This is a genomic window from Polaribacter glomeratus (assembly GCF_002954665.1).
Classification (GTDB): domain Bacteria; phylum Bacteroidota; class Bacteroidia; order Flavobacteriales; family Flavobacteriaceae; genus Polaribacter; species Polaribacter glomeratus.
The window spans coordinates 253,868-302,904 of sequence record NZ_MSCM01000001.1 but is presented as its reverse complement, the minus strand read 5'-3'; the positions used below and the strand labels follow the sequence as shown (position 1 = coordinate 302,904).

Annotated in this window: 42 protein-coding genes and 3 tRNA genes (1 of these 45 cut by a window edge); 18 read left to right on the top strand and 27 right to left on the bottom strand. The window is 30.6% G+C overall.

Features of this window, described 5'->3' with window-relative positions; all coding sequences use genetic code 11:
• Positions 1 to 149: 149 nt before the first annotated feature.
• The 4 genes from BTO16_RS01295 to BTO16_RS01280 form a co-directional block, all read right to left on the bottom strand.
• Positions 150 to 223, bottom strand: a tRNA-Arg gene (locus tag BTO16_RS01295).
• A 27-nt stretch (positions 224 to 250) separates the two neighbouring features.
• Positions 251 to 328 (bottom strand) — tRNA-Pro (locus BTO16_RS01290).
• A 15-nt stretch (positions 329 to 343) separates the two neighbouring features.
• Positions 344 to 427 (bottom strand) — tRNA-Ser (locus tag BTO16_RS01285).
• Positions 428 to 528: 101 nt separating this feature from the next.
• Positions 529 to 2,592, bottom strand: a complete 2,064-nt coding sequence (locus BTO16_RS01280; protein WP_105019871.1) for an HD family phosphohydrolase — start codon at positions 2,590 to 2,592, stop codon at positions 529 to 531.
• A gap of 136 nt (positions 2,593 to 2,728) precedes the next feature.
• Here BTO16_RS01280 and BTO16_RS01275 point away from each other — a divergent pair, with 136 nt between their 5' ends.
• A complete protein-coding gene (locus tag BTO16_RS01275) occupies positions 2,729 to 3,904 on the top strand; it encodes an acetyl-CoA C-acyltransferase (RefSeq protein WP_105019870.1) in 1,176 nt (391 codons plus the stop codon).
• A 14-nt stretch (positions 3,905 to 3,918) separates the two neighbouring features.
• Positions 3,919 to 4,686, top strand: a complete 768-nt coding sequence (locus BTO16_RS01270) for a C40 family peptidase (protein ID WP_105021465.1) — start codon at positions 3,919 to 3,921, stop codon at positions 4,684 to 4,686.
• Between the two features lie 54 nt (positions 4,687 to 4,740).
• On the opposite strand, the gene BTO16_RS01265 is transcribed toward BTO16_RS01270, so the two are convergent.
• The gene (locus BTO16_RS01265) at positions 4,741 to 5,985 is read right to left on the bottom strand and encodes a tetratricopeptide repeat protein (protein ID WP_105019869.1); all 1,245 of its coding nucleotides are present in this window, start codon (positions 5,983 to 5,985) and stop codon (positions 4,741 to 4,743) included.
• A gap of 33 nt (positions 5,986 to 6,018) precedes the next feature.
• Positions 6,019 to 8,538: a DNA gyrase subunit A gene (gene gyrA / locus BTO16_RS01260; protein ID WP_105019868.1), complete on the bottom strand. Its 2,520-nt coding sequence runs from the start codon at positions 8,536 to 8,538 to the stop codon at positions 6,019 to 6,021.
• 263 nt (positions 8,539 to 8,801) lie between these two features.
• Between gyrA and BTO16_RS01255 the strand changes: the two genes are divergently transcribed.
• The 13 genes from BTO16_RS01255 to BTO16_RS01200 all read left to right on the top strand — a co-directional run bounded on the left by BTO16_RS01255 (position 8,802) and on the right by BTO16_RS01200 (position 22,490).
• A complete protein-coding gene (locus BTO16_RS01255) occupies positions 8,802 to 11,369 on the top strand; it encodes an ATP-dependent Clp protease ATP-binding subunit (RefSeq protein ID WP_105019867.1) in 2,568 nt (855 codons plus the stop codon).
• Between the two features lie 761 nt (positions 11,370 to 12,130).
• The gene (locus BTO16_RS01250) at positions 12,131 to 12,658 is read left to right on the top strand and encodes a hypothetical protein (protein ID WP_105019866.1); all 528 of its coding nucleotides are present in this window, start codon (positions 12,131 to 12,133) and stop codon (positions 12,656 to 12,658) included.
• 317 nt (positions 12,659 to 12,975) lie between these two features.
• The gene (locus BTO16_RS01245; RefSeq protein WP_262503044.1) at positions 12,976 to 13,374 is read left to right on the top strand and encodes a sigma-70 family RNA polymerase sigma factor; all 399 of its coding nucleotides are present in this window, start codon (positions 12,976 to 12,978) and stop codon (positions 13,372 to 13,374) included.
• Between the two features lie 62 nt (positions 13,375 to 13,436).
• A complete protein-coding gene (locus tag BTO16_RS17920) occupies positions 13,437 to 13,655 on the top strand; it encodes a PhzF family phenazine biosynthesis protein (RefSeq protein WP_262503026.1) in 219 nt (72 codons plus the stop codon).
• On the top strand, positions 13,628 to 14,182 hold the full coding sequence (locus BTO16_RS17915) for a PhzF family phenazine biosynthesis protein (RefSeq protein ID WP_317045802.1): 555 nt from the start codon (positions 13,628 to 13,630) through the stop codon (positions 14,180 to 14,182). Before BTO16_RS17920 ends, BTO16_RS17915 begins: the two co-directional genes overlap by 28 nt.
• A 603-nt stretch (positions 14,183 to 14,785) precedes the next feature.
• The gene (locus BTO16_RS01235) at positions 14,786 to 15,247 is read left to right on the top strand and encodes a mobile mystery protein A (protein ID WP_105021464.1); all 462 of its coding nucleotides are present in this window, start codon (positions 14,786 to 14,788) and stop codon (positions 15,245 to 15,247) included.
• Positions 15,238 to 15,834 (top strand): mobile mystery protein B, encoded by a 597-nt coding sequence (locus BTO16_RS01230; RefSeq protein ID WP_105019865.1) that lies wholly within the window; start codon positions 15,238 to 15,240, stop codon positions 15,832 to 15,834. Before BTO16_RS01235 ends, BTO16_RS01230 begins: the two co-directional genes overlap by 10 nt.
• A 369-nt stretch (positions 15,835 to 16,203) precedes the next feature.
• On the top strand, positions 16,204 to 16,644 hold the full coding sequence (locus BTO16_RS01225) for a hypothetical protein (RefSeq protein WP_146105325.1): 441 nt from the start codon (positions 16,204 to 16,206) through the stop codon (positions 16,642 to 16,644).
• A 282-nt stretch (positions 16,645 to 16,926) separates the two neighbouring features.
• On the top strand, positions 16,927 to 17,622 hold the full coding sequence (locus BTO16_RS01220) for a CPBP family glutamic-type intramembrane protease (RefSeq protein WP_105019863.1): 696 nt from the start codon (positions 16,927 to 16,929) through the stop codon (positions 17,620 to 17,622).
• A 517-nt stretch (positions 17,623 to 18,139) separates the two neighbouring features.
• Positions 18,140 to 18,778 (top strand): sterol desaturase family protein, encoded by a 639-nt coding sequence (locus BTO16_RS01215; RefSeq protein WP_170064392.1) that lies wholly within the window; start codon positions 18,140 to 18,142, stop codon positions 18,776 to 18,778.
• Positions 18,779 to 19,121: 343 nt separating this feature from the next.
• Positions 19,122 to 20,354, top strand: a complete 1,233-nt coding sequence (locus BTO16_RS01210) for a DUF711 family protein (RefSeq protein ID WP_105019861.1) — start codon at positions 19,122 to 19,124, stop codon at positions 20,352 to 20,354.
• Positions 20,355 to 20,704: 350 nt separating this feature from the next.
• The gene (locus BTO16_RS01205) at positions 20,705 to 21,190 is read left to right on the top strand and encodes an ester cyclase (RefSeq protein ID WP_105019860.1); all 486 of its coding nucleotides are present in this window, start codon (positions 20,705 to 20,707) and stop codon (positions 21,188 to 21,190) included.
• 319 nt (positions 21,191 to 21,509) lie between these two features.
• Positions 21,510 to 22,490 (top strand): C1 family peptidase, encoded by a 981-nt coding sequence (locus BTO16_RS01200; protein WP_146105324.1) that lies wholly within the window; start codon positions 21,510 to 21,512, stop codon positions 22,488 to 22,490.
• A gap of 145 nt (positions 22,491 to 22,635) precedes the next feature.
• Here the strand turns inward: BTO16_RS01200 and hutH are convergent, their stop codons facing one another.
• The gene (gene hutH / locus BTO16_RS01195) at positions 22,636 to 24,144 is read right to left on the bottom strand and encodes a histidine ammonia-lyase (protein ID WP_105019858.1); all 1,509 of its coding nucleotides are present in this window, start codon (positions 24,142 to 24,144) and stop codon (positions 22,636 to 22,638) included.
• A 115-nt stretch (positions 24,145 to 24,259) separates the two neighbouring features.
• Between hutH and BTO16_RS01190 the strand changes: the two genes are divergently transcribed.
• A complete protein-coding gene (locus BTO16_RS01190) occupies positions 24,260 to 25,285 on the top strand; it encodes a TlpA family protein disulfide reductase (protein ID WP_105019857.1) in 1,026 nt (341 codons plus the stop codon).
• A 184-nt stretch (positions 25,286 to 25,469) separates the two neighbouring features.
• On the opposite strand, the gene BTO16_RS01185 is transcribed toward BTO16_RS01190, so the two are convergent.
• The 15 genes from BTO16_RS01185 to BTO16_RS01115 form a co-directional block, all read right to left on the bottom strand.
• A complete protein-coding gene (locus BTO16_RS01185) occupies positions 25,470 to 26,423 on the bottom strand; it encodes an acetyl-CoA carboxylase carboxyltransferase subunit alpha (protein ID WP_105019856.1) in 954 nt (317 codons plus the stop codon).
• A 74-nt stretch (positions 26,424 to 26,497) separates the two neighbouring features.
• Entirely contained in the window at positions 26,498 to 27,412 is a 915-nt protein-coding gene (locus BTO16_RS01180; protein ID WP_105019855.1) for a DMT family transporter, read from the bottom strand.
• Positions 27,399 to 28,490 carry an LptF/LptG family permease gene (locus BTO16_RS01175; protein ID WP_211298188.1) on the bottom strand — a complete coding sequence of 364 codons (1,092 nt, stop codon included), beginning with the start codon at positions 28,488 to 28,490 and terminating at the stop codon, positions 27,399 to 27,401. Before BTO16_RS01175 ends, BTO16_RS01180 begins: the two co-directional genes overlap by 14 nt.
• Positions 28,491 to 28,563: 73 nt before the next feature.
• Positions 28,564 to 29,694 (bottom strand): tRNA guanosine(34) transglycosylase Tgt, encoded by a 1,131-nt coding sequence (tgt, locus tag BTO16_RS01170; RefSeq protein ID WP_105019854.1) that lies wholly within the window; start codon positions 29,692 to 29,694, stop codon positions 28,564 to 28,566.
• A 312-nt stretch (positions 29,695 to 30,006) separates the two neighbouring features.
• Positions 30,007 to 30,897 carry a 23S rRNA pseudouridine(2604) synthase RluF gene (gene rluF, locus BTO16_RS01165; protein WP_105019853.1) on the bottom strand — a complete coding sequence of 297 codons (891 nt, stop codon included), beginning with the start codon at positions 30,895 to 30,897 and terminating at the stop codon, positions 30,007 to 30,009.
• Between the two features lie 96 nt (positions 30,898 to 30,993).
• Positions 30,994 to 31,596 (bottom strand): alpha-ketoglutarate-dependent dioxygenase AlkB family protein, encoded by a 603-nt coding sequence (locus BTO16_RS01160; protein ID WP_105019852.1) that lies wholly within the window; start codon positions 31,594 to 31,596, stop codon positions 30,994 to 30,996.
• A 122-nt stretch (positions 31,597 to 31,718) separates the two neighbouring features.
• Entirely contained in the window at positions 31,719 to 33,761 is a 2,043-nt protein-coding gene (locus BTO16_RS01155; protein WP_245891915.1) for an OmpA family protein, read from the bottom strand.
• 84 nt (positions 33,762 to 33,845) lie between these two features.
• Positions 33,846 to 35,408 (bottom strand): ice-binding family protein, encoded by a 1,563-nt coding sequence (locus BTO16_RS01150; RefSeq protein WP_105019850.1) that lies wholly within the window; start codon positions 35,406 to 35,408, stop codon positions 33,846 to 33,848.
• Positions 35,409 to 35,706: 298 nt separating this feature from the next.
• The gene (locus BTO16_RS01145) at positions 35,707 to 35,898 is read right to left on the bottom strand and encodes a CsbD family protein (protein WP_105019849.1); all 192 of its coding nucleotides are present in this window, start codon (positions 35,896 to 35,898) and stop codon (positions 35,707 to 35,709) included.
• 466 nt (positions 35,899 to 36,364) lie between these two features.
• Entirely contained in the window at positions 36,365 to 36,865 is a 501-nt protein-coding gene (locus BTO16_RS01140) for an outer membrane beta-barrel protein (RefSeq protein ID WP_105019848.1), read from the bottom strand.
• Between the two features lie 248 nt (positions 36,866 to 37,113).
• A complete protein-coding gene (locus BTO16_RS01135; protein ID WP_105019847.1) occupies positions 37,114 to 37,548 on the bottom strand; it encodes a response regulator in 435 nt (144 codons plus the stop codon).
• Positions 37,541 to 41,185 (bottom strand): PAS domain S-box protein, encoded by a 3,645-nt coding sequence (locus BTO16_RS17525; protein WP_211298187.1) that lies wholly within the window; start codon positions 41,183 to 41,185, stop codon positions 37,541 to 37,543. Before BTO16_RS17525 ends, BTO16_RS01135 begins: the two co-directional genes overlap by 8 nt.
• A gap of 18 nt (positions 41,186 to 41,203) precedes the next feature.
• Positions 41,204 to 41,761, bottom strand: a complete 558-nt coding sequence (locus BTO16_RS01125; protein WP_105019846.1) for a helix-turn-helix domain-containing protein — start codon at positions 41,759 to 41,761, stop codon at positions 41,204 to 41,206.
• 155 nt (positions 41,762 to 41,916) lie between these two features.
• Positions 41,917 to 43,053 (bottom strand): AI-2E family transporter, encoded by a 1,137-nt coding sequence (locus BTO16_RS01120; protein ID WP_105019845.1) that lies wholly within the window; start codon positions 43,051 to 43,053, stop codon positions 41,917 to 41,919.
• A complete protein-coding gene (locus tag BTO16_RS01115; protein ID WP_105019844.1) occupies positions 43,053 to 43,199 on the bottom strand; it encodes a YtxH domain-containing protein in 147 nt (48 codons plus the stop codon). Before BTO16_RS01115 ends, BTO16_RS01120 begins: the two co-directional genes overlap by 1 nt.
• A gap of 348 nt (positions 43,200 to 43,547) precedes the next feature.
• Here BTO16_RS01115 and BTO16_RS01110 point away from each other — a divergent pair, with 348 nt between their 5' ends.
• Both BTO16_RS01110 and BTO16_RS01105 read left to right on the top strand, forming a co-directional pair.
• On the top strand, positions 43,548 to 43,979 hold the full coding sequence (locus BTO16_RS01110; protein ID WP_105019843.1) for a hypothetical protein: 432 nt from the start codon (positions 43,548 to 43,550) through the stop codon (positions 43,977 to 43,979).
• Between the two features lie 201 nt (positions 43,980 to 44,180).
• Entirely contained in the window at positions 44,181 to 44,672 is a 492-nt protein-coding gene (locus BTO16_RS01105; RefSeq protein ID WP_146105323.1) for a hypothetical protein, read from the top strand.
• 286 nt (positions 44,673 to 44,958) lie between these two features.
• Here the strand turns inward: BTO16_RS01105 and BTO16_RS17710 are convergent, their stop codons facing one another.
• The 5 genes from BTO16_RS17710 to BTO16_RS01080 form a co-directional block, all read right to left on the bottom strand.
• Positions 44,959 to 45,138: a hypothetical protein gene (locus tag BTO16_RS17710; protein WP_211298186.1), complete on the bottom strand. Its 180-nt coding sequence runs from the start codon at positions 45,136 to 45,138 to the stop codon at positions 44,959 to 44,961.
• Between the two features lie 312 nt (positions 45,139 to 45,450).
• Entirely contained in the window at positions 45,451 to 45,744 is a 294-nt protein-coding gene (locus BTO16_RS01095) for a hypothetical protein (protein WP_105019841.1), read from the bottom strand.
• Positions 45,745 to 45,799: 55 nt separating this feature from the next.
• Positions 45,800 to 47,728 carry a glucosamine-6-phosphate deaminase gene (gene nagB / locus BTO16_RS01090; RefSeq protein WP_105019840.1) on the bottom strand — a complete coding sequence of 643 codons (1,929 nt, stop codon included), beginning with the start codon at positions 47,726 to 47,728 and terminating at the stop codon, positions 45,800 to 45,802.
• Positions 47,729 to 47,745: 17 nt separating this feature from the next.
• The gene (locus tag BTO16_RS01085; RefSeq protein ID WP_105019839.1) at positions 47,746 to 48,723 is read right to left on the bottom strand and encodes a Gfo/Idh/MocA family protein; all 978 of its coding nucleotides are present in this window, start codon (positions 48,721 to 48,723) and stop codon (positions 47,746 to 47,748) included.
• A gap of 40 nt (positions 48,724 to 48,763) precedes the next feature.
• Positions 48,764 to 49,037, bottom strand: the 3' portion of a protein-coding gene (locus tag BTO16_RS01080; protein WP_105019838.1) for a sugar MFS transporter. Its footprint extends 1,031 nt past the window's final position; 274 of the gene's 1,305 nt are visible here — the last part of the coding sequence; its start codon lies beyond the right edge, outside the window — the gene reads right to left on this strand; it ends in the stop codon at positions 48,764 to 48,766.

Here is a 49,037-nt window from a genome sequence, read left to right as displayed (position 1 = left end):
TTAAGTATCAATTAAACACTTAAGTACAACTTTTAGATTGCTTACTAACACTGCTTTTTGGCTGCTACTTAGTATTCTTTTACCGTTTTTAAAAGTTTGGCAAACCTAGTAAAAAACAAAAAAGCCTCACATTTCTGTGAAGCTTTAAGTGAGCCCTGGAGGATTCGAACCTCCGACCGCCTCCTTAGAAGGGAGGTGCTCTATCCAACTGAGCTAAGAGCCCGTAGTTTTTAAGTTGCTACGACAACTTTGGTCGGGGTGGCAGGATTCGAACCTGCGACCTCCTCGTCCCAAACGAGGCGCGATGACCGGGCTACGCTACACCCCGAACTAAATAAATTTGCGGAGAGACAGGGACTCGAACCCTGGCGACAGTCACCCGTCGACAGATTAGCAATCTGCTCCATTACCGCTCTGGCACCTCTCCTTAAATTTAGAACTTATCACAATTATTTAAAATTGCGAGTGCAAATGTAGTATTCAAAAAACAATTTAGCAAATTGTTTCTAACTTTTTTTTATATTTTTTTTATTCTGGATATTCAACTCTTAAATGATAGATATTCATCAGCTTTTTCTTGATCACTTTTTTAATAACTTTTATCTCTCTAAACGTAATATCAGCGTTTAAAAACTGATTATCGGCCATCTGTTTGTCTATGATTTTATCAATTAAATCATTGACTGTTTGCGCAGTAGGTACTTTTATGCTTTTTGAAGCCGCCTCTGCAGCGTCACACATCATTAAAATTGCTGTCTCCTTAGAAAAAGGAATAGGACCTTGATATTGAAAATTTTTAATATCTATATGGGTATCCGGATTTAACTCTTGTTCTTTTTTATAAAAATAATAGGTAGAACTTGTACCATGATGTGTTCTTATAAAATCGATAATTCTATCTGGTAAATTGTACTTTTTAGCTAATTCAACTCCTTTTATAACGTGATCTGTAATTATTTTTGAGCTGTCTCTTGGTGATAAATCGTTGTGCGGATTTACGCCTGTAGATTGATTTTCAATAAAGTACGTAGGATTTAACATTTTACCAATATCATGATACAAAGCTCCTGTTCTTACTAACATTGAGTTTGCTCCTATTTCGTTGGCTGCTGCTTCTGCTAAATTTGCAACTTGCATAGAATGTTGAAATGTTCCTGGCGCTTTTTCATTTAACTCTCTTAATAACTTCGTATTTGTGTTTGAAAGCTCTAAAAGAGTAACATCAGACACTAACCCAAAAACTTTTTCATAAATATAAATTAAGATGATTGATAAAAAGGAAAGCAATCCGTTTGCCGCAAAAAGCATAAAATAATTTAAATTTATTTGTGAAGCATTTCCTTCTTTAATAATAGAAAATGCAAAATACGTAATCATGTAAATACCTGTAATCTGTGCCACAGAAATAAACAAGTTTGCTCTTTTGTATAATTCTGAAACAGTTAAAATAGTTACAATACCGGCAATAATGTGTAAGTAAATAAACTCGAAGCTATTTGGCACAATATAACCTAAAAGTAAGACGGTTAAAACGTGCGCAAACAAGCCCAAACGAGCATCAAAAAAAGCTTTTAAAATAATGGGTAATATACTTAGCGGAACAATATATAAATAATCTGAATTGTATTTAATAACCAATGTTTGTATAAAAATCATGGCAAATACATTAAAGAATATAAAAGTTACTTTATTATTATTCTCAAAAATATCTACTCGGTATTTATGAAGAAATAAAAGCAACATCAATAATGCTAAAGAAACCAGTATGGTATAGCCAAATACAATCCAATTATAATTAGAGTCTGTCCAAACTTTAGAATCAAATTCGCTTTTTAAAGAATTTAATATGGCTAATTTTCTACCTTCTACAATGTCTCCTTTTAAAATGATAAGTTCTTCTAAAGTTACCTTTCCTTTTGTATAAGAAATATGACTGATGTCGTTTGCTATTATTTTATCGGTGTAGAGCGTATCATAAGAAACATTGGGCTTTATAATACTTGCTAAAAGATTTAACATTTGTTTTTGCCCAAAAGAATAGGGTTCTTTGCCTAAGTTAATGTTTATAATTGCTAAAACATTTTTAGAAGTTAGCAGGTTTTTAAACAATACATCCTGTACTTCGTTGTCTTTTATGAGTGCAATTATTTCATCTTTTTTAGAAGCCCTGCCTTCACTTACAACTTCTAGAAAACCAACGCTATAAACTTGCTGTATAACATTTTCTCCTGTTTTTTTTAGTTGATTAATTTCATCTCTTGTAAAAGTATCAGTAGGTTTAATTAAATTAATCCTGCTATTAAAGGCTCGATTTACATCAGATAAAACCGCTAAATCGTATTGAAAATATTTTTTCGAATTCGTTTCTATATTCTTTTTTTCAATGACAATTTCTTCGGCTGTTTTTTGAATTGCAAAATCAAAAGGAGCTTGTAAATTATCATACTGCCAAGGCTTTCCTTTGGTAAAATCGTATTTAAACTGACCTCCTTTCGGAAACAAATAGACAATGGCTACAGTTGTAATCAAAAATAAAAACACCTTGTAAATAAAGGTATTGTTTCTGTAGATTTTATTTATTATTTCACTCATTCGTATTTCTCTTAATACACAAACTTACAGTAAAATTGTGAAGCTTAAAAATTACACATCTATTAAGATTTCATTTTGATATTATTTGGCTATTTTAGCCATATCTTATTTTGAATAAAAACACAAAGCGTAACGTATGAAAGATGTTGTAATAGTATCAGTAGCAAGAACACCAATAGGAAGTTTTATGGGGAGTTTATCTTCGATTCCTGCTCCAATTTTAGGCGCAACTGCCATAAAAGGAGCTTTGGCAAAAATTAACTTAGATGCTAATTTAGTAGATGAAGTTTTTATGGGAAATGTAGTTTCTGCTGGTTTAGGACAAGCACCTGCGAGACAAGCTGCCATTCATGCTGGCATTCCAGATACAGTGCCTTGTACAACGGTTAATAAAGTGTGTGCTTCTGGCATGAAGGCAATTATGTTAGCTGCCCAAGCAATTGCTTTGGGAGATGCGGATATTGTTGTTGCGGGAGGTATGGAAAACATGAGTTCAATTCCTCATTATCAACATGCTCGAAATGGTTCTAAATTCGGACCAATTACCATGGAAGATGGTATGCAAAAAGATGGTTTGGTAGATGCTTATGAAAATGTTGCAATGGGTGTTTGTGCCGATGAATGTGCTACTAAATATGAGTTTTCTAGAGAAGATCAAGATGCATTTGCCATTCAATCGTACAATAGATCTTCAAAAGCTTGGAGCGAAGGTAAATTTTCTGATGAAATTGTACCCGTTTCGATACCGCAAAGAAGAGGAGAACCAGTCCTTTTTTCTGAAGATGAAGAATATAAAAATGTATTTATAGAAAAAATCCCTGCATTAAGAGCTGCTTTTACAAAAGATGGAACCGTAACTGCTGCAAACGCATCAACTATAAATGATGGTGGAGCTGCATTAATTTTAATGTCTGCGGATAAAGCAAAAGAATTAAATATAACTCCGATTGCAAAAATATTAAGTTATGCTGATGCTGCTCACGAACCAAAATGGTTTACGACTGCACCTGCAAAAGCATTGCCAAAAGCCTTAGCAAAAGCAAATATCTCTTTAGATGCTGTAGATTATTTTGAATTGAATGAAGCTTTCTCAATTGTTGGTTTGGCAAATATGAAAATTTTAGGTCTTAATGATAAAAACGTAAATGTAAATGGTGGTGCAGTGTCTTTAGGACATCCTTTAGGTGTTTCTGGAGCTAGAATTGTAATTGCTTTAACCTCTATTTTAAAACAAAACAATGCAAAAATTGGTGCTGCAGCTATTTGTAACGGTGGTGGTGGTGCAAGCGCAATGATTATTGAAAGAATTTAAAAAATATAAGTTTGATTTTCGGTATTTGCAATCTTAGTATAACCCCAATAAGAGCAGAGGCTTCAGACAAGTCAGAAATGACAAGTCAGATGCTATTTGGTGAGCATTTTACAATCCTTGAAAAAGGTAAATATTGGAGTAAAGTTCGAATCTCTTTTGACGAGTATGAAGGCTATGTTGATAATAAACAATTTGAAGAAATTTCTGAAGAAATATTTCATAGGCTATCAACCAAAGAACCTATTTATTCTGGTGAAGTAATTGATTTTATTACAAGTTCTACGAACGATTTAATTACAATTCCTTTGGGTTCTAGATTGCCAAATTTTATCAATAATGAATTTATAATGAACTCTAAAAGGTATGCATACGATGGTGCAGTTTTTAGCGGTATACTTCCTAAAAACGAGATCATTAAAAACGCTTTCACCTATTTAAATACTCCTTTTTTATGGGGAGGAAAAACTCCTTTTGGTATTGATTGCTCTGGTTTTACACAAATGGCTTACAAACTTTGTGGCTACAAATTATTAAGAGATTCAAAACAACAAGCTAAACAAGGTGAAGTTTTAAGTTTTATTGAAGAAAGTGAACCTGGTGATTTAGCCTTTTTTGATAATGAAGAAGGAGAAATTATACATGTTGGTATTATTCTAAATGATTACCATATTATACATGCACATGGTAAGGTTAGGATTGACACTTTAGATCATAGTGGTATTTTTAATGCCGATTTACAAAAGCATACCCATAAACTTAGAGTTATTAAAAAAATGATATAAAAAAAACCGAAACTTTTAAGTTTCGGTTTTTTTCTATTAATTAAGAGAAAAATGTTATTGTCTCATCTTTTTGTAAATTACTCTTAAAGCATCTGCTTTATCATTCATTCTTAAAAGATCATAAATATTTAATAGTGATTTAACAGTATCTTCTGATCTATTAATTTCATCTGCTTTTTCTAAATAAGGCAAAGCTTTTCTATACAAATCTTTTTGCTTTACCTCTAACTCATCATACTTTTTTATATTAGATAAGTTTTTATTCATTTCAACAACGATCGCTTCTTCTCCAGATAAAATTGCAACTGCTAAATTCATGTAAGCATCTGCATAGTCTGGGTCTAACTCAATTGCTTTTTTATAATATCCAATTGCATCTTCGGTTTTTTTCTCATTAGCGTTCACAACACCTAAATTAAAAAATAAAGTTGCATTTGTTGGGTCTAATTTTATAGCTTCTTGCATTAAGGCACCAAACTTATCCATTTGATCCAATTTAATATATAATTGGGCCTCATTTAATAAAAGGTTTAAGTCTAATGGATTTGACTTTCTAGCTTCTTTTATAGCAACAATTGCCTCATCAGTTTTTCCTTGATTAATTAAAATATAACTAATATTTTTAACAATTTCGCTTTGCTTTGATTCTGACACTTCTGTAGTAGGCAATATATAAGAACCAGACTTTACCATTAAATCTCTTTGCACTTTAGTACCAAGATCTTCAACCACTCCTGTTTCTTTATTTGTTGCCATATATTGAGTACTAAGACCCGTATAACCTACCAATTGCAATTCTTTATAATACCCTAATGAAGCATCATATTCTTCTCCTAATGAAGCACTTAAGGCTGCGTTATATAAAAAAGAGGTATCAGTAGGACTTAACTTATATGTTAAATAAAAATTTTCTGCTGCTTTTTTATAGTCTTTATCGTCATTATAAAGCTTAATTGCATTGTTAGAAACAAACTGAATTAAATCATTTAGTTTTGGTTGCGCTTCTTTAGTATATTTTGCTTTACCAATTTCTTTTTCATAAGCAAATAATTGGTTGTATGCCTCTGCTGCTTTCTTTGCATCCATTTTACCATAAGCTTGCCCTTTGATAAAATAGTACTCTGCTTTGTATTTAGAATCCATGGTTGCTTCCATAGCTTCTAATGGCATAATAGCTTCTTGAGCTGCTTTAAAGTCGTCTTTTTTAAGTGCTTTTCCAGCAGCCTTTAGTTCGTCTTTTTGCGCAAATGCACCAATGGTGATTAATCCAATAGAAAGCGCTAAAATTTGTTTTTTCATTTTAATGAGTGTTTAATTTAATTTGATTTATTGTTATTCTTGATTTTCATTTGAATCATTTTCAATTTCCGTGCCATTTTCGTTTTCACCATCAACATCTTCGATTTCATCTTCCTCTTCATGCACAACTTTAGCTACTGCGGCAATGCTGTCATCTTCTTTAATCTTAATTAAACGAACGCCTTGTGTTGCTCTACCCATTACACGTAAATCTTCTACAGCCATTCTAATAGTAAGACCAGATTTATTGATAATCATTAAATCATTAGAATCATCTACATTTTTAATTGCTACTAGATTACCTGTTTTTTCAGAAATATTTAAAGTCTTCACTCCTTTACCTCCTCTATTTGTAATTCTATAATCATCAACACTAGAACGCTTACCATATCCTTTTTCAGATACTACTAAAATATCGGTTTCCGTATCATTTACAGCAACCATACCAATAACTTCATCTTTATCGTGCTGAAGTGTAATACCTCTTACACCAGAAGCAGTTCTACCCATTGGTCTCGTTTTTGCTTCTTCAAAACGAATTGATTTACCAGATGCTAAAGCCAACATTACTTGGCTATTACCATTTGTTAATTTCGCCTCTAATAACTCATCACCTTCTTTAATGGTAATTGCGTTAATTCCGTTTAATCTTGGACGAGAATATTGCTCTAAAGAAGTCTTTTTAACTTGACCTTTTTTAGTTGCCATAATTACATAATGACTATTAATATACTCTTCATCTTTTAAATCTTCGGTAACTAAAAAGGCTTTTACGCTATCATCTTGTTCAATATTGATTAGATTCTGCATTGCTCTACCTTTTGTGTTTTTACCACCCTCTGGAATTTCATAAACTCGCATCCAGAATACTTTACCTTTTTGAGTAAAGAACATCATATATTGATGGTTTGTACCAACAAATAAATGCTCTAAGAAATCTTCATTTCTTGTAGTTGCACCTTTTTGACCTCTACCTCCTCTATTTTGAACTTTATATTCATCAAGGTTTGTACGTTTTAAATAGCCTGCATTAGAAATTGTTACCACAACCTTTGTGTCTGGAATCATATCTTCTATACGCATATCGCCACCTGCATACTCAATTACAGATCTACGATCATCACCATATTTGTCTTTAATATGTAATAATTCGTCTTTTATAATTTCATAACGTCTTGGTTCATTTATCAAAATATCTTTTAAGTCGGCAATTGTTAACATAATTTCGTCAAATTCTGCTCTTAATTTATCTTGTTCTAAACCAGTTAACTGGCGCAAACGCATTTCTACAATTGCTTTTGCTTGAATATCTGTTAACTCAAAACGTGTAATTAAACTTTCTTTTGCTTCATCGGCATTTGTAGAAGCTCTAATAATTCTTATTACTTCATCTATATTATCCGATGCAATAATTAACCCTTCTAAAATATGCGCTCTTGCTTCTGCTTTCTTTAATTCGAATTCTGTTCTACGAACAACAACTTCATGTCTATGTTCTACAAAATAATGAATTAACTCTTTTAAATTTAATTGTTCTGGTCTACCTTTTACCAAAGCAATATTATTTACACTAAAAGAGGTTTGTAGTTGTGTATATTTATATAATTTATTTAAAATGATGTTAGGTATTGCATCACGTTTTAAGATATAAACAATACGCATACCGTTTCTATCAGACTCGTCTCTAATATTTGCAATTCCTTCTAATTTTTTATCATTTACAAGTTCAGCAGTTTTTTTAATCATTTCTGCTTTGTTAACTTGATACGGAATTTCTGTAACAATAATACACTCACGTCCTTTTACCTCTTCGATAATAGCTTTTGCGCGCATTACAATTCGTCCACGGCCCGTATGAAAAGCTTCTCTTACACCATCATAACCATAAATAGTTCCTCCTGTTGGAAAATCTGGTGCAGTTATGTGTTGCATTAATTCATCAATATCAATATCTCTATTATCGATATATGCAACGGTACCATTAATAACTTCTGTTAAGTTATGAGGCGCCATATTTGTTGCCATACCTACTGCAATACCCGAAGCTCCGTTTACTAATAAATTAGGAATACGTGTAGGTAAAACGGTTGGTTCTTGTAAAGTATCATCAAAATTTAAACGGTGATCTACAGTATCTTTTTCAATATCAGCTAACATGTCTTCTGATATTTTTTGCATTCTAACCTCTGTATAACGCATTGCTGCAGGAGAATCGCCATCTACAGAACCAAAGTTACCTTGGCCATCAACCATCATATAGCGAACGCTCCAAGGTTGTGCCATTCTCACCATAGAATCATACACAGAAGTATCACCATGTGGGTGAAACTTACCTAAAACTTCCCCAACAATTCTTGCTGATTTTTTATACGATCCAGTTGCCTTAATCCCTAATTCGTGCATACCAAACAATACTCTTCTGTGAACTGGCTTTAAACCATCTCTTACATCTGGTAATGCTCTTGAGACTATTACTGACATTGAGTAATCAATGTATGCAGCTTTCATCTGATCTTCTATGTTAATAGGAATTAACTTTTCTCCCTCTGCCATATATATTTTATTAATATTTATTCAAATTTTTAAAACAAGGCAAGATACTACTTCTAATAGTATCTACAAAGGTTTTAGGCGGTGTAATTAACTAGAGTTATCAACATTTTTTGATAATTTTTAACAACAATTTATTTGCTTGCTTTCGTAGAGTTTTATATCTTGTTCTAAATAGTCAAACTGTCAGTTATTTTTGTATTGGCATATTTTTTGTAATTATTCAAAAAAAAAAGGACTAAATTTACATCAATATAGAAAGAAATATGGACGATAATTTTTCACCAAAGGTTAGAGATGTAATCACTTTTAGTAAAGAAGAGGCTTTAAGATTAGGCCACGAATTTATTGGAACTGAGCATCTAATATTAGGTTTAATTAGAAAAGGAGAAGGAAAAGCAATAGAAATTTTAACAGCATTTAATGTTGATTTAAATTTATTACGCAAGCGGTTAGAACAATTAAACCCTACTGACCCTTCATTTATAGAGCGCACAGATAAACCTAGTTTGAGCCTAACAAGGCAAGCAGAAAAAGCACTAAAAACAACTTTTTTAGAAGCTAAATTGTATCAAAGTGAATCTATAGATACGGCACATTTATTACTGTGTATTTTAAGAAATGAAAATGACCCAACTACAAAGTTGATTCAAAAATACCATGTAAATTATGATGAAGCAAAAGCTTTATACAAACAATTACATGTAGATAATACAGAGGCAGACTTACCTTCTAACCCAATTGCAGAAACGCCTTCGGATGATGAAGATTATGCCTCAGAAAAATCAAATCCTTTTGACCAATCTCAAAAAGGAAAAAATGTAAAAAAATCTAAAACTCCGGTTTTAGATAATTTTGGTAGAGATTTAACCGATTTGGCAGAAAAAGGAAAACTTGATCCTGTAGTTGGTAGACAAAAAGAAATTGAACGTGTTTCTCAAATTTTAAGTCGTAGAAAGAAAAACAATCCAATGTTAATTGGAGAACCTGGAGTTGGTAAATCTGCCATTGCAGAAGGTTTGGCGCTGCGAATTGTTGAACGTAAAGTTTCAAGAATTCTGTTTGATAAGCGTATTGTTTCTCTAGATTTAGCAAGCTTAGTTGCTGGTACAAAATATCGTGGTCAGTTTGAAGAACGTATGAAAGCGCTAATGAATGAGCTTGAAAAGAATGATGATATCATTTTATTTATTGATGAAATTCATACCATTGTTGGTGCAGGTGGCGCAACGGGTTCTTTAGATGCTTCTAACATGTTAAAACCAGCTTTAGCAAGAGGCGAAATACAATGTATTGGCGCAACTACGTTGGATGAATTTAGAACAAATATTGAAAAAGACGGTGCATTAGAGCGTCGTTTTCAAAAGGTAATTGTAGATCCGACATCCGTAGAAGAAACCATACAAATTTTACAAAATATTAAGAGCAAGTATGAAGAACATCATCATGTAAATTACACAGACGATGCTATAGAAGCTTGTGTAAAATTAACGAACAGGTATATGACAGATCGTTATTTGCCAGACAAAGCAATTGATGCTTTAGATGAGGCTGGATCTAGAATTCATATCACAAATATTGTGGTTCCTAAACAAGTTTTAGAACTAGAATCGCAATTAGAAATTATTAGAGATCGTAAAACAAAAGCAGTTAATGGTCAGAAATACGAAGAAGCCGCAAAATTGCGTGATGATGAAAAAAACATTGAATCTGCGTTAAATTCTGCGCAAAAGCAATGGGAAGATGACTCTAAACTAAATAGAGAAATTGTTACCGAAGATAATGTTGCAGAAGTAGTTTCTATGATGACTGGGATTCCTGTAAATAGAGTGGCAGAAGCAGAAACACACAGATTACACGAGCTACCTTCTATGATAAAAGGAAAAGTAGTTGGGCAAGATGAAGCTGTAACCAAGGTTGTAAAAGCAATTCAAAGAAATAGAGTTGGGTTAAAAGATCCTAACAAACCAATTGGTTCTTTTATTTTTTTAGGTCAAACTGGTGTTGGAAAAACGCAATTAGCTAAAGTTTTAGCACGTGAATTATTCGATTCTGATGATTCTTTGATTAGAATTGACATGAGCGAATACATGGAAAAATTTGCAATCTCACGTTTAATTGGTGCACCTCCGGGATATGTAGGTTACGAAGAAGGAGGACAATTAACAGAGAAAGTTAGAAGAAAACCATATTCTGTAGTTTTGTTAGATGAGATTGAAAAAGCGCATCCAGATGTTTTTAATATGTTGCTACAAATTTTAGATGATGGCCATATTACAGATAGTTTAGGACGTAAAATAGACTTTAGAAATACCATAATTATTATGACTTCTAATATTGGTTCTCGTCAATTAAAAGATTTTGGAGGCGGTGTTGGTTTTGGAACTGAATCTAAAACAGCACAAGCAGATGCCAATGCAAAATCTTTAATTGAAGGTGCTTTAAAGAAATCTTTTGCTCCAGAATTCTTAAACAGAATTGATGATGTAATTGTTTTTAATGCACTAGAAAGAGAAGATATCCATTCTATAATTGATATTGAGTTAGGTAAGCTACTGAGTAGAATCTCTGATTTAGGGTATACTTTAGAATTAAGTGATAAAGCTAAAGATTACATAGCAGACAAAGGTTTTGATAAAAAGTACGGAGCAAGACCGCTTAAAAGAGCGATTCAGAAATATATTGAAGATGCTTTAGCCGAAGAAATTGTAAACTCAAAACTTTCTGAAGGAGACACTATTTCTATGGAGTTAGATGAAGAGAAAAATGAGCTCACCATCAAAATAAAAAAAGGTAAAAAGAAACCTGAAACAAGAACAGAAACAAAATCTTAAAATAATAAAAATTCCAAACGAAAGTTTGGAGTTTTTTTTTGCCTTAAAAAAAAGGGGTTTTTCCCCTTTTTTAGTTTTTAAAAAAAAATTATATTTGTTTAAAATTTATGTGATAAGTTTGTTTACAACACCTGAAAGTTTTCCCTAAAAATTAAATAATGGTTCTCTTAGAAATTACTTTACCATACAACGTGTTATTGGTTATTGGTGCTTTTTCAATATTATCAATCTTACTGCTAATTTTTATTTCTGTGAAACATTTATTAAAAAATAGAAATAAGTAATTTGGCTTGTTTATACATATTTAAATTTAATCAGAGTAAAAACCTCTTCAACTTATTTAAGTAGAATTTGAAATAATCAAAGTCAGATTTTTTTTTAGATACCTAAAAAATAAGCTAAACATTAAATAAGAAAATACATTTTTTCGCACCGCACTTTTAATTGAAAATAGTAACTCCGCTAAAAAGTTTAAACTACTTTTATATCATTTAATTTAAGTTGTTTATTACAAGCTTAGCTACATATTAAAAATAAATTTAACAACACCACAATTAGAACAGACCTCGTGCACCAATCGTGTAAAACTTTATGAATTCTATACTTGACGACTTTTAATAAAGTTCAAAAAAAGGAAGTCTTAAATAGTAGTGATTTAAAAAAATATTTTTTACTATTTACTTTTGATAAAAAGTATTAAGTTTGTTAAAAGTGCTATTTAATCAGCTTTTAGTTTTGTTAACTAAAGTAATTTTTAAAATATGAAAAAGTATATCTTACTACATTTATTGATACTACTTGCCAGTTGTGCAACTAACTTAAAAGTAAAACAGAAAGAAAACACTGTACTAGAAAATCAATTAAATTCTTTAGAATATAAATTAGTCTTGCCAGAAAATTGGCATTCTTTTTTAGACATACATAGAGAAATAGGCTATAAACCAATAGGCCAAAATAGTAAATATCCAGATATTCAAATTCAAGTACGTACTATACCCAAAACAAAAGACACAAATTTAACTTTAAGCGAAGTAGTTGCTAAAGAATCTACAAACAAAAGATTTGTAACAGATTATTTTAGAGAAGAAACGATTATTGAAACTAAGTTTGGTAAAACGTATATTGTAGACGAAAAATTTAACATGAACTTAAAATACCATATAATTAGACATATGTATTTTGAGTATAACTTAAGCTTCTACAGCTACTCTTATTATGCAAATTCGGCCTCTTTTAATAAGTATATTGATGATTACGGAGTAATGTTTGAATCATTAAAATTTAATTAATAGCTTTACTTTATAATTGCTATGCAAAAAAGGGTAAATAAAACAGAACTGTAAATTTTAACCCAAAAAATTTTGCTTGTTATCTTTTTAAATGAAAATTACTAACCTAACTAAAGACTATTTTAAATCATTAAAACTAAACTACATAAATATTAAATTGTGTAAAAGCTGAAAAAACAAAAATTTTGAAAACTGAAATTAATACTATTTGAATTGATCTAAACGAAGAGCTTTATAGGTTCATTTTAGGAAAAGTAAAAGATGAACAGACATCAAAAGACATTCATCAAGATGTTTTTTAAAAAGTTCAAACTAAAATTCATCAACTAAAACATACTTCTAAACTTACATCTTGGGTATATCAAATTACAAGAAATACTTTTATCGATTATTTTCGAAAAGTAAAAGATAAAAATCTATTCATAAATGATTTCGATATTTCTGAAACAGATACTGATAATTTTGAATACGCAAACCTAACCAACTCTATCAATCAAAAGATAGAAAACCTTTCTTCTCATCATAAAGAAGCAATTATTTTAACACCCTGTAAAAACTACTCGCAAAAAGAGTTGGCTAAACATTTAAAAAATTCGTATTCTAGAACAAAATCAAGAGTTCAAAAAGCGAAAGAAATTTTAAAAGAAAGAATATTAGATTGCCTAAATGTTGAGTCTGATAAAACTGGTAAATTATTAAACTTTGAAAATAATTAGAGTTAACTACGTCTTTTTCTAACGAATACCGTCCATCTTATATAACATAAAAAAATAGTATCATGGACAGTTCAAAAAAAATAGTTAAAGTACAAATTCTTAACGCTTTTGCTGAAAACGGAAAAGGTGGCAACCCAGCAGGAGTAGTTTTAAACGCAAATGATTTATCTAATAAAGATAAACTTGAAATTTCTAAAAAAGTAGGTTTATCTGAAACTGCTTTTGTTTCAAAATCTAAAACTGAAGACTTTAAATTAGACTTCTTTACCCCAAACAAATAGCGCACTGCGGACATGCTACGGTAGCCACATTTTCTTATTTAAAACAAATTGGCGTTTTACATAACGACAGTTCATCAAAAGAAACTATAGACGGGAAACGAAAAATAGAAATAATTGGGGATTTAGCTTTTATGGAACAGCTAGCACCAAAATATATGGATGTAAGCCACAAAGAAAGCGTAATTCTAAAATCATTAGGATTAGAGAAAATTGACTTAATGCCAAATACGCCAATCCAATTAGTAAATACCGGCAACTCATTTATACTTGTTCCTGTAAAAAATTATAAAATTTTAAAGTATATAATTCCTGATTTTGAGCTAATAAACGAAATTAGTGAAGCGTTTGATTTAATTGGGTACTATGTATTTTCTACGGATATAAAATATGATGCTACATCAAAAATGTTTGGTCCACGTTATGGAATATTAGAAGAGTCAGGAACAGGAATGGCTGCTGGACCACTTGCATGTTATTTATTTGATATCTTAAAAGTTAAGAAAAAAAAATTAACATCAACAAGGTAAATATATAAAAGAACCTTCAAAAAGTCTTATTATTGTTAACTTACAAATAGAAAAAGGAAAAATAAAAGATTTAATGGCTGGCGGAAAAGGAATACTAAATAGACAATTGGAAGTTGAAATTAACATCTAAAAGTACCCACAAAAATCATGTAAAGTTATTTTCATTTTTTAAGTTTACTTGCAAAAAGCTTTCTACACTTTTGCAAGTAAGTCTTTATTTAATAAATTTTCTTTTTAAAATAACAATCGTACTAGCAAGCGGATAAAAAAGCCAACTACAAAACCTAGTCAAACAACTCGAAACCATCAATTTCTAAAGAAGTAAAAACCAAACATTTTGTTTGTTTTAAAAGAGGGATTTTTCCTTATTGAGTTTTTGAGCAAAAAATTTTAACTCCCTTACTTACTGATAGAAGTCATTAAAACAAATACAAGTCAAAACTATATTAACTTAATTTGAGTTGTATCTTTCTCTAAAAAACATACTTATACGTATACTTTTAAATAAAAAAAATACATATAGGTATTCTTTTTTTTGTTTATTTATACATATTTGTATACTTTAGCACTAATCTAACTACCTATATGTACAAAAAAAAACTGATGAGAAACAAAAAAAAACTACTCATAGAACAATTAGATCAAAAATTAGTCGAATTTAAAAGTGCAGGTATGGTTCTAGTTCCACAAAAAGGATGGATTCATACCATTAGAACTACCTTTAATATGACTAGAGAACAATTAGGCACCAAACTAAATGTGACCAAAGGAGCTGTACAAAAAATTGAAGAACGCGAAGCTACAGGTCAAATTACCGTTCATAAATTAAGAGATGTTGGTAAAGCATTAGACATGCAATTTGTATATGGTTATGTTCCTAAAAATGGCAGCATTGAAGATCTAATAAATTTAAAAGCTGAAAAACTGGCTCGAAAAATTGTTTTAAGAACAAATCAAAACATGAAGCTAGAAGACCAAGGAATCGGTGATTATAAAATTAATGACTTGATAACAGACTTGGCAAATGAGATAAAAAGGGAAATGAGAAAGTCGTTATGGGATTAAATCTTACATATGAAGACGGCCAAACACCTTTAGATGAGGATGAAAAAGAAGGTCTTAAAATAAAATCAATAACAACACAAAAAGAACTCGACGAGTTTGAACAGTTAAATATTGAAAAGGCTGTAGAATGGACATTGCGTGCACATTTAAAATCTGAAAAAATATTGACCGAAAAATTTATAAAAGATTTTCACAAAAAAATGTTTGGCGATATCTGGAAATGGGCCGGCGAGTTTAGAATGTCTAATAAAAATATTGGAATAAATTGGACTCAAATAGCCATAGAATTAAAGAACCTTTTTGACGATACTAAATACTGGATAGAAAATAAAACATATACACCTAAAGAAATTGCAATTAGATTTAAACATAGAATTGTAGCAATACATTGCTTTCCAAATGGAAATGGTAGACACTCAAGAATGATGGCAGATATCATTATTGAATCTATTTTTGGAGAAGAAATTTTTAGCTGGCAAATGTCTAACATGGTCAAAGCAGATGAAACAAGAAAAGCATACATTAAAGCGCTAAGAGCGGCTGATAATGGAAACATAAATCCTTTACTAAAGTTTGCCGAAAACTAAATAATTAAAGCTAACAAACGTTGTAAGTAATCGCTACTTCTCGCCTATTCTAAAAATTAAAGTAAATTTTTAAATTACGTTTACTATTGAAAAACTAAGTATAAACTCATGAAAAACACGAACGACACTAGACTCCAAAATATCAATTTTTAAAAGTAAAAACCAAACATCTTATTTGCTTTAAAATAAAGGGTTTTTCCCTATTGACTTTTTGCGTGAAAAATTCTAACTTCGCTAACGACTGATATAAGTCATTAAAACGAAATCATATCAGTGTTAAGTTGTAACCAATTTGAGAACGAAATTGCGAACTCAAAAATTAATATTAACAATAAAAACAACATGCTAATGAATAAAAAGAAGAAAAAAATGAAAACAAAAAACAACGAAAAGAAAAGTTTAAGAAAAACTATTTCTTATTTATTCTTTTTTATAATTCTAATTTTCAGTAATTGTAATAAAGATGACACGCAACCTAATTGTGGCTGTGATTCTGAAACGAAAGCTATAATTAACGAATCAACTCAATTAATAGGAGCAATTACATACAAAGAACAAACACAATCGAATAGTTATTACACAAATAGATATTGGATTACTATTACAGATTCTAGCTGTTCAAATTGCGCACAACATATGATTGTTTGCAATGAAGATTTAATTACAAATGAAATTTTAAGCATTTTAAATTCTCAAACATCCTTAAACGTAAAGTTCTCTGGAGAACTAAAAGAAGTTTGTGAAAAAAGATTTGATATTTCAAACATATCTTATCAACTATTAACATTAACAAAAATTGAATTACAATGAAAAAAATATACTTAATATTGATATTGGTTTTACCAATATCAATATTTGCTCAAGAAAAATTGAGCTACACATCAAACAATCAGAATATTGAATTTAAAATTTCAACTACCGAATTTTATGTTAAATATAATCTACTAAACAATAAATATTTAAAAAAAAGGGCTTTTTCCCTATTGACTTTTTACGTGAAAAATCCTAACTTCGCTAACCACTGATGTATGTCATTAAAACGAAATCATATCAATATTAGGTTGTAGCACATTTGAGAAAAACCACAAACTTTTGAACGAATTTAAAAATATTTGGATTTTAGCTAAATCTGGATTCTTACCAAAAGAAAAACGAAATTTAAAAGAAACTATATTTCTTGGATTGAAACTCTACGGAATAATGATACTTCTGAAAGCGTTTTGTTTCGGAATTTCTTACTTCTTGGATTATTATGGAATTTTTGAAATACCAAAGAACATTACTGGAGAAAAATTAAGAGATTATAGTCCAATCCTAAAAATTTTAATGGTTGCGATTATTGGACCGATTATAGAAGAATTCACATACAGAATTGGATTATTGTTTTCAAAACGGAATTTAACAACAACTACAATCGGAATTTCTTATTTCATTTTAAAAAACCTATTAGAACTTGAAAAACTGTATTGTATATTAATTGCTTTAGGAATTGGTATTATTTTATATTTAAGTTTAAATCAAAAAAATGTTGACTTATTTTCCAAATTATGGAAAGTGAATAGGCGAAAAATATTTTATGGATTACTTTTAATATTTAGTTTGCCACATTTAGTAAATTATGAATTAACAATTGAATTATTAATTTTCTCACCAATAGTTATATTACCGCATCTTGTAGCTGGATTTATTTATAGTTATGCAAGATTAAATTCTGGAATAATTTTAGCGATTTGTGTTCATAGTTTTAATAATGGAATAATACCTCTAATATCATTAATAATAAAATAAAAAACGTGCTACAACAACGTGTATAACCAATTGCTTGGTTATAGCCTACTTGGAAATTCCTACGGAATTTCCTCTGGTTCGTTTTCTTTTGTTAACTTAGTTCTCGCCAACGCAACTAGCCATACACAAACACGTTAGCAAATCCTATTTAATCCAAGAAGCTCCTAACTATCAATTTTTAAAAGCATAGACTAAACATCTTATTTATTTTAAAAAAAAGGGCTTTTTCCCTATTGACTTTTTACGTGAAAAATCCTAACTTCGCTAACGACTGATATAAGTCATTAAAACGAAATCATATCAGTGTTAAGTTCTGTGTCATGCGACCAAAACATAAAAACAAGCATAAATGAACAATATAATCGAAAACTTAATAAGTATCGACACTGACAAAATGTTTGTGATATTACTTGCAATTTTCTTTACTATTGAGCAATTAGTGGAGAATGGCTCGGCTATTAAGAAAAACAGCGTCCACCTTTTTCATAGTATTATTTTGCAAACAGGTTACATAATTTTGAATATTCTATTAGCCTCTGTTTTTGTCTTCATTTTTGATTGGGTGGTTGAGAATAAAATTGGTTTGTTTAACCAAATCGAATTACCCTACATATTGCAAATTATTATTGGAATTATAATATTAGATTTTGTTGGCTATTGGACACATCGTCTTTATCACAAATGGCATTTATTATGGCGTTTGCATAGAGTTCATCACAGCGATACTAAAATGGATAGTTCAACTTCATTTAGAGCACATCCTTTTGATGTCTTCTTGGATAATGCTTCGGTTATAGTAGCAGGAGTTTTATTTGGTTTGGACATAAAAATAATTATTCTTCGTTGGATTCTTTACATGCCATTGTTCGTAGCACATCATGTTAGTTTTGTTTTTCCAACCTGGGTTGATTCATTTTTTGGGAAAATATTTGTCACACCAAATTTTCATAAAGTACATCATCATCAAGAACAAGAATTCACAGATTCCAACTACGGAAATATGTTTATTATTTGGGACAAACTTTTTGGAACATTTAAAGAATTGCCAGTTGATAAAATAAAATATGGATTAATAGAATTTGAAGGAACTAAAAAACAAAGTTTTTGGTATTTATTGATAAGTCCATTTATAAACATCAAACGTCTTGATAAATAAAATTAAAGCACGAACATACAACACCGTATATAATTTATTGCTAGATCTAGCCTACTTGCGAAAATTCTCACGGATTTTCTATTCGGTTTGTATTTGCTAAATTAGGTGCTTAAAACACGCAACAAACCATATAATACAACGTTAGCCATTCCTATTTAATCCAAGATTCCTAACTATCAATTTTTAAAAGCATAGACTAAACATCTTATTTATTTTTAAAAAAGGGCTTTTTCCCTATTGACTTTTTGCGTGAAAAATCCTAACTTCGCTAACCACTGATGTATGTCATTAAAACGAAATCGTATCAGTGTTAAGTTAGCAACAAGCTAAACAAACCAGAACTATGAAAATAACCAAACTATTATTCCTTTCAATTATTTCGCTTTTGCTTATTAGTGCTAATAAGCAAAATCAAACTTTTGATTTTAGAATTAGGACAATTACAGCAGGTATAACTTTAGAAAACCTGGATGATTTAAATTCAATAAATAAGGCAATCACTTTTTTAGAAAAAGCCAAAAAAATATTCATCAACAATGGTTACGAAGTACAGGACACAAGAATTTCTACACAGAACTTACACGAATTAGTCACTGATAAGCCAACTGCACATACAATAAAACAGCTCAAAGCAATTAACAAAATATTGGTTCAAAATAGTATAAGTCTATCTGTCGGCGAATTGATATCTGGCAATCAATGTGATGAAAAACTTGCTGAATGGGCGGTAGAATTAATTAAAGAGACTTCTAACATAAATTTTAGTGTTCCTATTTCTTCAGAAAGTCTCGGAATACATCATAAGACAATTAAAACAGCATCTGAAATATGTATTGCACTATCCAAGAACAGTAAGGGTGGCGAAGCGAATTTTAGATTTACTGCTTCTGCAAATTGTCCAGACGGAATACCCTTTTTTCCTGCCGCATATCATAAAGGAAAAAACAGTTTTGCTATTGGATTGGAATATCCCAATCTCATTACTAAAGTATTTATAAAATCTGATTGGGAGAACGCAGAAGCCAATCTAAAAAACGAATTGAACAAACAATTTAAACCAATTGAAATTTTAGGCCAAACTTTACAAACTTCTGATTGGAACTATGACGGAATTGACACTTCACCTGCACCTGGTTTGGACGCAAGTATTGGGCAAGCAATTGAGACTTTGACAGGCAAACCATTTGGCAGTCCAACCACTTTGAGTGCTTGCTCGATAATTACAAAGGTCATCAAAAATTTAGATGTAAAATCTTGTGGTTATTCAGGACTAATGCTTCCTATAATTGAGGATATGGTTTTAGCGAAAAGAGCAATGGAAAATAACTATACTGTTGAGGAATTGTTGTTATTCTCGTCTGTTTCAGGAACGGGTTTAGATGTTATTCCTGTTGCGGGAGATCTCTCGAAAGAAACGATTGAAGGAATATACAGAGATGTAGCCTCTTTATCAATTAAATATTTCAACAAAGCTTTATCTGCAAGATTATTTCCAATTCCCGGAAAAAAAGCTGGCGACATTATTGATTTTGAGAATCCTTATCTGACTTCTTCGGTTGTTATGAAATTGAATTGATAGTATGAAGAAAAGACAGTTACCAACAATGTATATAAAAAATAGGCGAAATAGCTATAAAATTAAGGGTTTCGGCTCGTATCAAACATTATGTTTAACCGAAAGTTCAGTGCTTGGTAATCGCCTACTTTTCATATACTAAACGTTAGCGAATCCTATTTAATCAATTCCTAACTATCAATTTTTAAAAGCAAAAACAAAATATCTTGTTTGCTTTAAAAGAAAGGGTTTTTCCCTATTGACTTTTTGCGTGAGAAATCCTAACTTCGCTCACGACTGGTATAAGTCATTAAAACGAAATCATATTAGTGTTAGGTTGTACACAAGTAAAAAAATCTAATCCGAGAATTATGAATAAAGCATTTTTAACAATACTGACTACAATTTTACTATTCTGTAGTTGCCTATCAACGGATAATAATTCAGTTTTAGAGAAAAGCAAAGAAGTTGTTTTGGAGTATCACAAAGTTTGGAATGAAGGTAAATATGACAACTTAAATGACATACTAACTTCTGACTTTGTTTGTCATTATTTAACAAGTGAAGAATGGACAGGTATTGAAGATGCTAAAAAAGCAATTTCGGACTGGAGAACACTTTTTCCAGATTGGAACGAAGAAATAGTTGATATCATTCAAGAAAAGGATAAAGTCGTAACTCGTTATAAAGCGACAGCAACTCATACCAGAACTTACGAAGGAATTGATTCAACAGGAGCTAAAATTGAAATATACGAGGTTTCTATTTATCGAATAAGTAATGGTAAGATAGCGGAACAATGGTGCTTCCCTGATGACCCAAGTATAAAAACACAAATTCTTAATTTTAAGAAATAATAGAAAACCTGTGCACAACAATGTATATAAAAATAGGAGAAACAGTAGTAAAATTAAGGGTTTAAGCTCGTATCAAACATTATGTTTAACCGAAAGTTCAGTGCTTCGTAATAGCCTACTTTCCTTACACAACACGTTAGCGAAACCTAATTAAACAACTCTAAACTATCGAATTCTAAAAGTAAAAACTAAATATTTTGTTTTTCTTAAAAAAAGGGGGTTATTCCATTGCCTTTTTGTGTGAAAAATCCTAACTTCGATAATTAGCGATAAAAGTCATTAAAACGAAATTACATCAGCGTTAAGTTGTATGTAATTTTTGACTCATTCTAAAACAACGAAAATGAAAAATAAAATTTTAATTTCCATTATTTTATTTAGTTTATTACTAAGTAACTGTCAAGATCCATATATTCGATTTAACCCTCTGTCTAATGAAAGTAATATAATTGTTCCTGATACTATTAAACCTCAAGAATCTATTAATGACCCACAACAGAGTGGTGTTGCTTGTAATTATAAATCTAAAAGCAGTTCATTTACAGAATTAATTGACATCATTGATATCCCTAATGATTTACCTGAGGATCATGATTTATCTAGTGATATGCCTCCTGTTAGAAGTCAAGGTAATCAAGGAAGTTGTGTAGCATGGGCAACTTCATATTATCTAAAGAGTTATCAAGAAAAAATACAACATGATTATGAATACCTTTCATATGAGAATGTAATGAGTCCAGCATTTGTATATAATAAATCAAAAGCAAATGACGACTGTAATTCTGGCTCTGCAATTACAAGTGCTTTAGAGGTCTTAAAAGAATACGGAGTAAATAATTGGAAATATTTTCCATATTCAGATACACAATGTTCTAATTTACCTACAGAAGAATTACTAAAAAAAGCAAGTCAAAATAAAATTAAAGAATACTTTCAGGTAGGAATTCCTGATTCTAATTTGGATTCTAATTATACTTTAATAAATCTTATAAAAACTTTAGTTTATCAAAAAAATCCAATTGTTATATCATTAGATTGGAAAGACCTTATTTTTGAAACTCAAGAAACAGAATTAATAGCTACTTCATTCAGTCAAAATCCAACTGATGAATGTGGACATGTTGTATTAATAGTTGGTTATGATAATCAAATGAGTGCATTTAAAATTGTTAATTCTTGGGGAACAAGTTTTGGGAATGGAGGTTATGCTTGGATACATTATAATTTTTTCTTGTCTGATAATAATAATGATTTTGAAAAAGGTTTAGAAGGCTCCTTTATAGCATATGACGAAGATTAATAAGCTACCTACAAACATCGTATAAAATTAATTGCTGGTAAAAGCATACTTTCTAAAGTGGTCTCGAACTTTGAATATGTGATTTATTTGCTAACTTTAGTACTTAAAACACGCAGCTAATATTATACAACAATGGTTGCGAATCCTATTCAAACAACTCTAAACTATCAATTTCTAAAGAAGTAATAAAACTAGAAGCATTTACAATATCATAATGTAATACTCTGTCTTCTTCTACAATACTAACCTCTTGTCTAAAAGAGTAAACAATAGATTCTAAGAAAGGCGAACTTTTTCCGTTTGCAAAACTCAAAGCTTGTGAGGCTGTAAACAATTCTATCGCTAAAATAGTTTGTAAATTATCTACTATTTTTTTACATTTTGTGGCAGCATTTGCACCCATAGAAACATGATCTTCTTGGCCGTTACTTGACTCAATAGAATCTACACTTGCGGGTGTTGCATACTGTTTATTTTGGCTAACTATACTTGCTGCTGTGTATTGCGGAATCATAAAACCTGAATTTAATCCAGGATTTGAAACCAAAAAAGGTGGTAAATGTCTGTGACCCGAAACTAATTGATAGGTTCTTCTTTCGGATATATTTCCTAGTTCGGATAACGCAATTGCTAAAAAGTCTAATCCTAAAGCCAAAGGTTGACCGTGAAAATTTCCACCAGAAATAATTTCATCTTCATCCACAAAAATATTAGGATTATCGGTTACTGAATTTATTTCCGTTAAAAAAGTCTTAGTTACAAACTTTATGGTGTCTTTGCTTGCGCCATGAACTTGTGGCATACATCTAAAAGAATACGGATCTTGCACATGTTGCTTTTCTTGCACAATCAAGGCACTATCTTCCAATAAATCTTTAATTCTTTTTGCTGTTTTAATTTGTCCGTTGTGCGGTCTTGCCAAATGAATTAATTCGTTAAAAGGTTCAACTCTACCATCAAAACCTTCTAAAGAAATTGTACCAATTACATCTGCCAAATAAGACAATTTATGTGCTTTTAAGAGACTATAAATTCCGTAAGCAGACATAAACTGTGTTCCGTTTAACAATGCTAAACCTTCTTTAGATTGCAATTTTATTGTATCCCAAGAAAAGATTTTCAATAATTCTTCGGATGAAATTTTTGCACCTTTATAATTCACTTCTCCCAAACCTATTAAAGGCAAAGACAAATGTGCCAAAGGCGATAAATCTCCAGAAGCACCAAGAGAACCTTGAGTAAAAATTACAGGAATAATATCGTTGTTGTAAAAATCAATCAATCTATTTACGGTTGCCAATTGCACACCAGAATGCCCATAACTCAATGCCTGAATTTTAAATAAAATCATCAATTTTACAATTTCTTTTGGCACTTCATCTCCTGTTCCGCAAGCATGACTCATTACAAGATTCTCTTGTAGTTTCTGTAAATTAAAATCATCAATCTTTACATTATACAGAGCTCCAAAACCGGTGTTAATTCCGTAGATTGGTTTCGAAATCGATTTCGTTTTTTCATCCAAATAAGCCCTGCATTTTTCAATTTTCTTAATTGCAGTTTCTGATAAAGCTAACTTTACATCCGAAGAAATAATTTCTTGAATTTTAGATAAATCTAAAGATGTTGCATCTATATAATGAAATGTATTCATGTGTTGCGTAAATATTTTATCAAAAGTGCAAATTCAAAGCTGCATATACTAAACATTTTAACTATTTTTCTAGAAATTAATATTTTATATTTGTCTAAATTAGAAATTTTTAAAAATGAAGAAAATTAGTTTACTTCTTTTTGGCTTGATAATCATGAGTTCTTGCAAAAAAGACACCCCAAAAGATTACCTTAGTTTATCTGGTAAAATAGAAAATAGCAAAGATTCTATAATCTCAATTGCAAGCAGAGAAGGTATTATAAAAGAAATAGTTATAAATGCAGACGGCACTTTTAAAGATACCTTAAAAGTAAAAGAAGCTGCAATTTACACCTTTGAAATTGGCGAACAAAGAGCACCAATTTATTTAAAAAATGGTTACAACCTTTCTTTAGCAGGAAACGCCAATGACTTTTTAAAAAGCTTTAAATTTTCTGGCGAAGGTTCATCGAACAGTAATTTTATTCTTGCTCAAATAGAAAAAAGTGAAAGTATAGGAAATCCGCAAGACATTTTAAACCTAGAAGAAATTGACTTTAACCAAAAAGTGGCACAAATAAAGTTTGCATACGATAGTATTTTAGACTCTTACAAAGATTTAGACAGCACATTATACACTACTGTAAAAGCTCAAAATAATCAATTAGTAGATTACTTTAACAATGCGTATCGTACTAGTAAAGTTATGGGCAAGGGCAAACCGTCTCCTATTTTTGAGAACTACATGGATATAAAAGGTGGTGTAAAATCATTGGCATCTTTTAAAGGCAAATATGTATATATAGATATTTGGGCAACTTGGTGTGGACCTTGTATTCAGCAAATACCTTATTTACAAAGCTTAGAGAAAGAATACCACGGTAAAAATGTTGAGTTTATTAGTATTTCTACGGATGAAGCTCAGAGAAGTGGTGGTTCTTGGGAAGCTGCAGAAAAAAAATGGAAAGATTTTGTAAAGGAAAGACAACTTACTGGAGTTCAACTTTGGTCTGGACAAGATTTTACTTTTCAACAAGCTTATCAGATTAATTCTATTCCTAGGTTTCTTTTAATAAGTCCTGAAGGAAATATTGTAGATGCAGATGCTCCGAGACCTTCTGACCCAGCATTAAAGTCTTTATTTACTTCTTTAGGTATTTAGATTCTGAGTAAGCAGTTAGCAGTTAGCAGTTAGCAGTTAGCAGTTAGCAGTTAGCAAAAATAAAAAAAGGGAAATTCTAAATTTAGAATTTCCCTTTTTTTATAAATATATTTTATCTTTTTTCTCTTGTATCTCTTCTCTAATATATATCCTCTATACTCTTAGAGAGCCTAAATCAAAAAAATTACTCTTTGTAAACGCCCATATTAGCGTATTTATCCATTCTTTGAGCAACTAAATCTACATGCGTTAAGTCTTTTAACTCATCAAAAGCTGATAAAATTTGTTTTTCTACAGCTTTAAAAGCTCCTTCTCTATTAGAATGTGCTCCACCAACTGGTTCTTTAATAATACCATCAATTAACTTTAACTTTTTCATATCTGTTCCAGTTAATTTAAGGGCAGCGGCAGCTTGTTCTTTAAAATCCCAACTTCTCCATAAAATAGAAGAACAAGATTCTGGAGAAATAACGGTATACCAAGTGTTTTCCATCATGTATACTCTATCTCCTACTCCAATTCCTACTGCACCTCCAGAAGCTCCTTCACCAATAACTACCGTTATAATAGGTGTTTTTAAACGTGTCATTTCAAAAATGTTTCTGGCAATTGCTTCACCTTGTCCGCGTTCTTCTGCTTCTAAACCAGGATACGCTCCAGGAGTATCTAACAAAGTAACAACAGGTATTCCGAATTTCTCAGCCATTTTCATTAAACGCAGGGCCTTTCTATATCCTTCAGGATTTGCCATTCCAAAATTTCTATACTGACGTGTTTTCGTGTTGTACCCTTTTTGTTGACCAATAAACATAAAAGATTGATCGCCAATTTTACCTAGACCGCCAATCATGGCTTTATCATCTTTTACATTTCTATCGCCATGAAGTTCCATAAAAGTATCTCCACAAATGGCTCTAATATAATCTAAAGTATACGGTCTGTTTGGGTGTCTAGAAAGTTGAACTCTTTGCCAAGGAGTTAAATTTTTATAAATATCTTTTCTAGCTTCTGCTAGTTTTTTTTCAATTTTTTTACAAGTCTCAGTAACGTCTACATCACTTTCTGTACCAATAATTTGACATTTTTCAAGCTGATCTTCTAGCTCTTTTATTGGCATTTCAAAATCTAAATATTCCATGTTACAGTTATTTTGATATAGTTATTTGGATTAACAAACATACTATAAATATTGCTTTTTAAGGCAAATTGGGTTTACTTTTTTAGTTTGATCTTTTGTAGAAATTTTTCCTTAAACTTAGATTTATTGCTAATAATTCCGTTTAGTAAAACAACTCCAAGAACAATACCTGCGCCTAAATAAAACTCAGGATTCATTTTTTCTTTATCCCCAAAAATAAATAATGCTAAAATAATAGCATAAATTGGTTCTAAATTTATGGTTAACATTACGGTGTAGGGCGATAAATATTCCATCACTTTTACAGATGCAATAAAAGCATACGCAGTACACACACTGCTTAAAAGAACCAAATACATCCAGTCTGATTTTGATAAATCGAAAAAAGCAATTGAAAAATTATTGTTAATTAATAGATACACCGTTACAAAAAGAACACCAAATAAGAGTTGATAAAAAGAAATTCTATTTGCATCATATCTTTTGATAAAAAGCCCATTTAAAACAGCAAATAAAGAACCTAAAAATGAAGCAATTAATGCGTATATAATTCCTAGTTTATACTGACTTTCAAAATTAAAAATAATGTATAAACCTACAATTACAATCAGCCCAAGTATAATTTCTAGCGGTTTAATTTTTCTTTTAAAAAAAATAGGTTCTATGAGTGATGTAAAAAAAGCACCTGTGCTCATCGTTACTAAAGCCACCGAAACGTTCGACACTTTTATCGCTTTAAAAAAGAAAATCCAATGAGTTGCAATGATAATCCCGGTAACTAAAAATTTTAGTAATCCTGTTTTATCCAAATAAAAACTTTTCTTTTTTACTAGAAAAAAAATAGCGATAAATAAAACTGCCAAGCCCATTCTAAAAAAAACTAACGGAATTGCATCAATAGTAATTAACGCGCCAAGAATTGCTGTAAAGCCCCAAATAAAAACAATAAGATGTAATAGTAAGTAGTTTTTTAATTTATTTTCGAGCATGATAATAGAGATAAATGGCTATTAATCCAAAAAATATATTGGGCATCCAAACATATAATAATGAGTCTACACCTGCAACTGCGCCTAAAACTTCAGAAATTTTCATTAGAAAAACGTATAAAAACATAATAGCAACTCCTATTGCTAAATTAATTCCTGTTCCTCCTCTTTTCTTTCTAAAGGATAACGCTACGGCAATAATTGTAAGTATGTAAGATGATATTGGTAAACTCGTTCTTTTATGAAACTCTACTAAATAAGCATTTAAATTTTTAACCCCTCTTTTTTTAGAAATTCTAATAAATTTTATCAATTCATCCGAAGGCATTTCTTGAGAGAGCGCAGATTTATAAATTAAATCTTTGGGTGTAAAATTAAAAACAGTATCAACTTTACTACCAGAAAAAATACTATCTCTGTCTTTATATATTTGGCGTTTTCGCCAGTTTTGAATAGAAAAAACAGAATCTTTTGGATTAAATCTAATATTATCTGCTACTAATTTTGATTTTAATTTTAACCCATCATAGACTTCTGAGGTAAAATCGTATCCAGAATTTGTTTCTGTGTTAAAATTTCTAATAAAAATATAGGTGCTATCGGTTAGTTGCAAGCTAAAATCACTAATGTACTTAAGATCATTTTTTTGTGCTCTGTTATTAATATATTCTTTTTCGAACTTTTTTCTAGTAATACTGCTATTAGGAACCACAAAATGATTCATTAAAAGCGATAAAATTGTTACCAAAGTTGCCCCTATAAAATAAGGATACATAAACCTTGTAAAAGAAATTTTAGCATTTGTAATGGCAATAATTTCGGTATTATTAGATAGTTTTGAGGTAAATAAAATTACTGCAATAAACAATGCCAAAGGCATAAAAGTGTTTGTGTAATAAATGATAAAATTTACATAATATTCATTTACAACTTGGTAGAAACCTAAGTCTGCATGCTCTAAAAAGTTATCAATTTTTTCTGATACATCAATAGCAATTGCAATAGGAATCAAGATTAATAAGGTAAACACAAAAGTTACCAAAAATCGTTTTAATATGTACCAGTCTATTATTTTCAAATTATTGTTGTTGGTTTTTTGTTGTTGGTTTTTGGTGCATGCTACCTAAAAGACAGTAACCAAAAACGAGTAACTACAATCGTTTATCCATTTGAACTACCATTTTATCTTTCCATTCTCTAAAATCGCCCGCTAAAATATGCTTTCTAGCTTCGCGAGTTAGCCAAACATAAAAACCTAAATTATGAATAGATGCAATTTGTTTTCCTAACATTTCTTTCGCAGCAAAAAGATGACGTAAATACGCTTTTGTATAATAAGTATCTACCCAAGTAGTTCCTAGTTCGTCAATTGCAGAAAAATCATCTTCCCATTTTTTATTTTTAATGTTTATGGTTCCGTGTGCTGTAAACAACATGCCGTTTCTAGCATTTCTTGTTGGCATTACACAATCGAACATATCTATACCTAACGCTATATTTTCTAAAATATTTATTGGTGTTCCAACACCCATTAAATAACGTGGTTTATCTTCTGGTAAAATTGCTGTAACCACTTCTGTCATTGCGTACATTTCTTCTGCAGGTTCACCTACAGAAAGGCCACCAATGGCATTTGCTTGCTGATTTGTATTTGCTATAAATTCTGCCGATTGCGCTCGCAAATCTTTATACGTACTTCCTTGCACAATTGGCATAAAAGTTTGTTCAAAACCGTATTTAAATGGTAATTTTTCTAAGTGATTGATACATCTATTTAACCATCTATGCGTCATGTGCATAGAACGTTTTGCATAATTATAATCGCAAGGATATGGTGTACATTCATCAAACGCCATAATGATATCTGCCCCAATTGTACGCTGCGTTTCCATGACATTTTCGGGTGTAAAAAAGTGCATCGAACCATCTATATGACTCTTAAATTTTACACCTTCTTCATTAATTTTTCTTCTTGCTGACAAAGAATATACTTGATAACCGCCAGAATCTGTTAAGATATTGCGATCCCAATTCATAAACTTGTGCAAACCACCCGCTTTTTCTAAAATATCTAAACCTGGTCGTAAGTATAAGTGATAGGTGTTTCCTAAAATAATATCAGGATTTATTTCGTTTTTTAGTTCTGTTTGATGAACTCCTTTTACAGTACCAACAGTACCAACAGGCATAAAAATTGGTGTTTCTATGATACCGTGATCGGTAGTTATTACTCCTGCTCTAGCCTTACTTTTGGGGTCTGTTATTTTTAAGTCGAATTTCAATCGTTTACATTTTGATGATTTTTGCAATTAAAATTAATTACAAAATTAAAAACCAGCGTTGCCACTTTATTCTCTGTTTTACGTATTTTAAAATGATTTTAAAACAAATAAATTTCGTTTCATTGTTGGCAAAGATAGTACTATTTAAGAATTGAGAAATAAAATGAAGTGTTATAAAAAATGAAAAAGTGAACGCACAGCTTTAAGTAGCAAATATGCGCGTTAAGGATTGAAATGGAAATCCTTTTTTATTTTTTTTTAAATAAAAAAGATTGAAATGTAAAGCCTGACCCGAAAGGAAACGCCCAAAAATTATCTATGTTTCTTTTTTGATGAATAACCACCAGAGTTATTCGTTTTATTTTTAGGTGATAATTTTCTAAAAGAAGCACTCTTTTTATTGAAATCATTTTTTGCTGGCGTGCTATTTCTTTTCAGTTTTGTAGCTTTTGGCTTCTCTTCAGTAGAAGCTTCTTCGGTTTTGGACGATTCAGAAATCATTTTATTAATTTCTTTCATTTCCTCGTCTGTCAATTCTCGCCAATCTCCTGTTTGCAGATAACCAAGCTCTACATTCATGATTCTGGTTCGTTTTAACTTGGTAACTTCATAATCTAAATACTCGCACATTCTACGAATTTGACGATTTAAACCTTGCGTTAAAATAATTTTAAATATTTTATCACTTATTTTTTCTATGGAACATCTTTTAGTTACGGTTCCTAAAATAGGAATTCCGTTTGCCATTTGCTCCATAAAATCATCGGTAATTGATTTATCTACAGAAACAAAATATTCTTTTTCGTGATTATTACCTGCACGTAAAATTTTATTGACGATATCGCCGTCATTTGTTAAGAAAATTAATCCTTCGGATGGTTTGTCTAAACGCCCAATTGGAAACAAGCGCTCTGGATAATTCATAAATTCTATGATATTATCTGGCTCTCTTTCATCCGTAGTAGAAACGACTCCAACGGGTTTATTTAGGGCAATATATAAGGTCATATTTTTTGGCTCAACAAGGCGGCCGTCTAGTTTTACAACATCTTTTTTGGCAACTCTGTTTCCCAATTGCGTTGCTTTACCGTTAATGGTAACTCTGCCTTCTGTTATAAATTTTTCTGCTTCTCTGCGTGAGCAAATTCCTGAAGAACTTATGTACTTATTTAAGTTTATAGATGATTGTTTTGTATTGTCCAAAAGAAAATAATTTTATGCAAAAGTACAAACTATTTTAGGGTGTTAAAACGTCTTTTTGAAAAATAATTTAAAGAGGTTCTATTTGCTAGATGAAACTTAGATTTCTACGGTTCTAAACGTTAAATTAATTCGTGGTGAATTTACTTTTTTAGTGGGTGGCAATCTGTGTAACCAGTTAGTTTGTGTGTCTTTTTTCATAACGAGTAAACTTCCTCTTTCTAAAATAACATCAATTCTTTGTTTACTTTCTTTGTGTTTAAAAGAAAACTTGCGTTCTGCTCCTAAAGAAAGTGACGCTATTGCGCCGTTTTTCTTCAACATTTTTTCTCCATCGGAATGATATGCCATTCCTTCATCACCAGAATGATATAAATTTAAAAGGCACGAATTATACGTTTCGCCACTTTCTTTTTCTATAATTTCTTTAAGTTCTACTAATTCTTTTGTAAAGATATTTGCCGTTTTTGTTACTTTAGAATAGGTATACGAATATTCGGATTCGCCATACCAAGCAACTTTTCTTTTGGTGATAATTTTTTTACCAAAAATAATTGCTTCATCATTTTTCCAGTTGATGTTTTCTAATAATTGCTGATAATAAAAATCGGCTTTTTCTTTATCTAGAATTACACCATGATAATTAGTAACGCCATCAAAAGGCAAAATATTTGTTATGTTATCCGAAGAAAATAAATCCATACCATAAAAATACAACTAAAAAGTATAAATTTTATTCCTTAAAAATAAAATATTCGCGTAAAAAAAAGATAGCGACCTAAATCGCTATCTTTTGTAAAAATTTTAATTCTTTGTTCTACTATTTAATTTTTAAGCGAAATAACATCAATAATTACAGTTCTGTTGTAAGAACGTTCTTCTGGCGAATTATTTCCAAAAGGAGCTGAATCTTCATTTTCTCCGTACGCTATAATGTCAAATTTTACGTTTTTTGTACCTAGTTTAGAGACACTATTTTGCAAAATAGCTTTTACATCATTTGCTCTAGCCAAGGATAATTTTTCATTATAAACTGCTTCTCCAATAGTATCTGTATGACCTTGAACGATAACATTTGAGTTTGCCGGGATTTTAGGTGCTACCACTTCTGATAAATATTTATGATACATTTCAATCGCTTTAGCATCATCAAATTCATAAATAATACTAAATCTCATACCTTCTTCAACTTTAGAAGGCGTCCAAGCTATTATATGCGCATTGGTTTCTTTCGTTACAATTTCGCCTGTTTTATCTGTACCAATCATTTTTACTTTATAATCACCTTCGGGATTAGTACCTAAAATAGCGTTTCCAGATATTTTTACTTCTTCATCTGTAAAAGGACCGTGATATTGAACCTTTCCGTTTGCATCTGTAAGTTCTAGTTTCCAAGTGCTAAAAGCTTCAGTTGCACCATCAACATTAAAAACAACAAAACTAGAAATAGGCTCTTCTTGAATCGTAATAATTTGAACAGTTTTTAAAGCAGCATTTGGGCCACTTTGAAACTCCATTAACAACTCTGGCGAATTACTTTGAACAGCAACTCTGCGGTTATCTTCTTGCATCAATTCAAGTTCTTTAGAGTTTTGTTGCGTTTTAACGATTGTGTTCGATTTTATAAGACCTTTTGTTTCTATTCTTGAAGCATTAATTCCAAAAATAGTTACCAAATACGTCTTTACAGATTCAGCCATTGTTTTTGCTTCGATAGCTGTTTTTTCTGATGATCCAACCAAAGTGATCTTTGAATTTGGATTCTCTTGCATTCTGCTTCCAAGAATATTTAAAACATTGTAATACACCGTCATTTCGCGTTTCGAGCGACCTTGCAATGCTGTATTGGGAGCAAATATTTCTACTTGATCTTCTTTAAAATCACCTACTTGATTTTTATTTAACAACACATAACGTTCTGAAATCTTAGTTTCTTTTTCATCAAAATAAATATAATTACTTAACGGAAATGTTTCTGTTACCGTAATTTCTCCAGGAATATTAATGGGCGCATTTACGTTAAATTCAACTTTAGGCATTACTATTTTTACTACCTCTTCTTCTACTGGCAAAATTTCACGTCCGCTTCCAATTTTAAGTACTAAACCAGCTCTTGCAGTCGTTACATTCCAAGTTTCTATTGAACGCGGATTTTGGCCAAAATAAGGATGAAAAGAAACAAAAGGCGAAAGCACCAATTGCGTTTTAGTGTTTGCTTTCGAAAGCGGAATGTCATAACCTGCACCAATTTGCATAGAAATAACAGTTTTTTCTACGTTGCTTAAATCTCCAGTTTCATTTTCTGGTGCTATTTGATTTGGAAAAGCAGGATTAATTCCTTGCTTATACGTAAATGCTTTGTCTATGTTAAAAGCAAATCTTGGTCCACCGTATAAATAAAAACCAGATTTAAATGGCGCAAAACGCAAACTAGGTTCTATGGTAATGTAATTTAAATTTGTAGTCAAGTCTGCTGGACAATTACAGTCTGTAAATTGTTGATCAAAAGCTGCTTTACGACTATCCAATCCTGCTTGTACTATAAAACCGAATCTTGTATCTGATTTATAATATTCGATACTCGGTGCCAAAAACAAACCAATACCGTTTCCTTTATGAAAAACTACTGGAGGTGTAAAACTTGCCGTTAATTGATTGGTTGAACCATTATAAAAATTAAAGTTTGCACCACCTGCTAGTCCAAAATACCAAGAAGGTTTCGAGTATTCTTTTGCAACTTCTTGTGCTTGAAGCGTTGCATCTACTCCTGTAAAAATTAAGACTCCAAGAACAAGACTTCTAATAGCCTTTTTGTAGGAAATCGCACTATTTAATCCTTTTTTTAAGGTTGTACTATTTTTCATCATTTATGAATTAAGTTTTTTAATACTTGTTGTTTTTTTTTAGTAAATCCCTCGCCTAATTATTGGCGAGGGTTACCTATTCTTTTTTTAAGGTTTAACGATTGTACTTGCGTTAAGTGTAATTGCAGTTTGTGATAATAATATTCCTAAAACATTTGTTCCTGTATTTACAGAGATTAGTGTTTTAGCAATCACATTTCCTTTAAAGTCAACATTTGATCCAAGCAATGCTTGAGTTTGAGTTATCCAGAAAATATTTTTTGCTTGAGCACCGCCAGACAATAAAATTTTAGCATTATTCTCAATTGTAAAATCAGCAGAGATTTGAAAAACCCATGTATCATTTGGTCCTCCTGAAAGCGTTACACCTTGGTTTGTAATTAAAAGTCCTGTTCCCCATTTATATAAACCAGGTGTTAAAGTTCTACCACTAATATTACCTGCACCTAAATCAACAATAACATTGGTTGTTAAACCATTTGCAGTTGTAAAAGCTGTTTCTTGATCTGAAATTGCAGTTGATACATAAGCTGGAGTTGGTGGCGCATAATCTGCTGCATATATTTTTCCGCTTACAAAACTTGATGTTGAAAATTCGCCTGAAGCATCTATTGTTTGTGAAAATCCTGTAAGACCAGTTTGCCCATTTGGACTCACACCAACATTACCATTAACTTGCGTAGTTCCTGTTGTTGAGATTCCTGTTTTTGATAATAAAACAAAATCACCCGCTTTTCCTAAATTTATTACGCCAGGACCTACAATAACACCTGTATTGGCAAAATTAGCCGTTACATTTTTATTAGAATTCATTATTACAGTTACTGTACTATTATTTCCAGAAGCGTCATCAGACCAAGAAGTAAAACTATAATTTGAATTTGGTGTTGCAGTAAGTAGTACAGAATCTCCATTATTATAAGAAGTTTTATCTGGATTTCTTAATACGGTGCCGTTTTGTGCCACTACGTTTAAAATAAAACCACCAGTTACAATTGCTCTAAAATTAGCAACTAAATTCGTGTTTGCTTTTAACTCAAAAGTGTAATTCGAGTTGGTAGACATTTGCACGCCTGCAACAGTCCAATTAACAAAAGAATATCCAGGATTTGCGGCAGTTGCTGTTACTGTAACATTTGTACCAACATCAAATAAAGCAGAAGTACTTGTAGAGCCACCAATTGTTGAACTACCACCAATTGTTGGATTTGAAATAACCGCAACAGTAACCTTTGGTAAAGGAGGAACCGTTGTAAATGACCAAACAAGATCTTCTTGCAAAGCATTACCTGTTAAATCTTTTGCAGCTCTTTTAACTCTTGCTGTATACACAGTTTGACTAATAAGAAGTGACGAAGGTGTAAAAATTGCTGTTGAATCTGTATCTGAATAAGTAACAGTACCATCTATTATAACTCCTGCAGTTTCTAAAGTAAATGAAGTTTTCGAAATTGTTGAAACATTCATCTTTTCATTAAATTTTGCTATAATAATCTTATTTAAAGGGACATTAATTGCTCCATCTAAAGGGTTTACGGGTATTACAACCGGGCAAAGACCATCGACTTCAACGAAATCATCTTCTGCGCAACTAGTAAAAAAAGCAATACATATTATTACTAGGGATAAAAATATTATTTTGATTTTCATTTTTTTAATTATTAATATGAAATAGTTTTCATACCACAAAAGTGCATACTTAAGAAACTAAAAGCCTTACATAATTTTGATGAAGAATTGCATAATTCACATATTAACAGTTTTAAAAAACTAACACAACTCATTAATTGCCAATAACTTTAAGTGAAAAAAATAAGATTTAATCTAATTTTTAAACAAAAAAAATATCAGCATTTAGAGTGCCGATATTTTTTTTGTTTAAAAACCAATTTGCAAATTAAATTTGCTGTTATTTTTTTTTCTAATAAATCTTAAAGAATTATTAAAATTATAGTTGAGCAATAATTTTTTTAATTTCCTCTTTCGTTTTACCTAGTTTTTTTTGAAGCCGGTTTAGCATTTCATCCTCTTTGCCTTCAATAAGTAGTAAATCGTTATCTGTAAGCTTGGCAAACTTTCGCTTTAAAACCGCTTTTATTTCTTGCCAACCTTGCTTTTTGTTACTTAAATTTTCATTCATCTTTCGTTTTTATTGGTAAAATAATTTTTTTAAAAACAAAGGGAGTTCTCTTTTTTATCTGATTTTGGGATATAACTTTAAGCAACGGCTTTAAGAGTAAACCACTAAATTAAGTTATTTTTTTTTATCAACCGCAATAATTATAATTCCGCCAATCAATAAAACTGCACCAACTGCTGGCGACCATTTTACGGGATGATTTTTTTCTATGCTTATTTGCAGATCACCTATAGCTACTACTTTTTTTTGGTTGCATACTTAAACCCAGTATACATAATCATTAGTACTGCAATGATGGTAATTGTAATTCCTATTATTTTGTTTATAAAAAATTATAATTTAAATTTATTTTATAACGTCTATTTCCTTATTAAATCCAAAGGCATTTTAACAAAGATATTTATAAAAACAAAAAAGCCTAAAACATTAAAATATTCTTCAATGTTTTAGGCTTTTTATTTGTGTTTTATAGTTTAAAAGTAAGGCCGAATTTTCCTCCAGAAAAAGCATTTCCACCTCCAAATTCAAGATTTAAACCTACTTTATTAGATAAATAATATCTAAAACCAAGTTGAGCTCCTAAACCTAAACCAGATTTACGATTACCATTATAACCATCTGGAGAATTCCAAACATAGAAGCCTAAATTTGGACCTGCATAAAAATCCCATTCTTTAGACATGTTTAATGCACTGTTAAAATGGTAGTTTAAGTTTCCTGAAAAACCCATGATGCTATGATCATATTTATTGTTATCATATCTCTCATTATAAGAACGGTAAGAAATCTCACCTCCAAGGGTTAAGTCTTTACTAATTCCATGATCTAAACCTACATAAATTGGAACGCCCCAATCTGACAATCCTACACCAACATTAAATTGATTTGAGCCTACTCCTAAAGGATTTTGACCAAAACTAACCATTGAAACTAACGCTAAAGTTATTACTAAAATAAATTTTTTCATTTTTTGATAATTTTAATTTTCTTGACTTTTAGTTTATAAACATTTATGATGTTCACATACTTAAGCTAGCCGTTTTTAAATGGTATCTGGACTCCACTTTTTGTTTGTATTTTTAATGATTTATTTAAGCAAAAAATCAGATTAAAAAGTACAGTACAAAGGTGCAGGGTTTTGAGAAGAGAAGTGTTACATAGTTTTGTGAATAAGTTATATTATTCACACATTAAAATAAAAAGTATGGCTAGAAATTACATTCTTTCCATATACCATTTTAATTGGTTTTCCATTTTCTTGAAGGTCATAACTTCGGTAATTACTTTTTTTAAACGTAAAAAAGCGGTTTCGCTTTTTACAATATAATCTGTGGCTTTGTGATGCATACACTCAACAGCTACGGTAATCTTATCTTGAGAAGAAAGTACAATTACAGAAATATCTTTGTTAAAAGCTTTAATTTTATCTAACGTTTCTAAACCATTCATCGCGTCTTTTTCGATTCCGTCAAGAAAATAATCTAAAATAATTACATCTGGTTTTTTAAATAAATTTGCTACACAAAGTTCGCCTGTAGAAAATGTTTCAATCTCAAAATCTGCATTATCCATAAATTCAATTTCTAATGATTTTAAAAACAAAGCATCATCATCAACCAAAAAAAGTTTTATTTTAGTTTCGTTATTCATTTTTTATGTTTTTATAGGTTTCAAGTTCTTCTAATAATTCTACACAAGCTTGATTACAAGCATTTTCAATTTTAAGAATTAAACCTGAAAGCTCATCTGTTTGTTGCATCGTGCTAGCATATTCTTGCACTTTTTTTGCCATGTTTTCATACTCTTGATCCATGCCTACAATTAAAAACGAAGGTATCATTTTATGAGCAGCAGCACTTAACGATTTCATATCATTCTCTAAAAAGCTTTTTTTCATGATGTTTATAAGTGTTGGCGTCTGATCTAGATACAAAGAAATCATTTGTATCATTAATGCTTGATTAGATTTAGTACGTGTATTTAAATAGTGTAAATTAGTATACTTTGTCTTCACATTGATATCAAGAATACTTAAAGAAGCTTCATCTAATTGCTTATGTTTTTGTATCAATCCTAAAATTTTACTATTTAATAAACGCTCATCAACAGGCTTTGTAATATAATCATTCATCCCAATTGCTTTGCACTTTGCCACATCTACCGTAGTAACATCCGCAGTTAAAGCAATAATAGGAATTGTACTCTTCATGGTGTTTCTAATATATTCTGTAGCTTCAAATCCGTTCATTTCTGGCATCTGCAAATCCATCAAAATAAGATCATACTTTTTGGTTTGCATTTTATTGATTGCAATTCTACCATTGTCTGCAATATCACTTTCAAATCCAAAATCATCCATCAATGTTTTCATCAGTAATTGGTTTAGAGGAATATCTTCTACAACCAACACTTTTATATTTGACACATCTTTATCATAATCTATTAACTCCATTTCAACCTCTGCACTTGCATTGGTTTTCTTAAAACTTAATACAAAACTAAAAACGGAACCTTCATTAATTTTACTTGTTACATGCAAACTTCCGCCTTGTAACTCAACTAATTGTTTTACAATAGCCAAACCTAACCCTGTACCACCATATAAACGAGATGTTCCGCTAGATGCTTGCTGAAAATTATCAAATATGGTTTCTATTTCTGTGTCTAAAATTCCTATTCCGGTGTCTGTAACTAAGAATTCAATCGTTACTTGATGTTCATCTTCACTTAGTAATTTAGTGCAAACTGTAATTTTTCCTTTGGATGTAAATTTAACAGCATTACTTACTAAATTTAGGATAATTTGATGCAAACGCACTTGGTCTCCAACTAAAACATCCGGAATTCTACTATCATATATTTTTACTAATTTTAAATTCTTTTCTTGAATTTTTTGTTCAAATAAATGAAGCATTGCTGATATGGAAGAAGCTATTTTAAAAGGTATTTTTTCAAATACCATTTTTCCTGAATCTACTTTTGCTAAATCTAAAATATCATTTATAAGAGCAATTAATGCATCGCCACTTAATTTAATTGCTTTTAAATATTCTTTTTGTTTTGCTACCAAATTTGTTTTTAACATCACTTTTGTAAAACCAATAATGGCATTTAATGGTGTACGAATTTCATGACTCATATTAGACAAAAACTGCTGTTTTGCTTTTACTGCATCATTGGCTATTATAGTGGCTTTTTCTGCTTTTATTTTTGCTTCTTCGGCAATCATCGTTGCCATTTCTGCAAACAACATTGCTTCTGTAAGTTCTTTGGCAACTTTATTTTGTTCGGTAACATCTCTAGCAACAATTACAACGCCACCTACATTTCCTTTTTCATTTTTATAAATTGATCCATTAAATAATACGTCTGTTAGTTTGCCGTTTTTATGACGAAGTGTTAACGGAAAATCGGCGACAGATCCTTTATCAAAAACCTCTTGATAAACGTCGTGTGCTTTTTCGGGTTCTGTAAAATAATTAAGAAAATCAGAATCCTTAAGTTCTTCTCTAGTTAATCCGGTAATATTTGTCAACGCCTCGTTCATATCCGTTATTTTCCCTTTAGAGCTAATGGTAACTAATGGATCTAAACTGGCTTCAATTAAACTCAAAGAATACAGCGAATTTAATTTTATTGTATGATTTAAAACTTGTAGTTCTTTGCTGTCGAGTTCCTGTTTTATCTTTTGAATATTCTGAAGCGCAAGCTCTTGGTTAGCAAGCACTAATTCTGCAGCACGCTTTTCTTTTTCGGCATTTTGGAAAGCCAATTCTTTATTTGCGATTGCCAATTCTGCGGCACGTTTTTCTTTCTCAATATTTTGAAAAGCCAATTCTTTATTGGCTATAACCAATTCTGCGGCGCGCTTTTCTTTTACTATATTTTGATAGGCTAATTCTTTATTGGCAATAATTAATTCTGCAGCCCGTTTTTCTTTTTCTCCATTTTGGAAGAGAAGTTCTATTTCCGATTGTTTACGCACTGTAATATCTTGAGCTGCTCCCCAAAGCCCGTAGCTTTTATTATCTTTATCAAGTACCGTTTCTCCGCGAACCCAAAGCCAACCACTACTTCCGTCTTTTTTTACGATTTCTAATTCCAAATCGTATGGCATTCCTGTTTTTATGGTTTTTGATATTGATATCGTTAAAACATCCCAACTATGTTTAGTAAACAATTTTTCTTGTTCATTATAAGGCGGCGCAGGCAATGAAGAGTCATACCCATAAATTTTATATAATTCTTCTGACCAAGAAACTAGATTGGTTTTAATATCAAAATACCAACTTCCTACTTGGGCTATTTTTCGCGCATTTTTGAGCTCTTTTTCAATTCTATCGGCTTTTTCATTAGCAATAATCAACTCTGCAGCGCGTTTTTCTTTCTCTTTATTTTCTAAAGCAAGTTCATTATTAGCAATTAAGAGTTCGGCTGCTCTTTTTTCTTTCTCGTCATTTTGATAGGCCAATTCTTTGTTGGCAACAATTAATTCTGCGGCACGTTTTTCTATTACTTTATTTTTAGAAGCAAGTTGTTCATTAGCTTTTCTTAAATCTATTGCCCATTTTTGAAAGGTAACATCTCTTGCCGCTGCAAAAACACCAAGCACATTACCTGTAGCATCTTTGTAAACGGATGCATTGTAAAGAACATCTGTTAGTGTACCATTTTTGTGTTTTATGGTAAGCGGATAATCGGCCACAAAACCTTTTTCAAATACCTGTAGATACCCTTCTTGTGCTTTTTTTGGTTCTGTAAAATAATTAGAGAAATTGGTGTTAATCAATTTTTGACGCGTAACACCTGTTACTTTTATAGATGCTTCATTCACATCCATTATCTTTCCTTCTGCGCTAATAGTAACAAGAGGGTCTAAACTCGCTTCAATTAAACTCCTAGCATATTGAGAAGATTTTTTTAGTTCTGTAATGTCTCTGGCTGCTGCAAAAACACCAAGCACAGTGCCAAAATGGTCTTTATATACAGAAGCATTGTAAAGTACATCTGTTAAAGTACCGTTTATATGTTTTATAGTTAAGGGATAATCGGCCACAAAACCTTTTTCGAAAACTTGAAGATATCCTTTTTGTGCTTTTTTGGGTTCTGTACAATAATCAGAAAAATTTGTGTTGATTAACTTTTCTCTAGAAATACCCGTTACTTTTACAGAGGCTTCGTTAACGTCGGTAATTTTGCCGTCGATACTAATTGTAACTAATGGATCTAAGCTTGCTTCAATTAAACTTCTTGTATAATTAAATTCTGTAATTTTTGTATTTAGCATTTTATACTTTTCATTAGATTAAAGCTGTTCTCTAAGTCCAATATCTTCTAGTGGGCTGCGTCTTTTTTCTTTTAATTGTTTAAAATGAGAAGGTGTAAGTCCTGTAACTTTTTTAAACTGATTAGATAAATGTGCAACACTGCTATAATTCATTTTATGTGCAATTTCTGTAATATTTAATTCATCATAAATAATAAACTCCTTTACTCTTTCTACTTTATGAAAAATAACAAATTGCTCTATCGTGGTTCCTTGTACTTCCGAAAATAAATTTGCTAAATAAGTATAATCATAACTTAATTTATCACTTAAAAAATTTGAGAAATTTACTTTAATTGTCTCATCAGAATGATGAATCATTTCAACAATCACATTTTTTATTTTTTCAATCAGCATTGCTCTTTTATCGTCCATTAATTCTAGACCCGATTTTAGCAACTCTTCTTTTAATAAAATACGTTCTTCTTCTGTAATATTTTCCATAATTTCTACTTTACCCAATTCAACCGGAGTAAAATGAAATCCATGTTTTACTAAGGCTTCTTTCACCACCATTTTGCAGCGATTACTTACCATGTATTTAATATATAGTTTCAAGAATTTTTCTTTTTTTTTTTACAAGTTACAACAATATCAACTTAAAATAAGGTTTTCATTATATTGTAAATTGTATACATTAAAACGGATGCTAGTTTTTTAAATTTAACAAAAAAAAACATCAACAGCTTTGACTATTTTAAAATTTTAGCCTTTATTTTTTTTATCACAGGAAGCACATCTAAAGGTTTATCTGGCAAGCTATCTCCTAATAAAAATCCCCAAGGTTTTAATGAATCTATATGATCAAAAATAACTTTTATAACTGCTAAAAGCGGAATGGATAAAAACATACCCGATACACCCCATAATGCGTTTCCTGCAATAACCACAATAATAGCAAAAAGCGCGTTTATTTTTACTTTGGATGAAACAATTAAAGGTACAATTACATTATTGTCTATTAGCTGAATAATATAATAGAAAATAAGCACGTATAAAGCGTATAAACTTGTTGTTTTAGTGGCCAAAGCAACCATCATTGGCAACGCAACTGCTACCAAGCCACCAATATATGGAATAACGTTTAGCAAAGCCCCAAGTATTCCTAATAAAATGGGATATTCAATACCCAAAAATAAAAGAACGGTAATGTTGAGACCCGCAACAATAAAAGCCTCTATAATAAGGCCTGTAAGATATTTATGAATAACCGTTTTTGTCTCAGAGATAATTCTACTTACTTGTTTTTGATCTTGACTTACAAACGCTCTATGAATAAATTCGATGAGTAATTTTTTATAAAATAATAAAATAAAAACATATACAGGAACCAATAGCATAACCACAATCCAATTACCTAAAACAAAAAGAGTTTGACCAACTTGGTCATTACTAAAACTTAGTGCATCTGTTTTGGCTTTTAAAATCCATTGTTGCACTTTCCATTGACTAAGATCAAAATATCTAGAAATCCATTTTGTAGATTCGTTGAGCATTAATGTAAACTTATCTACAAGAATTGGCCAAGATTTACCAAACTCACTTAGTTGCCTAAATATTAAAAAAGCAATGGCAAAAGTGATCATAAATGTAAGAAATAGTGTAAAAATAATTGCCACTACTCTGTTGATTTTTAACCGCTCAAAAAAGTTTACAAAAGGATGCAATAAAACAGCAATCATAACAGCAAAAATAATTGGAACAATTATATCTTGAGCAATCGATAGCATACTGATAAGTAAATAAAATCCTACTAAAAGAACCGTAGCTTTTATATAAAACGGCTGTGAATGATACGTATTTTTATCAACTTTTAAAATAGGATTCATTAACGCAATTTATTTTTAGTTTTTTTAACTTTAGATTTTATTATATTTCTAGTAGTTAATCCTTTTTCTGGCGCTATTAAAATTCCTGCTGTTGCACCAATAACTAAGCCTACTAAAAGCCCCTTTATTCTGTTATTTATTTTCATTCCTTTAAATTTATAATTAGATGTTTACTTAGCACAAATATCTATTGAAGGTAATAAACCTAACTTATATAATTCCTCTATAATATTACATTATTCACACATTTTCATAATTTTATTTCATAAAAAAAAGTATTCTAGCAGATAAATTTGAATTGATGCCGTTATAAAAATCATTTTTTTTTAATAACTCAAATTTATATTTCTAGTTGCAAATAAATATAAACTACATTTGAAAACTTATAAAGCAAATAGTTCTGTATATTATTTTTGGCTTTAAAGAACTAAAAAACACATCACGGATTATTAAAAAAATTAAAAGCTTTTACAAGCAAAAAAATAAAAAAAGTTATGAAAAATTTATTTGGAATTTTACTATCAACAATACTTCTATTTACAAGTTGTGGAATTAATAAAGGAATTGTAAAAGGCTCTTTATGCTACCCGTCTGATTATATACCAGAAATGAATGTGTATCTTAAAAACATGGACAACAACAAAATCTATTTGACTGATACTAAACAAGGCCAAAAAACATTTAGATTCAAAAAAATTGTTTCTGGTAATTATGTTGCATATGCGTACACTAAAGACTCTATTGCGATGGAATTGAACGGAAACTCTTTAAAAGCTAGTGGCGGATTTACAAAAGCTGTTGATTGCGGTTTAACTGTTAAATGCAACGATCACAGATTAGTGAAATTTGAAGTTAAAAAAGGTAAAACAGTAAATTCTATAAGTATTTGCGATTGGTATGGAGCTCTGGTTCCTAAAGAAAAGTAAAATTAGTTTACACTAAAAAAAGTGCTCTTTTAATAAACAGCGCTTTTTTATTTGCATTAAAAATTAATTATTAACCTTTTTTTAAAGGTTTAAAAAAGTGTGAAATATGTAATATTCTCTAAAATTTATGTAACATTTTAAGATTAAAAATTAATGACCTTTGTATCGTAATAATTCAATTACATCTTAATTTTAATAGAAATGAAAACTTTAAAAATAGTATTGCTTTTTGTAGCCATATTTGTAATGAATTCTACAAATACATATTCACAAATTCAGTTAAAAGTAAATATAGCAGAACAACCTTTGTGGGGACCAGTATCTTACAATCATGTAGAATATTATTATTTGCCAGAATATGATATTTATTATAATGCACCCAAAGCACAATTTATCCATAGAAAAGGAAATAAATGGATAAACGCAAACTCATTACCTTATGAATATAGAAATGTAAATTTATACTCAACCTACAAAGTGGTAATTAATGATTCTAAACCTTATTTAAAACATAATTATTACTCAAAAGAGTATAAAGGTTATAAAAATTACCGTTCAAAACAAGGCAGTATAAGAGATAGTAAGGATTCTAAGTATATGGTAATCATAAACCATCCAAATAATAAAAAGTATAAAAAACAATCAAATCATAAATCTGATAAAAAGGATTCTCACAAAAAAGACAAACACTAATAAAAAATTAAACGCTTTAAATAAACTAACTTTTTTTTGAAAAAGCAATTAATATAAATTAAATATTTTTTATAAATGTTTGTAAATCTTCTATATCTAAGCTAATATTAACACCCTTTAAAATAGGTGTTTTAAAGGGTGTTAATATTAATTTCTAAGTTGATTTTTTTTTTAAAATTTATATTCTTTACTGTTTTATTTTTGAAATAATTTTTCAGAAAAAACTTTCTATCAGTTTAAATTAATTTCAAGCGCTGTCTAAATTATGTTCTGGATAATTTGTTTTTTAAAAAATATCACTGTTTAAATAATCAGTTAAAAAACCTTTTTCATAAGCTTTGTAGTATTTAAAATTAAACTCAACTTTAGATACATCATTTTCGTTTTCAGTATTACAAATAGTGCTAATTGCATCACAAAAATTATAATGACTAATTGCAGGCATTACTGTATCAGTATCAATCATACAAACACCTTTAAAATCTTTATCGAAAAGTGAGTTTTAAATTATTGTAACTTTATGAGTTACTCAAACAGTAATTTTGCTAGCTTCTTTTAACATTCGTAAAATGTGCATTTCATCCTTTAATTCAGCAACAACTTTAGTGTATTTCTTGGCTTTTAGCAATGTACTTTTTTAAAGCACTTTTAACTTAAAATGCACAACGGGTTTAAAGAACTTCTTTCTAAAAATTTTCTGGCTTAAAAGGCTGTTTTTCTATAAATAGTAAACTATTATTACAAATGCTCACCTTTAATAATAGCACACAGAAATAGTTTAATTTATTTTTTTAAACCTATCAATAGCCAATAATAATTGTTTTTTAATATCAATAAAAGTAAATTTTGATTTATGTTTCATTAAGACTTTATACTCATTATTAATGCCTTTTTTAAAACTGACGATAAACCATCCGTTAGGAAAATATACTTTTAATACTTGGTTTTCATCTTGCTGATATAAAATAAACTCACCACTTAACCAATTAATGAGTCTATCAAAATCTTGACTATTTTCTATACAATCACTCCAAGAAGTTTCAAGATAAGAGTTATTGTTTGTAATGCTCATTTATATATAATTTTAGTACTAAATTACAAGACTCTTTTTCTCACTTTTAAAACCTTTAGAATTTCCATCTCACAAAAGCTTCCATGGCTGCATAATGCGCCAAGCCTAAAGCATCATATAAACTTGCTGTTTCTTTATTTCTATCTTCAGCACGTTGCCAAAATTCTCTACTATCGGCACCTTGAAAAACCACACCATCTTTTTGAGATTGATGTTTAAAAATTCCTTTTCTTTTTTCTAAAACTTGAGCAGGTCCCATAGGTACAGCCATTTCTATTTCATCAATTCCCCATTCTTGCCAAGCACCTCTGTATAACCAAACCCAACAATCATCCATGAATTTATTAGGTTTTAGTTGTTTAACTGCAGAAAAAACAGCATCTAAACAAACCTTATGCGTTCCGTGAGGATCTGCTAAATCTCCAGCAGCATAAATTTGATGCGGTTTTATTTTTTCTATTAACGCAGCTGTAATTTTAACATCTGCAACTCCGATTGGGTTCTTTTTAACAGCGCCAGTTTCATAAAAAGGAAGTTCCATAAAATGAATCTGTTCATCAGGAATTCCAACAAAGTGACTCGTAGCTCTAGCTTCACCTTTTCTTATTAAACCTTTTATATATCTAACTTCTGCAGTATCAATTTCACTTGATTTTTTATTCTTTAAAAAAGTTGCTGCTTTTTTATAAATGTTTTCTGCTTCTTTATTTTCTAAGCCAAACTTATCATTATAATCGCAAACAAAACTAGCAAAACGCAAAGCTTCATCATCTGCAACAGCAATATTTCCTGATGTTTGATAGCCAACATGTACCTCATGACCTTGTTCATGCAATCTTTTAAAAGTACCGCCCATACTTATAATATCATCATCTGGATGCGGACTAAAAATAAGTATTCGTTTTTTACTTGGCTCTGCGCGTTCTGGACGTTTAGTATCATCAGCATTTGGTTTTCCTCCTGGCCAACCTGTAATAGTACTTTGTAATTGATTAAATATTTTTATATTAATGTCATAAGCAGGACCAAAATCTGCTAATAAATCGCTCATTCCATTTTCTATATAATCAGCATCTGTTAACATTAAAATTGGCTTTTTTAAATTTAGAGCCAAACTTAAAACTGCTTTTTTACTTAATTTATCTGTCCAAGTAATTTTTTCAACTAACCAAGGTGTATTGATTCTTGTTAATTTAGATGCTGCTGCTTTGTCTAAAATAAAAGTTGCATTTCTATGTTCTTGCAAATAAGAGGCGGGTACTCTACTTGTAACTTGATCTTCTATAGACGCTTTAATAATACTAGCTTTTCTTTCTCCCCAAGCCATTAAGATTACTCTTTTGGCTTCCATTATTTTTTTAACACCTAAAGTAATTGCAGTTCTTGGTGTTTTATCTAAACCAGAAAAATCACCACTTGCAGCAACTCTAGTAATGTGATCTAAGGCAACTAAACGTGTTTTAGAATTTTGTAAAGATCCAGATTCGTTAAAACCAATATGGCCATTTCCACCAATTCCTAAAATCTGCAAATCAATGCCGCCTACAGCTTCGATTCTCGCTTCATATTGATCACAGTAATCTCTAATTTCTTCTTTGGATAAAGTACCATCAGGAACATGACAATTTTCTGGTAAAATATCGATATGATTAAACAGCTGTTCTTGCATAAAACGCACATAACTATTTATAGAATCGGGTTCCATAGGATAGTATTCGTCTAAATTATAAGATACTACATTCTTAAAACTTAAACCTTCTTCTTTGTGTAAGCGCACTAATTCTGCATACAATCCTTTAGGCGAAGAACCAGTTGCTAAACCTAATATACAATATTGTTTTTGTGCTTGTTTTACTTTTATAAGATTCGAAATTTCTAACGCAATAGCTTTTGATGCAGATGTTGCTTCTTCAAAAACTACAGTTCCTATATTCTCAAATCTTTTTTCGAAACCTGTTGCTTTGTCTATTGTACTTTTTAACATTGTGCTGGTTTTAAGTTTTAGTTATTGTTTTTTAAAATTCTTTCTAATACCCAAGTGGTATGTAATGCTGTTTTTCCTGTGGATGGATGCGCTTTATCTGCTATTAAATAATTCTTCATATTTTCGACATGACACAATTGAATATTTTCAGGATTCTTAATGAGTAGACTTTCTTTATAGTCTCCATGTTCTAAAACTATCGGTTTTTCATCAAAAACAGAAAAAGTTATTTTACCTTTTTCCCCATAAATGGCAACAGTATCTTCTCTTTTTTCGGATGCAAAATTCCAACTACCAGAACCTGTTACGCCAGATTCATGAATCCAGCTTGCTGTAATTGAATCCATAGCGGTGTATAAACCTTGCTGATTAGTTGCAATTCCTTGTGCATTTTTAACATCGCCTAATAGATGTATAAATAAATCGATTCCGTGAGATGCTAAATCATCAAAATAGCCGCCATAAGCAATCTTACTATCTGTGCGCCAATTGTAGTTTTTAGAGAGATCTATAGCATTTGCTGGTTTGCTTAAATGCCAATTTATATGTCTTATTTTTCCTATTTTATTAGTATCGAGCCAAGATTTAACTTTAGCAAACCTTGGTAATGACCGTCTATAATAGGCCACAAATAAGGGTATTTTCTTTTCTTTGAAAGCAGTATTTATTTGCAAACATTCTTTATATGTTGTTGCCATCGGTTTTTCAATACAGCATATTTTACCAGCTTCTGCTACTTTTAACGCATAATATGCATGAGAATCTGGTGGTGTTGCAATATAAATGGCTTCAATTTCTGGGTTATTTATCAAAGCATCTGCATCGCCGTAAAAGTTAGCAACATGATGTCTAGATGCATAGTCTTTTGCTTTCTCAACATCACGTCTCATCACAGCGTGTAAATCAAAACCATCAACCATTTTGTATGCAGGTCCGCTTTTAATTTCTGTAACGTTTCCGCAACCAATAATTCCCCATTTATAAACTTTTGCCATTGTATTCTAAAGAGTTTTTATATTTTATTTTTAGGCTTTATTATTTACTCCAATTTTTAATTTTATGTCCCCAAATTGCAAAAAATAAAATGATGAGATAACAAGGAATTAAAACCCAATAACTACTTGTTGCTGCGGATGCCAGCGCATCTAATTCTTGAACACCGTTGGTTATTAATTCGTGTTTAGTAGCATCAACAATTCTACCATACAAAGGCGGAATAATTGCACCCCCAGAAATTGCCATAATTAAAAGTGCAGATGCTGTTTTTGTAAATTTACCTAATCCTTCTAAAGTTAAAGGCCAAATTGCG

What these genes read in the sequence shown, in the direction of transcription:
- BTO16_RS01230 (WP_105019865.1), top strand. Translation starts at nt 15,238, where the DNA reads ATGGGATTAAATCTTACATATGAAGACGGCCAAACACCTTTAGATGAG.
- BTO16_RS01115 (WP_105019844.1), bottom strand. Translation starts at nt 43,199, where the DNA reads ATGAAAATAAATAACAGAATAAAGGGGCTTTTAGTAGGCTTAGTTATT.
- nagB (WP_105019840.1), bottom strand. Translation starts at nt 47,728, where the DNA reads ATGTTAAAAAGTACAATAGACAAAGCAACAGGTTTCGAAAAAAGATTT.
- BTO16_RS01280 (WP_105019871.1), bottom strand. Translation starts at nt 2,592, where the DNA reads ATGAGTGAAATAATAAATAAAATCTACAGAAACAATACCTTTATTTAC.
- BTO16_RS17710 (WP_211298186.1), bottom strand. Translation starts at nt 45,138, where the DNA reads ATGATTGATACTGATACAGTAATGCCTGCAATTAGTCATTATAATTTT.
- BTO16_RS01095 (WP_105019841.1), bottom strand. Translation starts at nt 45,744, where the DNA reads ATGAGCATTACAAACAATAACTCTTATCTTGAAACTTCTTGGAGTGAT.
- BTO16_RS01190 (WP_105019857.1), top strand. Translation starts at nt 24,260, where the DNA reads ATGAAGAAAATTAGTTTACTTCTTTTTGGCTTGATAATCATGAGTTCT.
- BTO16_RS01135 (WP_105019847.1), bottom strand. Translation starts at nt 37,548, where the DNA reads ATGAATAACGAAACTAAAATAAAACTTTTTTTGGTTGATGATGATGCT.
- BTO16_RS01110 (WP_105019843.1), top strand. Translation starts at nt 43,548, where the DNA reads ATGAAAAATTTATTTGGAATTTTACTATCAACAATACTTCTATTTACA.
- BTO16_RS17525 (WP_211298187.1), bottom strand. Translation starts at nt 41,185, where the DNA reads ATGCTAAATACAAAAATTACAGAATTTAATTATACAAGAAGTTTAATT.
- BTO16_RS01210 (WP_105019861.1), top strand. Translation starts at nt 19,122, where the DNA reads ATGAAAATAACCAAACTATTATTCCTTTCAATTATTTCGCTTTTGCTT.
- BTO16_RS01160 (WP_105019852.1), bottom strand. Translation starts at nt 31,596, where the DNA reads ATGGATTTATTTTCTTCGGATAACATAACAAATATTTTGCCTTTTGAT.
- BTO16_RS01225 (WP_146105325.1), top strand. Translation starts at nt 16,204, where the DNA reads ATGAAAACAAAAAACAACGAAAAGAAAAGTTTAAGAAAAACTATTTCT.
- BTO16_RS01180 (WP_105019855.1), bottom strand. Translation starts at nt 27,412, where the DNA reads ATGCTCGAAAATAAATTAAAAAACTACTTACTATTACATCTTATTGTT.
- BTO16_RS01235 (WP_105021464.1), top strand. Translation starts at nt 14,786, where the DNA reads ATGAGAAACAAAAAAAAACTACTCATAGAACAATTAGATCAAAAATTA.
- BTO16_RS01255 (WP_105019867.1), top strand. Translation starts at nt 8,802, where the DNA reads ATGGACGATAATTTTTCACCAAAGGTTAGAGATGTAATCACTTTTAGT.
- BTO16_RS01275 (WP_105019870.1), top strand. Translation starts at nt 2,729, where the DNA reads ATGAAAGATGTTGTAATAGTATCAGTAGCAAGAACACCAATAGGAAGT.
- BTO16_RS01105 (WP_146105323.1), top strand. Translation starts at nt 44,181, where the DNA reads ATGAAAACTTTAAAAATAGTATTGCTTTTTGTAGCCATATTTGTAATG.
- BTO16_RS01145 (WP_105019849.1), bottom strand. Translation starts at nt 35,898, where the DNA reads ATGAATGAAAATTTAAGTAACAAAAAGCAAGGTTGGCAAGAAATAAAA.
- BTO16_RS01125 (WP_105019846.1), bottom strand. Translation starts at nt 41,761, where the DNA reads ATGGTAAGTAATCGCTGCAAAATGGTGGTGAAAGAAGCCTTAGTAAAA.
- BTO16_RS01140 (WP_105019848.1), bottom strand. Translation starts at nt 36,865, where the DNA reads ATGAAAAAATTTATTTTAGTAATAACTTTAGCGTTAGTTTCAATGGTT.
- BTO16_RS01120 (WP_105019845.1), bottom strand. Translation starts at nt 43,053, where the DNA reads ATGAATCCTATTTTAAAAGTTGATAAAAATACGTATCATTCACAGCCG.
- BTO16_RS01185 (WP_105019856.1), bottom strand. Translation starts at nt 26,423, where the DNA reads ATGGAATATTTAGATTTTGAAATGCCAATAAAAGAGCTAGAAGATCAG.
- BTO16_RS17920 (WP_262503026.1), top strand. Translation starts at nt 13,437, where the DNA reads ATGGACAGTTCAAAAAAAATAGTTAAAGTACAAATTCTTAACGCTTTT.
- BTO16_RS01085 (WP_105019839.1), bottom strand. Translation starts at nt 48,723, where the DNA reads ATGGCAAAAGTTTATAAATGGGGAATTATTGGTTGCGGAAACGTTACA.
- BTO16_RS01155 (WP_245891915.1), bottom strand. Translation starts at nt 33,761, where the DNA reads ATGATGAAAAATAGTACAACCTTAAAAAAAGGATTAAATAGTGCGATT.
- BTO16_RS01250 (WP_105019866.1), top strand. Translation starts at nt 12,131, where the DNA reads ATGAAAAAGTATATCTTACTACATTTATTGATACTACTTGCCAGTTGT.
- gyrA (WP_105019868.1), bottom strand. Translation starts at nt 8,538, where the DNA reads ATGGCAGAGGGAGAAAAGTTAATTCCTATTAACATAGAAGATCAGATG.
- BTO16_RS01265 (WP_105019869.1), bottom strand. Translation starts at nt 5,985, where the DNA reads ATGAAAAAACAAATTTTAGCGCTTTCTATTGGATTAATCACCATTGGT.
- BTO16_RS01150 (WP_105019850.1), bottom strand. Translation starts at nt 35,408, where the DNA reads ATGAAAATCAAAATAATATTTTTATCCCTAGTAATAATATGTATTGCT.
- BTO16_RS01205 (WP_105019860.1), top strand. Translation starts at nt 20,705, where the DNA reads ATGAATAAAGCATTTTTAACAATACTGACTACAATTTTACTATTCTGT.
- hutH (WP_105019858.1), bottom strand. Translation starts at nt 24,144, where the DNA reads ATGAATACATTTCATTATATAGATGCAACATCTTTAGATTTATCTAAA.